This is a genomic window from Ensifer adhaerens (assembly GCF_020035535.1).
Classification (GTDB): domain Bacteria; phylum Pseudomonadota; class Alphaproteobacteria; order Rhizobiales; family Rhizobiaceae; genus Ensifer.
Genome location: NZ_CP083350.1, coordinates 1 through 55813, shown reverse-complemented (window position 1 = coordinate 55813; position 55813 = coordinate 1). Strand labels below are relative to the sequence as shown.

The following is a 55813-nucleotide window of genomic DNA, read 5'->3' as shown; positions in this document are numbered from 1 at the left end:
CGTCTGGAAGGCGCCTGATGACATCGGGATCGAGTTTGCCGTCTGTGGGTAGACCCTGCATGGCCTCGAAGGCTGCAATCGCCTTGCGAACGTTCTCACCGTCAAAACCGTCTATCACGCCCGGTGATGCACCCGCGCGGTCGAGGAGAACTTGAAGCCTAACGATGGCGGGATCGGGTTGGTCCGAAGCGCCCGCTTTCGGTGCCAACGAAGTGGGTGCGATCGAAGCAGTGTTGATCGCATCTGGCTGAAGGGCTTGGGCTATGGCCAGACCGGCGGGAAACAGCATCAACAGCGCTGTCGGCAGGATCATTTTTTTCATGACCACCCAATCGCCTGCGCGCCGGATTTGTTCCCGCCCAATCACATATTGCGCCAGTCGGGTTCAAGTCCTGGCAAGCCGAGACGATTCCGATTGAGGTCATGGCAACTTGTTGCGCCGGCCCTTGGCCGGCGCGGAAACATTTGCCCCGCAAATCGCAGGTCTCACGCTCCCTGCGATGGGGTGGAGCTAGTTGAGTACACGCATCGGTGCGCCGCGCCGGGGGAAGGACGTCGCCTCGGAACGCGCTCGCTCCAGCAACATGGCGTTTTCAAACAGGGTGCCCTCGTCGCAGATGCCGCCACGAAGCTGATCGTTTAGATAACGAACCAGCCGTCCTGCACGCAGACTGTTGGGCGGGATGTTCTGCCACAGGCAGACGCGGTCGAATGTTCGCTGGAGCATTTCAAGCTCGGTTGAATTCCATTGGCCGTTGATATCATTGACTGCCCGCTGCATTGAACCCTCCCTGGAGGCCGCGATTTCCGGCCCATCTTCCAGTTGACGCTCTCAGTTTCGCGCGGGACATCGCCGATATCGGCCTCGACCCGCGAACCTTCTTGGGGGAGACAGGCTTTAATCGCCAACCTCCCATGCAGTCATTCCCGGCCGTCGCCTCTCGGGCCACGACCGGCCGAGCAATTTATACCTCTTCATAGAATAAAGCCAGTGACGGTGGGTTGCTCTTCGCTAGCCCCTCCATCGAATGTTCTTGTGACGAAGCAGCAAGAAAGCGTCGCTTTGGTCGATGCCGCATCAATGTTGCAGGCGCTGACGAATACCGATTGCGTATACATTTCCGGTGCCTCGCTGCTGGAATATTCAGCCGAGCCCAGACTGACCAGTGACGGAATTGCCCCATGGAGTTCGGCACAGCGGTCGAACTCGGAGCAAGCGGGGGCGCAGTGCCAGATTAACTGAAGGTACCGGCGATCAGGCGGCACCAATGTTCGCCGGCAAGGCCGTTGAAGAAGCCTTGTCCTTCCCGGCATACTTGGATGATGGCCGGATCACGGGAGTGGAGTACGGTTGAGTAGACATGAACAAACGCAATCCGGCGTCCGAGCATGGCTTCCATCAGTACTGGCTGCGTCCGGCCCCTGAGGCCCGGAAGGTTGCGTTTGGCGGCGTGACCGACCAGGCAGTCGATAACCGGTCCGGCCTGGCCGGGCAGCGCCAGCACCTGCAGGACCCGCCCGATTTCTCCGGCTCTAGCGTAATAGGCGAAGGCACCGACGAGTGTGCCGGTGCGTGCCGTGACCAACGCGTAGACAAGCGTGCCGTGTTCGGGCTTTTGCTCCGCATCGCCGAGAATGTAGTCGAGTTGTCCTTCAGCCCAGTCGGGGCGCAGCGGGAACTGTCCGATGAAGAGATCGACCACGGCGGCAAAGCCGTTGCGATCGGTTTCCTGAGCTGTGAAGCCGGCCTGGCTTGTGCCGGCGGTTGACACGGCGGACCAGCGTTGTTCGCCCGGCGCCATCCGCTTGCGGTAAGCGCCGTCGACGGCACGTGCAATGGGCGCTGCGAGCCGCGCCGGCTTGATGCGGTTCGACGCAACGCTCAGGCTGAAGGATGCGGGCTGGATGACGCGCACCCAATCGAGACTGTATTGCGGCAGGACGACACCCCGAAGGCGCGTCCACATCTGGGCCGAGACGTCGCTTGCGGTCTCGCTGAAAGAGAGATCCTGCGGGCCGGCGAGAAAGGCCTTGAGGATGCGCGCCCCGGCCAAGGGATCGTTCTCGTGATCCTCGACCATCAGCGAGCCGCAGATGGCTGCCCGCAACCGGCGGCCATTCAGGACCATGGGCAGTACGTTGACGCCGACGAAGCCGGAGATGGCGCCCTTGTCGTTGACGTGCACGAGCGGGCGTATCTCGTGATCGCAGCCGGGGGCGTCGAGGTAGAGCTGCTGCATGTAATCGGCAAGTGCCGTCGGTGGTCGGCCCTGGTCATTACGGAATACCCGCTGGAACATGCCTGCAATCGCCGGAATGTCCGCACGTTCAAGCGAACGGATTTCGCTCATCTTCACTCGCTTCTAACCGCAAAAAGAAAAAACTATGAAATATATAGGCCGGTTCGCTACCGGACGCGCCGCATATGGTTTGGGTATGTAAGGCTATTGACCCGAATTAGGCGTTGCCGCCCTGCACACGCTCTCTTCAAGCAAGAGCGATAGAGCTTCTCATTGTTGGGGCAATGGCACCTGTGCCAATGGCACCCTGTCAGTTGCCTTTCGTCTTTATTGCACCTGCGCGTGCAGGTTCACGTGCTCCCATTGATACATTCGCGAGGCCATTTGGTGCTATGGCACAAATGGTCCCGAAGTCACCAATACCGAGGGACCGCAACTGCGTATAGTTGCATTAGGATATTCTGAGATTTGAGTGCGCGCCAAGTAGGTAAGACCTTTGCCAAGCCCCATAGGACTAAGGTCCTATTTGAAAAATGCGGACCCAGGAAGAATGCACTGCCCAACGGACTGCGGCAAGCCTTCTGTCGAGAATGAGGGCCGAGGGCTGCATGGCGCCTACTAAGCGGCCGGGTTGCCAAGAGTCCGTTAGCAGCCGGTCATTGTTGGGCGCGCGGGTTTGCTCCTAAGAAAGGCGGCTGCCCGACGCCGCTCGATAGAAGATCGCAGTTCGCGCTGATGCGCGTGAACTCCATGAAAGTACGCACTGAACTCCCATCAGCGGAACAATTTGGGAGTTTGGGACGTAGTAGCTGGGCCAGGCAATACGACCCACAAAGAATGTCCGGCCGGAAGCGAGCAGAACCGATGCCGTCACGCCTATTTGATGAGGACGCTGTCGCCGACGATGTCCTTCGGGCGCGTTTCGCTGCGATGGTGGAATCGTCTTTCGATGCTATTGTCAGCAAGGATCTGGACGGCACGGTCCGCACCTGGAACGTGACGGCGGAGCGCCTCTTCGGCTACCTTGCCGATGAGATGATGGGGCAGCCTATCCTCACGATTATCCCGCCGCACCTTCACGAAGAAGAGATGAAACTGCTCGAGCGCCTCAGGCGAGGGGAGCGGATCGAGCCGTTCGAGACGGTGCGCCAACGCAAGGACGGAAGCTACGTTACCGTTTCGCTGACCGTCTCGCCTATCCGCAACGGTGCAGGCAAGATCGTCGGGGCATCAATGGTTGCGCGCGACATCACATCGACCAAAGAAAAGGAACGACGCATCCGCCTTCTCCTGCGCGAGGTCAACCACCGGGTCAGGAACCAGTACGCCATTATCCTTGCAATGATCAGGCAGAGCCGCAGCGAGGCTTCCAATGCCGCCACGTTCCAGAAGCGTATCGAGGAACGCATCTGGGCCCTGGCGGCCTCTCACGATCTAATTGCCTCTGCCGACTGGAAAGGCGCCGATCTCGGAGACCTTGTAGAGACACAGATGGCGCCGTTTCACCCGGGCGACATATGCCAGGCCGGAGGGCCCTGTCTGGCGCTGGTGCCGGTCGCAATCGAGAACCTTGGCATGGCGATCCACGAACTGGCGCTGAACTCGTTGCGCGGTGGCGTGCTGAAAGAGGGAGCCGGGGCGATCTCCGTGCGGTGGACCCTTGCCGAACGCGGACCCATCCGGGGCTTCTCGATTACCTGGGAAGAGCGCGTTCTGCCGGGAGCCGAAGGTCCAAGCATTCCTCAATCCGGGTTCGGCGCGGTCGTGCTGAGGCGTAGCGCGGCGCAGGCGCTGAGCTCGACGGTCGACGTCGCCTGCGGCGATGGAATGCTACGGTGGCGGCTGGCAGGACCGGCGGATCGCTTCCTGGAGCCCTATCATCCGGCCGGCGCACCGGCGGCGACCGAAGAGCCATAGCACGCTGCGGTTCTTGCAATCACCGGTGCGCTTTCATGTATCTGTCGAGGTCGCTGCGGGCCGGCCCGATGCGCGCGAAGATCTCCCGCGCGTCCAGCGGCGTCAAACCATACATCGCGATAAATTCCGCAAGATCGTAGTGCCCGTGATAAACCGCCTCCGTCGGATTGATGATCCGGGCCCGCCCTCGTGTGGCAGGTTCGCGCGGTTTGTTCCCGTAGGAAGCGGGCTGGTGCTGTGCCATCTCGATCTCCTGATGCCATGTTATGTTTCGCAGGCCACGCCGATCCGCGGTGTACTGCGTAAGCGTACCCAAGTGCCCGAAGCGCATTTTGTTCCCTGTCGGAACTGACGCCATTGGCACCTAATCGCTGCCAGTGAGCTTGGACTGATCTCCATCGCCAGCGATTGCAAGCACGCGGCTACAGTTCGATGAGATCAATCGATTTTGCCCATCAAGGCCGTGCCGAGACTGCCCATGGCGAATGAGGCGCCAAAGGCGAAAACCTGCATGGCAAGCGCGACAGGCTCGATGGCGCCGCTGTGGCCTAGTATCTCGGGATTTTGAGCTGCAATCACCAGAGCGGTGAATGCTCCTATCAGGAAACCTGACGACAGATGCCAAATAAGAAAACGCAATAGCCTGGGCATTTCCTCCTCCATGGAAGAGCGGTGAGGGCCTTCGGCAACAGGTCGTTGCAATCGGCTGTTCAGGAGCCGACCGCTTCGCGGTTCACGCGTTCCTCAAGCATCACCAGGTAAGTTTGCAGGCGAAGAAGCTTCTTCCGTTTGTCGGCAACGAGCGCCTTGATCACGTTTGCACGGTTCATGCCGGGGGTTGAGCCAACAACTTCACACGCATCCGCAAGGATGTCGTCGATCTCGTGCTCGAGTTCTCTCGTCATTTGCCGCAACGTTGCCAATTGGCCTTCGAGCGGATGATTGTCCGTAGCAGAAAGGCTATGAGGCGAGTTGTATGGATCCTCACGCGCTGCCGTTTCCTTACGCATCACCGTGCACTCCTCCGTCAACCAAACCGGCTAGCGCGCCAGTGGTTCCCGGTATTTGATTCACCGGACCAGCGCGCAGTTGGCATGCTGCTGGGCTTCATTGTTTAGCCGGCCATCAGCTTGAGAGCCTCCGGATCGCGGACGCCCGATCGGAACAGAACGATGATGCGCGCCGCAAGTGTTTCCGCCCGCGTGTCCGTGGGCGAGACGTTCTTCTCTCTCAACAGTTGGTTAAGCACGTCCTGCAGCATCGCCATTTCCTGCGGGCGTATCGCTGCGTTTCTATCTTGCCCGTTGGTGTGCATCGGTTTCTCCTGGAGAAAAGCGTCCTCCAACGCGCACTCCGTGATTTTGTTCCACTCCGGATAACGGGTATCGAAGGGCGGGCCAGGACGGGGAGCTGTCGGCCGTCAGGCGACGCCGCGTCCCGGTCGCGGGGGGCGTTGCGTTGAGGATTCCCGTTTCATGCAACGTTGCCTAGCCAACGGTTGGGCGCCAACGAAGGGATGCATGTAGCCGTCTCGGCCTTATCGAGGAGGCTTTGGCCAGCGTCTTTTGAGAAAGCGGGCAAGCTCGGCTTCGTCGGCGCGAAGCCCCTTCGGCGCCTTTACCTTATGGCTGTTACGCGGAATTGCTCCCCCCGGTTGGGAAAGGGCGAGAATGGCCGGATGGACATAGCTCTTGCGGCAAACGGCGGGCGTATTGTGAAGGACGTCCGCCGCCGCTTCGCACATTTGCTTGACTGTCGGGCGCAGGCCTTCCTGCAGGGCTGCTCGCGCGACCGCAAAGGCGGCGACGCTTCCTGCCCAGGTTCTGAAGGTCTTGGCCGAAATCGGCGCGCCGGAAATATCGGCAAGGTAACGGTTGAATCGGCCGGACTCGATCGGCTGCGCCTTACCGTCAGGCCCAACCGACACGAAGAGCTGACGTCCGGGAAGCTCGGCAATCTCTTCCAGCATCCGTTGCAGTCGGGGACTGCGCAGCCGCCTGCGGATCCGCTGCCCGCCCTTGCCCTTGAAGTTCAGTTCGATACGGTCGTCGCGGATGCTGAGATGTCGTTTGAGAAGCGTGGCGGCGCCGTAGCTGCCGTTCTGTTGGACGTAGCTCGGATTCCCGATACGAAGAGGCGCCTGGTCCAGCAGGGCAGCGAGTGTCGCGAGAACTGTGGTGGGGTCGTTTATCGGTCCATTCATGTGTCTGCGCACAATTCGACGCATCCTTGGCAGCACTTTGGCAAAGGCTTGAAGCTGCTCGAACTTGGCGATACTTCGCAAGTTCTGCCACGCCTCGTGGTAGCGATATTGTTTTCGCCCGCGCGAATCGTAGCCTGTCGCCTGAAGGTGGCCGTTCTTGTTCAGGCAGATCCAGACCCGCTCATAGGCTGGGGGCAATCCGAGCGCTTCGATGCGCGCGATGATCCTAGGATCCTTCAATATGGCGCCGTTCGGACGGCGATAGCAAAAGCCACCGTGTACACGCTGCCGGCTGTAGCCCGGTTCTTTGTCTGAAACGTAGACAAGGTCGGGCTCAGCCAGTGCGTTCCGGTCTGTTTCCAATCAGATCCGCCCCATCAACAAGAGGATCAAAAGTACGACGACCAGAACGCCCAAGAGGCCGGATGGCCCGTAGCCCCAATTCGAAGAATAGGGCCATGCGGGAATTGCGCCGACCAGCAGCAGGATTAGGATGATCAGCAGTACGGTTCCAAGCATCTTACTGTCCTTCCGCTAATTGTGTTTTGAGCTGAGGATCACTTCAGGACCTCGATGACCTCGCGGGTCTGCGGATTGATCAACACTCTCTGGTCGTTGAGAACCACGTAGCCGTAGGTAGGTTGATCCGGGATGGTGTGGACCTCGACGCTATCTGGAAGGCGCGTGCCCACAACGATGTCGCCCTGGTAGACGATGGAAGGGCCGCTCTGCTCAAGGACATAGGTCTTGACTTCACCGGGCACGACGACGGTTGTCTGCGCCATAGCGATACCGCCGAAGGACAGGCCCGCGAATACACTTGCCAGGATGATTTTTTTCATGATGAAGCCTCCTAACTTGTGGGGGCATAACCGACGATTGCGAGAATGGTTCCGAAATGCAGGATCGGGCGCCGGGCGCGTGGTAGAGTCCCCGACCTGTGCCACATCACCGAAGCCATAATGGCACCGCGGTGATTCTGTTAGAGGTTCCGGCCGGGCTGCGTATCGGGCGGAAATGTCTCGCTTTTCCGAACACGAAACATAGTTTTTATTCGACGGATTGCGGGCAAGGCTGTCAACTTCGTCGGAACCCGCGTCGTTCCTCAGAGTTTACTTTGTCGAACAGGAGGAACAATGGTGAAAACGATCGAGACCAATGTCGTCGGCGGTGCCGAACGCGATTTCGAGTGTCAGTTGGCAATGAGCGATCAATTCCGGATTCTGACGGAGTTTGCCGAGCATGCTGGTTGGTCCTGGGACGAAATAGCCGTGGCCTTGCTCGAATTGACCGATGAGTATGTCGCGGCGATGCGCACGCCCTCACCACCCGCCATGACGAAATTCGCTCCGAAAAGCAATACGCGGCACTGAACTCGCCATACTTGCTTGCAAACGAGCTTTCATAACGGCACGCGCCAACGGTAATCGCGTCGCGAGCCTTGGATGGAACGGCTGGCAAACCAGCGCATAGTACTTACGTACGAGGACTGATACCTATTTCAAAGCAGCCGACACCAGAGGCGTACTTCCTTTTTCATCCGCAACACCCTAATTTGATCGTATTCCGCAGCCGCCCTTTGTGGTAGTCTCTAATGTATTGATTGCTGTAGTGTAAGCGTGTTTTCGACGATTTTTAGCGGAGAGTCTCCGTAAAGTTAATGCGTCGGTAAGCTCTCCAAGTATTTACCGAAGTAGTTTTCGGGTCTGGTAGCGCAACCCTGAGGGAATTGTCGCTGCGCATGGCCTGAATATTTACTGGTCGGGGAGTAATGTAATTATGATCTTAAAAAAATCGAATGGAAAGCAATTGTCTAGCGATACCGTGCAATTGTCCGGCGAACATTTCGAAACTGCCGGGGTGCCCCAAGAGGCATCAGCACAGCAGGAACACTTGCTGGTTATCATCGATGGTCGTGCGCTTGACCGGCAATGCTTGGCACAAAGCATCGTCGCCCACAAGGCGGAGATCCGAGTGCTGGCCCTTGGATCGATCGAGGAATGGCGACAGCGACACAGTCATTGGCCAAAACTATCTGCGATCCTCTTGAACATCGGCGGCAGAAAGGCATCTGAACCAACCGTCGCCGAAGAAATTCGCAGATTGTCGTCGGAATTCGAGCCGGCGCCGGTCATTGTCCTGGCAGACACGGAAGAGCTTGGCCCAATCATGAAGGCGCTTGAATGTGGCGCGAAGGGCTACATCCCTTCCTCCGTCAGCGTTGATGTGTGCATTGAGGCTGTCTACCTTGCCTTGGCCGGCGGCATTTTCGTGCCGGCCAGCAGTGTATTCGCCATGCGTCAGTTGCTGGAGACAAGCAATACGGCCGCGCGGCCGCTTGCCGGCATGTTCACGGCTCGCCAGGCGGAAGTGGTTGAAGCTCTGCGACGTGGAAAGGCCAACAAGATCATCGCGTATGAACTCAACCTGCGTGAAAGCACCGTCAAGGTTCATATCCGCAATATCATGAAGAAGATCAAGGCAACGAACAGAACCGAAGTTGCCTACAAGATAAACGATCTCTTCCCCGGTGATCCTTCGGCAGACGGCTTCAGCCAACGACAGCGCTGAAGAGATGTGTGGTGGGGTGTCAAGCTTCGCAGGAGACCAAAACGAAAGTCTATGGTCTCCTGCGTTTAGAGTTGCCGCAACGCGGGTCCGGAAGCACATCGCTTGCATAAGCAAAGGCTTCCGTCTACTATAGGCGTATATGTAATTCTGCGCGTGCGGGTAAGGATGCAGACGGTATCCAACCGGCGCTGAATGCGAAAAACGCACTGGAAATGCAGGCAATATTCACCTGCAGTGCGGCAGCATATTAAAAATTCCCTTTCAATATCATTCTTAGATCAGTCTGGCTCACACCCTGCCGTGAGCCGTCGGCGGTTGCGAAAATCTGCGCCTGCAAGCGATCTCTTCCCGGAAGGCAATGCCCGCCCAAAGCATCCTGCTTGATAGAACCGTGCGCTTTTGTCGACCAAGCGACCTTTGCTTCAAATCTCACTTCTCCTGCTGATTGCGTCGATCTGGTTTCCGGGCGCTCCACGGATTGCCGGCGCGGTCGATGCCATACGGGCGCTCTTCACTGTTGCCAACAGCCGAAACACCGCTCCGAACGCAGTCCTCGGCTGCGACATCGGTATGCGGCCGGTCAATCCCTATCCGATCGTTCCTCGCAATTGCCCAGCGTTCATTTCGTCGGCGGGCGCGTCAATGGTGAAGTGCCGCTTCAGTCGGACTGGGCGAACACCTACGCAAACAGTGCCGGCCTGCTCGTCAAAGAGGGAACGACGCGGCCAACAATCGAAGGTGTGCGGGCGTGCCGGTGCTGGGATGGCATCCGTCTCACAGCCCAGGCGAACGGCTTCCTCCTCAAAGGCTGCTGGCTGAGCGAGATCCGGGACGGTGCGGTGGAGGATGACTACCTGCGCGGGGGTACCATCGAGGATTGCCTGTTTGATGGCTGCTTCTCGGGAATAAGTCTCGACCCTGGTTCGAATGATCGTGACTGGAGCGACCAAGTCGTTGCGATTGAACGCTCCTTGATCCGGATGCAGGCCTTCCTGGCCAAGCCGTGGCTCTTGCCCTGCAGGCGCTATGACCTCGCGGTCATGAGAGGATTCAGCTGGAGGTCCTGGAATGAACCTATGCCGACGGCCTCTTGGTGAACCCAATCGTCGGGCATACCAAGCGCGACGATTTTCTGCCGCATGTGATCCTCGACGGCTATCAGGCGATGCTGGACTACGGCATCTACCCCGCCGGAAAGGTAGTGCTGGCGAGCTTCACCACCTGTCCGCGATTTGCCGGCCCCGTGAGGCGGTGTTTACCGCGATATGCCGCAAGAACATGGGTTGCAGCCATATCATGTCGGGCGCGATCATTCCGGTGTCGGTGACTTCTACAGCGTCAAGGCGAACTCGGTGACATCGGCATCGAGCCAATCTTCTTCGGTGCCGTCGGCTACGACACCAGTCCGAACGCTATGTCGACCTGAGCGCCTGGGAACGGCCAGCCCGATCAGCGGGACGGAAATCCGACGCGCCTCAGGGCCGGCGAAGCGCTACCGATTGGATGATGCGCTCCGAGGTACAAGACGTCGTTCGGGCCGAGTTGATGATGAAACGTGCACTGTTCCAGGCAAGACAGGGGAGGACAGACCATGCAGGGAAGGACACATCTACAGTCCGGGACGCGCCACCATCGCGTTTCGATACAGGCTGGAACAGTACTGTGGCTGCTTGGCCCCACGTCGGCGGGCAAGACGACGCTTGCGACGCGTGTCGTCGCCGATCTGAGGACGGCCGGGATTCCCGCCATCGTCTTCGATGGCGACGAAGTCCGGGGCTTCTTTGGCACGCAGCTTGGCTTTGGTCCGGAAAGCCGGCTGCAAGTCGTTTCCATTCTCGCGCATCTGGCGAACAAGGCGGCGGAGGCCGGCCTTCATGTGGTCGTCGCCGCACTGACAGCCGGCGAGGATGCCCGTGCCTATGTGCGCAAGAACGTCATAAACCTGACGACCGGTTACGTTGCCAGCTCGATCCAAGGCTGCGCGGAAAGAGATCCAAAGGGGCTTTACGGCACGGTTTTACGCGGCGAGATCGATACCCTCATCGGCTACAACAGCACCTACCGGCCACCGGCAAACCCCGACTTCATCCTTGACACGGGAATCTATTCGCTTGACGAACTCGCAGCCCGTGTCGTTGCCACCTACACCCGGATTGACGGACGTGCGTAACATCCGTAGCCGCAGGGTCGCTGCCCGGTCTCGCCGATTTTCGAGGCTGCGTCATGAGCGATTCCGAAACCGCCCAGTTCTTCCTGTCGCTGGTACTGCTGCTCATTGCGGCGCTGGCCGGCGGTCAGTTGTTCGAACGGTTGAAGATGCCGCGGGTCATCGGCGAGATCGCCGGTGGCATCGTCCTTGGCCCATCGGTGCTCGGCGCGATTTCGCCCGAGGCACATCAGTCGCTGTTTGCTGCCTTCCCGGCGCAGGCCGCCCTCTTGAAAGCCTTCTATTGGTTCGGCCTCGTTCTTTTGATGTTCACGGCGGGCTTCAAGGTTCAGGCAGCAGGAGGCGGGGCTGCGGGCCGGATCGTACTGGCGTTGGTGGTCGGTGCGCTGATGATCCCGTTCGCGCTCGGTTATGCGAGTGCCTCTTTTTTTGCCGACACCTAGCTTGGCGATCCCTTCGCGTTCAAACTGGTGATGGGCATCGCCGCCGCCGTCACGTCGATCCCGGTCATCTCGCGCTTGTTTCTCGATCTGGGCCTGATGGGGACACCCTTCGCGCTCAACGTTATCGGTGCGGCGACGATACAGGATCTCATCCTCTGGACGATCCTTGCCGTCGCCACTGCTGTCCAGCATGGCGAGGCGGCAAGCGCTGCCGGCATCGGCCGCGTGGTCGCCATCACGCTCGGTTTTGTGCTCGCCTCGCTGTTTTTCGCGCCTACAGTCGTCAGGGCGCTTCGGCGATGGATCATCGGCAAATTCAGCGAGGCGCCCTTCACCGGCTACACCATGCTGCTGTGTCTGATCTTCGTCGCCGGGGCGAGCCTTTTGAACGTGAACATCGTTTTCGCAGCGCTCGTTGCCGGTCTCGTCATGGCGCGGTTTCCTTCGCGGCATCTCGCTCCGGTCAAACAGCACATCGCCGATATCGCGATCTGGTTCTTTGTGCCGATCTACTTCGCGCTCGTGGGGCAACGGCTCAATCTCGCACAGGAGTTCGATGTCGGGCTGACAGTTCTGTTCATCGGCATGACCACGACCATCAAGCTTGTGAGTTGTACGCTGGCCGCAAGAGCCGCCGACTGCGACTGGGCGAGGGCGCTCGACTACGGCATCTCCATGAACACGCGAGGCGGTCCGGGCATCGTGCTCGCCAGCGTGGCGCTCACGGCTGGCATCATCGACGGCCGCATGTTCACGGCCCTTGTACTTGCCTCGATCCTGACCTCGTTCGCCACAGGCCCGTGGCTGTGTTGGCGGCTCGTGCGCAATCCCAAGGTCTTTGCCGGATTGGCAGGAACGCCGGCCGAGTAAGAGTGCGTGGCCGCCGGCGCCGCGCAATAGGGAGGGGTATACGGCGGTGGGAGCTTATTTAGGAATGCGCGGCGACGGTACGTCCCCGCGTTTCGTCACTCAGGCGCGACTTGTGCGGATCAGGGGGCAGAATATTCTATTCAGTGCGTCGCAGCACGCGATCTTTACCCTGAACGACACGGCCGCTGACATCTGGCGCCTGTTGGAGCAGGGAAAGCAGGCGGAAGCCGGCGCGCATGCCAGACTCAACGCCCGGGATGTGCATGGACAAGTCGAAGCGGCGATAAAGGACTGGCAGCGCCTGGGCTTGATCCGGCCGCGCATCTCACCGCTCGACAGTTCCGCTCAAGGGCATGTGAGCCAGATGCTGAGCGTTGCCGGGCGCCGTATCAGTATCCTCTATCCGATCGCTCACGCCTTTCCGACGATGGCCATCTTCAGGCATCTCGAAATCGGGGAGGGCACTCCCGACATCGTGTTCCAGTTCGTGGAGCAGGGTGACCGGCTCCATTTGTTTCGCAATGGCGACTGGCTGCTGGCGTCGGCTCCGGACGAAATGGCGACAATATTGAAAGGGGAAATGCTGAGCGATATCCTCGGCTCCGGCACTTACGAACTGGCTCTTCATGCGGCCGCGCTGTTGAAAAATGAGCGCCTTGTCCTTCTCTGCGGCGACCCGGGGGCGGGCAAGACGACCTTGACGCTGGCGTTGGCCCATGCCGGGTTCGGCTTCGCATCGGATGACGTAACACTGCTGAAAGCCGACGGGCGCTGTGTCGGTCTTCCGTTCGCGCCCGCGGTCAAATCGGGCGCATGGCCCTTGCTCGCGGAGCGCTTCCCCGACCTCGATGCAACGCCGATCTTCCGCCGTCCGGACAAGCGTCGTGTGCGCTACCCCGTACCAAGGATGGCCAACGCGGCGACCGCAAAAGCGTGGCAGGTAGGCTCTGTCGTCCTCCTCCATCGGGATCGCGTCGCGAAGCCGAGCCTGGACAAGATCGACCCGGTGGATGTTCTGCGGGGCCTGCTTGGTGGGGCGTTTGCGCCTGGCGGTGAGTTGGGCGACACCAGCTTCGATGTGCTCGCTGGCGTCATAGGGTCGGTGAAAGCCTACCGTCTGACCTATTCCGACCTGGATGAGGCAGTCGCGCTGATTGAGCGGGCATGCGCATGAAGTCCGCCAAAAACCCACTCGACGCCCTGATCACGGGGCTACACGGCCGCGTCGCTGACCGGCTGGACTGGCCGGCGGTGATGGCACTGGCGAACCAAACGTTGCTCACGCCTGCCCTGTTTGCATCACTCGAACAGGCCGGTGCCATTGAGCACGTTCCGAATGACGTACGGGAGTACCTCCACTTCATTCGCGACTGCAATCGAGAACGCAACATGCGCCTGCGGTCGCAGCTGAACGAAGCCATCGCCGCTCTGAACGCTATGGGCGTTGCTCCGGTTCTCTTGAAGGGGGCGATTCCATTGTTTCTTTCCCAAACCGTTCCGGACCGAATAACCAGCGACATCGACCTGGCTGTTGCAGCGCGCGACGAACCGTTGGCTCAAGCCTGTCTGGAAGAGCTGGGCTATGTCTGCCTCTCCGACGGTCGCGGGATGGTGCGCGACCAGGACGTGGGGGTGCTGGAGTTGCGACCGTATCGTGCGGATGGCTTTGGACGCCCGAAGCTCGTGCAGCGGGGTGAGCTCCTGGTGAAAATCGCTTCTCCACAGTCGCGTGCCCTGCACTGGATCGTGCACGACCTCCTCAAGGAAGGGGACTACTGGCGCGGAAGGATTGACCTCAGGCATCTGTATGATCTGGCGCAACTGGCCGAGAGCGAACCCGTCGACTGGGCTGCGCTTCGTGGGGCGCTTCAGGGCAAAAGCGCACGCAATGCCATCGAGACGCAGTTGTTGACCCTGAACCGCTTCTTCGGGACGAGCATTCCGCTTGGCTTTGGCGCGAGCCCGACGATCAGGTTCCAACATTGGAGACGTGTCTTTGCCTCAAGTCATCCAATCCTCGGTGCGCCCTTGCGCCTGGCCGGCAACCTGTACTGGGGCGCAAGGCGGTTTTCACGCGTCCACGACCTGGCCCGACGGGATCCAATCCATCTGGCCCGCAGAATAACGACGGTTCTCCTGAACAAAGATCTTCGCTCGAAGATTTAAAGTATTTATGCGCCTAAATCGTCGATTGAATTCTAATGTACGAAATGATAAAATCTTCTAACAGTCAAAGTCCGCGCAAAAAAAAGGAAGTGTCATGTCGATAGATACTCACAAAGGCGTAGACAAATCGCCAGAAAGACTTAATACGGAAGCGGAAGCGCGCCGGAATTTTCTCATGAAGGCGGGAAAATTTGCTGCCGTAACCCCTCCGGCCATCACATTGTTGCTTGGCACCAGCCTGAGTTCGCGCGCCATTGCCAAATCCAGTGGATCTCACCCGAAATACAACCCGAAGCCGGGAAACGGGTGGGGCGACAAAAACCACGTTCACTACGGACCGCCGGGGCAGCTGAAGAAATTCGTGAACCTGGAGCTCGATTTTTGGAAACACAAAAAATGATCCCCAATGAGAGAGGGCGTCCGCGTTAGGACGCAGGCATGTCGTTAAAGCAAAGCCGGCAGAAATGCCGGCTTCTTGCTTTTAAAGCTCTGGAAAAAAACAAAGCCGGCGCCCTGTCTGTCAGGGCACCGGCTTTTGTCATCATTGCTTGGGCAAGCAGCACGCGGGGCAGTTCATTCAGACAAGCAGGCCTGACCAGTTGTCGTCGTGGAGCTGTTCGGCACGCACGCCGAACAATGTCAGGGGGTCCGTACTGCTGAGGTTGGCGACCACGTTCGCGCCTTGGATCGCTGCCACCTGGCGGAACTCGCTGCCGCTGTCGATGCCGAACGCCCGCAGATTGAGGAGATCGCCCGTTGCAGCGCCGGCGCGGAAGTTCAGGATCGTGTCGTTGCCGTCGCCGACCTGGAAAACGAACAAATTGTTGTTCTTGCCGCCGACCAGCGTATCTGCCGCGTCCGCCCGTTAGCGTTGCATTGCTTCCAAGTCCCCAGAGATAGTCGTCGCCTGTGGTGCCGTTCAGCACATAGCCGCATTGGCGATGGTCGGCACACGGCCTGCCGTTGCGATGAAGAAGGAGTCCGTGAGGGAACTGGTCGTGGTCGTCCCGTTGAACTCGTGACGGTGTAGAACTCGATTAGCATGCGCTGATCGGTGATCGTCAAAAGGCTGGCGCCGACATTGTGGACATCGCGGCCCGCGCCGCCGAGACCGGTTGTCGTGTAGGGGAGCTGCAGTCCGTCTCCATTATCGTCCCGGATTTCTCGGTAGTAGTTGTGTTCGTGGCCGGCAAAGACTGCATTACGCCCCGGGGCCGCATAGACGTTGTCGCCGACGGTGAGGGACAAAATCGACATTCCGGCCATGAATGAGTGCGGCGACGGCCTTTTCGCCATTGAGGCTCCTCAAGCGCCGCCAGCATCAACACGACCGGTGGCTTGGGCGCGCCTGGCGCAATGCCGAGAAGCCGCGGCGCCTCATTCGGCCAATTGGCCTCGGAGAAGCGCGTCAGGTCGAAACCCGAATGAACGAGAGTGCTGCGCGGGGCTGCCGATATGGTGGGAAATCGTCGATGAAGGCGCGCGTGAACCGGGCGGTCAGACGCTCGGCTGCAAGGAATGTTGAGCTTCTGGGCGGTGACGATATGCACGAAAGGCAGGATGTGCACGCCATGGATGATGCTCGCACGACGTGTCACGCCACTTCACGACGAAGACGGCCTTGTCGGAATGGCCGGCAAGAATGGAGGCGTCTGCCACCGGGCCGACCGGCGGCGCATCGATGATCGCGGTGTCATAGGTGGCCCGGAACTCGTTGACGAGCGATCGCATGCGCGCCGATGCGAGAAGGGCGGGAGGGTTCACTGCTTTTGCGCCAGCTGGCAGAACGTGAATGCCAAGCGCTCATCCAGGTGGATTGCCTTGGCCGGATCGATCGGGAGCGTGAGAAGATCGACTTCTCCGTCATGCCAAAGAAGGCGGTGGTAGCCGAAACCCTGAGATCGGCATCGATGACCAGGGCGCGTTCGCCGTCTGCGGCAGCAGAGTAAGCAAGGCTGAGTGCCAGTCTTGCCTTCGCCCGGCATAGCCGACGAGCGTGATCGATTGCGTACGATCCGTGTCGGGTATATCGCCCAGACTCAGGCGCAGTCTTCTGACGGCCTCGCTATAGCGCGACAAAGGTCGGTACTCCAGATATGCCATAGCGCGATTGCGGTGCTTGTCGGCGCTGTCACGCTGCTCCTGTTTGGCATTGAAGGCGTTACCGGGGCGGTCGTCATCGTGATCGCCGATATTCTCGTGGTCTCGGCAGCGATCCTCACCATGTATAAGAGGATTGTGCAGGTCGAAGCGAAACTCGATGCGGCGAAGTCGGCTATTCGTGAATTGGAGATCACAGAGGGCCGACGCCAGGTCTTCAGTGCCAAGACGTCGGTAGAGCATGTTACCTCGAGCGCAGGCCGGTAGTGCTGCCATTAGCCAATCGACATGACCGCGCTGAGATGGAGGCCCCGATGTTCAGAGGATCATTGCTGAGTGTCTTGACCAGGGCCTTGATCGGGCGCCAGTTCGCGGGGTTTAATAATGCGCGTTTTCCCGGTTGGCGGGGCGGGTTCGACCATTTCGTGATCACCGGTCCGGGGCGGGATGAGAACCCCGCCACATTTTTCCAGTTTTTGCACCCACGTGTCGGGCTGCTCGCCTTGCGGGTCGGCCGGGCCGGTTTGGCAATCAGCAGGTGGTGTCCCATCGTCCGGCTGGGAAAATGTCGCTCCGGCTGCCAGCAGGGTAGTCAGGGCGGCGAATGTGGCGGTACCTACCACGCTGGCCGACGATCTATTTCGGCCAAAGATGCGCGCGTATCTGATCGGTGCTGCGGATTTCATACGGGCCAAACAGGCGACGTCGCCTTTTGTTCCAGAGCGACGCCACCGCAGCCAGAGACCCGGAAAGCTTGGCTTCTTCGCCCGGAGGGGGTATCCTGCCATCGGTTTCGCGACTATCGGCGGCGAGCATGCCCGACAAAGCAATTTAATGGATGACTAGGGTAGAAGCGATGGCTTCGGGCAAGAAGACAGACGGTAAGAACAATCACTTGCTGATGGGTGATCCGGCTCCCCACTCGTTCAACGCGGTCACGGGGCGGGTCGACGACATCCCGGATCGGCTGTTGATACTCGCCAACAGGCTGCAGAGGGCTCTCGATTCCCAGCGAGCCGCAGCATCGGCCACCGAGCGCGCGCAACGCCAAGCGAACTAAGGTGGAAAGAAAGATCGAGGACGCAACATGATGCCGGACCTGCAGCATTTGCGGGTGCTGGTGGCGGAGGATGAGTTCTATCTCGCAAATGACATCGCCCTGTGGCTCGAAAGAGCTGGAGCGACCATCATCGGCCCCATCCCAACGGTGCAAAACGGTGCAAGAAGCCTTGAAAAGCCTGTCGACCGCGGACGACATTCAGGTCGCTGTCCTCGACATCAACCTGAACGGAGAGTTGGTCTTTCCCGTAGCGGACGAGCTAGCACGCCGATCGGTGCCCTTGATCTTCTTCAGCGGCTACCACGATTTGAGTGTTCCTGAGCGGTTCAGGTCGGTGGCGCGCCTTAGCAAATGCGCCGGTTCGTCTGACCTAGTGAGTCCGGTTTTCGAGCACTATTTCCTGAACATGTCGACCCTTGCCCCGCTCCGCGCGGGCTTGCCCGATCAACTCGTGACAGATCTCATCGCCGGCCTGCGCCTCAGGGCCAGGGTGCTGATGTCGAGCGTCAAGGCCGCGGACTCCCTCGTAGAGCGCACGCTCGAACGCGCGATCGTCTTGGCGGCCACAAGAGAGCGAGAGCAGCCGCTCGATGCGTGGCTGCAAGAGTTGATGTCGACCATTTACAGCGAAAGCCCATTCGGGCCGAACTGATAGCGATTCCCCGGTTGCCCGAATGACAGGTACCGTAGGGTGTGAATGGGTGGTTCTCGGACTTCGTCCGGGTTCGGCGTCCGCTTTTCATCCGGCAGATCTTCGGGTTCTGGTTCCTCGATCGGGGGCGGTGTCCGGGTCGGCTGTGGAACGGGCGGCTGTGGCTCGCCGGGTCTATGTGGGCTCGGGCTCATTCCTCTTTCCTCGTCTCCCATGAAGAACCAACGTTTTCCGGCATAGTTCCGTGAAGTTTTGGGGATCGTTGCGCACGGTACGTCCGAGGTGTCGGCAATTCACCGGTGCAGGGGGCTGCCGAGGTGGAACCGGAACAAATCCATCGCCTCAGAGTTTGCAGAACGCAACACTTGAGGAGGGTCATCTCTCATGGATGACAGGGAGGAAGTCATTCGCCGGCGCGCCTATGCGATCTGGGAAAGCGAGGGACGGCCTGAAGGCAAGGACCAGCGCCATTGGGAACAGGCCCGCCGTGAGTTTGCCGAGCGTGAGCATCCCCATCCGACTGGCGGAGCCGACGACGAAACCGGAACCCTCGTTGCGCCGTCAACCGCTCCCCGAGGAAAAGCCGGTCGCGCCGCTGATGACGCCTGAACAAGAGAAGCTTGGACAAGAGAGGAGACTTCACATGCGAATTGCTGACATCATGACAAGGGACGTTCACGTTGCGAGCCCTGACGATATGATCTCGACGGTGGCGCGCGAAATGGCCGCAAACGATATCGGCTTTCTGCCGGTGCGCGAAAGCGATCGCCTGGTTGGCATGATCACCGACCGCGATATTGTCGTACGCTGCGTCGCAGACGGTCGCGATGGCAAGACGCGCGTCAGCGATATCATGACTGCCGACGTGAAATACTGCTTTGACGACGAAGACGTGTCCGAAGTCGCCCGCAACATGGGTGATGTGCAGGTGCGCCGCTTGCCGGTGGTCGATCGCAACAAGCGGCTCGTCGGCATCGTATCGCTGGCGGATGCGGCGCGTCGCGATCCTGCGCTTGCAGGCATTGGCCTCAAGGGCGTGACCGCTCCCGGTGGTGCCCACAACCAACGGCCCTGACGATGCCTGACACCCGCGACAGGCGCTCGCTATGGCGCTCCCCAGTGCTGCTGTCCGCGCCGGAAGAACGTGCCTGGGCGCGCGAAGTCGCCGTGCACGCCCATGCTGGCCAGCGCGACAAGGCAGGTGAACCCTACGTCAGGCATTGCCAGCGCGTTGCCGATGCCGTTCACGGTGACAAGGCCAAGACGGTTGCCTTCCTGCACGACATCCTCGAAAAAGCGCCGGGATGGACAGCTGGAAGGCTGTTGGATTCCGGCTTTTCGCCCGAGGTCGTGGCTGCCGTTGAATGTCTGACACGGCGACCAGGTGAAACGAAGGACGCACTGACGATCCGCGCCGCTGCCAATGAGCTAACCCTTGAGGTGAAGCGGGCAGATCTTGGCGACAACCTTGCCCAACTTGAGCGCCAGGGCAAAAGTGGCGCCGAATACAGGCGCAGGCTGCACCTGCTTGAGGAGGTCGTCAGTGGCGCGGATCATGAAGACGCTGCTGCGGGCCTTGGGTCCGGCGACGCTGATCTGAGCGAGGCGGGGCTTGCCCGCGCCGACATCGCTCGCCGCGCGGTTCGTGGCCAGAACACCGATCGCGTCGCGAAACGAACTTTCGTCGTTCTCTTTGGCCTGACGATCGTCGGCGCCGTCTACCTTATGTTCCTGCAGTGATACGACAGTGCCGGTTCATTCAACCCGCACACCGTTCATGCGGTAGGCGAGCTCGTCACGAGCCCGGCTTAGCCTGCTCTTGATGGTTCCAACGGCGCAGTCGCAGATGTCAGCTGCCTCCTTGTAGCTCAGGCCATAGCCGGCGACGAGGACAAGAACCTCCCTATGGACGGGGGCCAACGTTTCCAGCGCCGTGCGCAATTCGCCGTTCAACACACACCACTCCTGCGGCGGTGCCATTGGTATTGGCAATTCGGCGCAGTTGATGACGCCTGGCGCTTCACGTCGACGCAATTTGTACTGAGTGCGGAAGGCATTGTGCATGATGGTGAAGAGCCACGACTTCAGATTTGTGCCGGGCGCGAACCCATCAATACCGCGCAGCGCCCGGAAAAGTGTTTCCTGCAGAAGATCATCCGCCTCGAAGTTAGAGGTGACAAACGTGCGTGCAAACGCTCGCAATGCTGGAATGAGATCAACGACCTGAGTTTCCAGCGGCTGCGTTTGCTCTTCCTTCATAAGGGTGGAAGGCATGGGGAAAACTGCCTTTCGGGATAGGATGGTTGCTCTTTTAACAATGCGCGGTTGGCCTTTATGTTCCTCCTTCCACACGGGCAGTCCCCAGAGGGTATCAGCGCCGAGCCTTGGGCATGCCGTTGGAAGAAACCAAACCGAAGAAGGAGCTGAGGGAAGGTGCCGGATCGAGGAGCTGGAGTCAGTATTCATGGCACACCCGGCAAGCCACTCGCGCCTCTGGGGGTTTCCGGTAGGAGCGGGGCTGTTCTCTCGGCGGTGTTGCCAAAGCAAGAACAATCCAACTGTTGACAGCATCGCCAGGGCGGGCGCGCCGCCGAGCGTCAACATCCACCAGGGCGCCCTGGGTTGGCCCATGATGCGGCGGTTGGCGGCCATGATCGTCATGATGGCGATGACGGGACCGGCGAGCACACCGTTGATCACGGCGCTCCAACAGAGCAATAGGAACGGATCTACCCCGACCAATCCGCAAGCACAGGACTGCCCAATATGCCCGTCCCAATGATGCCGGCGGCGAAAAACGCGAAAGCTACATTTCCGGCGACCGGCCGCAGAGCCTCGGCGACCTGTGCCGAAGTTTCAATGTGTTCCGTTTGCGTGGAGCGTTGCGGCGGTCGCGATCATGATCGACAGGGCGTCGACATCGGATAGCGCCATGCCGACGATGGTGTCGCTCTCGATACGAATGAGCTCCGGCCCGCCGCCTGCGGGGACGTGCCCAGTCTCGGGCGATGTCGCCGCTCGAGTTCTTCGACTTCTTGGCCTGCCTGCCAGAAAAGCAGATAGGGGCTGATCGTCGTCGTTCCAAGCACGGCGACGAGCGCCGTTGCCTGTTCGCCGCCAAAGGTGAATGATGGAACGAAAACACCCCGCGCCGCTTCCATCCACGAAACATCGACGGCGAAGACGACCGCGACATAGGCAAAGCGTGAAAGCGTCAGCCATTTTACGAATGTCCGCATAGCGGCGGTAACGCACGAAAATCTCGAGCAACACGCAGCAATGCCAAAGACCACCGCATAGACCAGCTGGAGGCCACCGGCGAGGAGCTGCAGGGCAGCACCCATGGCGGCAAGATGGGCGCCAATGTTGATGGCGTTTGCAATCAACAACATCAACGTCGCCACGCGCGCCAATGATGCTGGGTAATGCGGCCTCAGGTTCCGCGCGAGACCCTGGTCCGGCACGGCACCAATCCGGGCGCTTAGCCCCTGCACGCCGACAAGGAACGGATAGAAGATCAGAACCGTCCAGCCGATCGCGAAGCTGAATTGCGCGCCAACCTGGCTGTAGGTGGCGATTCCGCTTGGGTCGTTATCCGCCGCGCCGCCGAAGAGCAGGCGCTCCAAGCAATTCGGACTGCGCGGAGGCGTGTGTCGAATTGAGCAGAGTGTCCTTAGCTATACCGTGGCCTTGAGCTTGCCGCTGATGTAGCGAAACTCCTGGGTCTTTCCACCATAGCCGTAAGCGGCGGCAGGAACCTCGTGAACGAGGATGTAGCTCTCCGAATGCAGCCTGCCGAGCAGTTGCTCGAAGCGACCGTATACCGCTTCCAGATAGGCGGCCATTTCCGGCTTGGTGTTTGTCCCGTCTACGACCTTGATGTCCAGCCAGAAGCTGTTCAGGTCCTGTTCGGCCAGTGATTTGCCGCCGGCGAACCAGTGGGTCGGATCGATGTAGGACACGACGATTGCGGTAATCGTCGGGTCCTTGCGCAGGTGGGTGGCCGTTAGTTCGCTGACCGCCGCTGCGATACGAGAGGAGAGAGCTGCGTCGGCCTTGCCGCTGACGGTGACGTTGAGGATAGGCATTGAAGGCTCCTTTTGAGGATTATGCGCTGTTGAGCTCAATCTGCCATCGCTCTCAGTAAAGAAAAATCGAATTGTTTGGTATTTATAATTCGATTATATTGAAGCTATGCAAGCCTTCGATCCTGACCTGCTCCGAACGTTCCTCGCCTTTGCCGAAGGCGGCTCGCTCGCTCACGCGGCTGCCGCGGTAGGCCGCACCGCTTCCGCGGTTACCGCGCAGATGCAGCGATTGGAGGCAATGGTGGGAGAGCCGCTTCTGGCTCAATCGGGAAGAGGGCGTGTCCTCACGCCGGCCGGAGAGGAACTGCTCGTTCACGCCCAACGGATCCTCGAAGTCCATCGCGATGCGTGGCTGAGCCTCAAGGGTGCAAAGGCCGATGGACGTCTGGCTCTTGGCTGCACCCAGGACTTCGCCGACAGCAATTTGCCTGATCTCCTGCGCGTCTTTGCCCGAACCCATCCGCGCGTGCGGCTCGATCTCCGGGTCGGTCGTTCGCGGGAACTGACGACCAATTACGATCAAGGGGCGATCGATGTCCTGATCGTCATGCGCGAGGGTGTGCAACCGGACGAGATTGCGGTGCTGACCGAGCCGATGTTGTGGTTGTCCGCATCCACCGATCCGGTTCCCCCCAGTAGCGAGTTGCCGGTCGCGGTACTGGACCCGCCATGCGGGTTTCGCTCGGCGGCCACCCGTGCGCTCGATCAGGCGGGTATCGCCTATCGCATCGCGGCGACCAGTCCGAGCCTTTCCGGATTGCGTGCGGCAGTCCGCAGCGGCATCGCGATCACGGCGCGGACTGCGCGATTTGTAGGCGAGGGGGTCGCGGTCGCGCCCCAGGCTCTCTCTCTGCCGGCGTTGCCGAACGCTGAGTTCAGCCTGCGGCTCAAGCGGAAAGCGGGAAAGGCGGCCTCCAGTCTCGCGGCGCTTCTCGCCGAAGAATTGCCGAACGAGAGACTGTGACGCTGTTCGAGATCCGTGGCGGTTACATCTGCACCGTCATGCCGCCATCAACTGTCAGTGTAATGCCGTTGACGAAGCTTGCAGCGGGCGAAGCCAGGAAAACCGCCGCCGGCGCGATCTCTTCCGGTCGGCCCCAGCGCTTCAGGGGAATGCGAACGTCGACGAAAGCCTGGAGCGTCGGATCGGCAGCCGGGCGCGATCGCGTTGACCGTCAGCGTGTCGGAACCGAGCTCGACCGCAAGCGAGCGGGTGAGTGCGTCGAGGCCACCTTTTGCGGCCGTGTAGGCCGGGTCGCCTGCTCGTGCAGCAAAGGCGGCAATGGAGGTGACGAAGATCAGCCGCCCGGAAGCCGAGCGGCGCAGGTAGGGAAGCGCGGTCTTCGCCATCCCATAGGCCGCCGTCAGATCCGCGTTGACCAGCGCCGCAAAGGAGGCAGTATCCATGGCATCGGTGCCACGCCGGTCGCGCTCGCCGACCGCATGGATCAGGATATCGAGCTGCCCGGTACCCGCTGCTGCCGCATCGACAATCTGTGCGGCATCCGTCGCCACATCGCCCGGTGCGATTTCCAGCACGATGCCATCTTCGGCGAACTGCCGACGCACAGCCTCAAGCGCCTCGCGGTTGCGGCCATTGATCGCCACCGCAGCGCCGGCTGTCGCCAGGGCCTTCGCCATTTCAAGGCCAAGCCCGCGGCCTCCGCCTGTGACCAGCGCCGTCTTTCCGCTGAGATCGAACATGCCGGCCCCCTGATGCCCGTTGTTTCCTGATCGAAGCCATCTCAAATCTTCACGAAGGAGGTTTAGCGCCTGTCCTCCTTTCCGCCAACCTCGGATCAGGTATGCCAGCGCGTTGGCATGACCGGCCGGGGCGCTTGGAGCCAGGAGTTGGGTGTTCATCTGGAGCGGTGAGCGAGCACATCGCCTGGTATCGGTTCCAGGCAACTGGTGCCTGGGCTCTGGTCGGTGAACGCCAGCGCTCGCTCGAAAATCTTAGACGGCTCGTCGATGGCGGCTGGGAGGGCGAGGCCGAATGGCTCGAAGGCTATTGGGCCTTGGCGTCGCTCATCAACGATCCCGAATTCGGAGGCCTTCGTCGCGCGGAGCGCGCAGCAAGAAACGATTGAGAATGGCCGACCGCGCCCATGACGGGCGCGGCCGGACCTCTTAAGGAGTGCTGAGCGCCTCACTTCATCGTGTAGACGTCGATCGAGAAATACTTGTCGTTGATCTTCTTGTAGGTGCCATCGGCACGGATTTCGTCGAGCGCCTTGTTGAGTTTCTCGCGGAAGTCGTTGTCGTCCTGGCGGACGGCGATACCGACACCTTCGCCGACAAACTTCTTGTCGGTAATCGGCTCGCCGATGAGTTCGCAGCAATTCTTGCCATCATCGTTCTTCGTCACCCAGTCGAGCAGCGGCAGCATGTCGCCAACCTGCAGATCAAGCCGGCCGTTGACCATATCGAGATTGGCCTCGTCCTGGGTCGGATAGAGCTTGATCTCCGCATCGGGGTAGGTGGCGGTGATGTATTCGGCCTGGGTGGTTCCGGATTGCGCCCCTATCACCTTGCCCTTGAGGGCCTCATTGGTGAATTCGGTGATGCCGGAGCCCTTTGGCGCCGCATGCGTCATGGCAGCGAGGTAATAGGGATTGGTGAAGGCGACCTGCTTCTTGCGTTCCTCGGTGATGAACATCGAGGCGATGATCAGGTCATATTTCTTGGCAAGCAAACCGGGAATGATGCCGTCCCAGTCCTGGGCAACCACCTCGCACTCGACCTTCATGCGCTCGCAGAGCGCGAGGCCGATATCTACATCGAAGCCGCCGATCTTGCCGGCGGGATCGATGAAGTTGAAGGGAGGATAGGCACCCTCCGTGCCGATCTTGATTTTTTCCGCTGCCTGAGCCGATGAGGCGGTTGCTGCCATGATGGCTAGCATGGCTGCTGCAATCTGCTTCTTCATTCGCGTTCCCCTTGTTTGCATCATTCTTGATGCTTCCGGAGAAGACTATGTCGCTCTGGCCTATAAGCGAAATAGATAGGCGCGATAACCGGTATTGTTTTGGTTGATTGTCGGCGTCAGTCGGATGTCACTTGTAGCGACCGTGACGCTGAAGGACTTCGATCTTGTAGCCGTCGGGATCGACCAGGAAGAAGAAGCGGGCAAGCAGGGCGCCATCGCGATTGAAGGCAACGATCTTGCCGGGGGCGAGGCCCGCATCTGCCACGCGCTGATGCTCGGCGTCGAGATCGTCGACCGAAAGCGCCAGATGACCATAGCCGTCACCGAGCGCATAGGGCTCGCTCCGATCCTTGTTGATCGTCAGCTCGAGCTCGAACTCGCTCGCCTCATTGCTGAGATAGACCAGCGTAAAGGTCTCAAAATCGAGCCTTTCGGCGACCTTGAGCCCGAGGGCCAGGCGATAGAAGTCGACCGACTTCGTTTCGTCGAGGACGCGGATCATCGAATGGATCGCCTTGGCCATCTGTGTCTCCTTCAGCGTTGAATGCAGGCGGAGTAGCAGAGAGCGATGCCCAACGAAACCCCTTGGATGGACCAATCTCAGGCCTTGGCCTGCCGCTTCTTCAATTGCTGTTCGCGGAAGAAGATGAAGAGGCCCGAGGCGACAATCAAGGCGGCGCCAACCAGCACCGTTGGGCGGGGTGTGTCGCCGAAGAAGAACCAACCGAAGAAAACGGCCCAGAAAAGCAGCGTGTATTGCAAGGGTACGACGGTGGCCGCGTCGGCAAGCTTGAGGGAGCGGTTGACCAAGATGTGCGCCAGCATCGCGACGATGCCGAGCATGCCGAGTTGCATCAAGGCCTCGCCGTCGACCGGTGCCCAGCCGGAAGGGTTGGCCGCAACGCCGACGAGCGAGAAGATCAGTGCGCCGACGATCTGCCAGAAAACCAGCGTCGTGTCCGGTGTCGAACGCAGGGTACGACCGAGCATCAGTGCGAAGGCGAAGGCGGCGCTGCCCGCAAGCGCGATCAGTGCCGGCAGGCTGAAGCTTTCCTTGGAGGGTTCGAGCGCGATCAACACGCCGGCAAAGCCGATGAGGATCGCCGTCCAGCGCCGCCAGCCGACCTTCTCGCCGAGCAGAAACGGCGAGGCTGCCGCCACATAGATCGGCGCGGCTAGCCAGTAGGTCATGGTATCGGCAAGCGGCATGTAGGCGACGGCGAAGTAGAAAGCGGAGGCATCGATCGCAAAGAGCAGCGAGCGGAGCGCCTGGAGGCCAGGCCGCTCGACCTGAAACATCGAGCGCAGGCCGCGCCTCAGAATGAAGGGCGAGAGGAACAGGAGCGCCGCGATGCTGCGGATCACCATCAACTGGCTGACGGAATAGGTCGCGACCAGCCATTTACCCATCACGTCGTTCAGCGAAAACATCAACATGCCGAGCAGCATGATGAGGACGCCTGTTCGGGCGGCGTTCGGGACGGTAAGGGGGGTGGTGATAGCAGTCATATCCGGCCTTCAGAAAGTTGCGCACGCCATGCCACATTCCGCCCAGTCGATCCATTGCTGTCTGCATATGGAACCATAAGTTTTGCGAATGAATCGGAGTATCTGTTCAACAGATGCATAGAGCCGCAGCCGGGCTCGTTTGGTTTGCTCCAATTCCCTGCCTCCGGCCGACGGAGGGGGCACGGCGCCGCTGCAGCCGGCTTCTCCAAATGGGAGAAGGGCGCCCGGGCGCCGGTGCCCCCTTGACCTTCCACCGGACGCTGCTAATTAGAAAAGTGCTCCCGTCTCCAGACATCGGACCGCGGGATGAACACTGGTGCCGGGCCCCTCTGGCGAGAGTTTTTACGGCGCTCTCGTGATGTCGGTACCGCCAGCAAATTAGCCGGCGGATTAGCTCTCATGAAAACTGATCTCATGCCTCACGCATGTGCCCCTTCGGTCGTGCGCATTTCTGTTTTGAAACCCCATCTTTTCACTGAATCCGGCGTCGTCCGCGCGAAGGAGGTCCGTCGATGAACCAGCCTCAATCGCATTCGAGCGCGCTCGGCTATTTCACCTGGGCCTTCATTGTCACAGCGGTGGGCCTTGTGCTCGGCGCTTGGCTCGGCTGGCAATCGACCGGAACCATCGGTGGCATGGCCTCCGTCTTCTTCATCTGCACCGTGCTTGCGGTGCTCGAAATCTCCCTGTCCTTCGATAATGCCATCGTCAATGCCAACAAGCTCAAGGACATGACGCCCGAGTGGCAGCATCGCTTCCTGACCTGGGGCATCCTCATCGCCGTCTTCGGCATGCGTATCGTCTTCCCGCTCCTGATCGTCGTTATCGCAGCGAAGATCGGACCGATTGAAGCGATCGTTCTGGCGGCAAGCAAGCCCGAGGAATATGCGCGCATCATGAACGACGCGCATCTGCCGATCGCGGCCTTCGGCGGCACCTTCCTGATGATGGTCGGTCTCAGCTACTTCTTCGACCATGAGAAGGACGTGCACTGGATCAAGTGGGTCGAAACCAAGATGGCACGTTTTGCGACCATCAAGGGCGTCGAGATCGCATTCGTCCTTGCTCTGATCCTTGGCTTCTCGACGCTGCTTGAGCCTGCAGACGTGCACACCTTCGTCTATTCGGCGATCTACGGTCTTCTGACCTTCCTCGTGGTCGAGGTGGTCGGTGGCCTGCTCGATGCGCAGCAGGAAACCATGAGTGCTGCAGCAAAGGGCGGCTTCGGTGCCTTCCTCTATCTCGAAGTTCTCGATGCCAGCTTCTCGTTCGACGGCGTTATCGGCGCCTTCGCGCTGACGCAGAACCTCTTCATCATCGCGATCGGCCTCGGTATCGGCGCTATGTATGTGCGCTCGATGACGATCATGCTCGTCGAAAAGGGGACGCTCAGCGAATACCGCTATCTGGAGCACGGCGCATTCTACGCGATCCTGATCCTCTCGGTGGTCATGTACTTCCAGACCCTGATCCACATACCGGAAGTGATCACCGGCCTCGGTGGGGCTGCGCTCATCGGCATCTCGCTTTGGTCTTCGATCCGCTACAACAAGCGGGAACGCGAAATGGAAGAGGTGGAAACGCGGGATTCGCATGAGCAACTGCGAGCCTGATAAGATCTCTTGATGTGATAAAGAGCCCGGCGGGAATGTCCGCCGGGTTTATTCTTATCGAAAGCAACCTCTCGACGGGGAGCGGTGGTTTTGCTTTGAAACGGCTCCGCGAAGCAAATTGGCGGCGGGCACAGGACCACGAAAAGCGTCATCCCACAAAAAAGGCCGGGCTAAACCCGACCTTTCGTGATCGCACCATGCCGATGCCAGTACATCCGTGGTCAACGGCAAAGTGTGACCTATGTTTTCAATGTAGCCCTCGATTGCAATTTAAGCAAATCAGAAATCTAATCGCCGTCCCAGTTCTACCGCCTCATTCTGCCGTCTCCGACGAACGCCATCTGAAGGGGTGCGCGGGCTCTACGCCTTGCCCGCCCTTAGGTTAAATGAAAATACAGCAGATCAATCTGCCGGATTGAGCCCGTATAAAAAACAGCGCGCTGTGTCCCTCCAACGTCAGCCTTGCGGTGGCTGATTTCCAACGCCGGACACCTTGTCTGCCACCGATGCCTCTCCGTTGGCGACCACGCTGGCGACAATGAACGCCGTCTGAATACCCGATGGTGCCGGATCATTAAGCAGGTTCATTCCCGTTTCCGAGATCACATGTTCTAACCGTCGGCCGATAGCCTGACCAATCGCCCCGCGAGCTATGGCGTTTCTCAGTCGCTGAGGATGAAGGCCCCTGTTCGATCGACCGACGCCAATGAATGCGCGATGCCATTGTGCGCGACAAGCGGCGCAAACACCGGTTCATCAGTAGCGCTGATGGGCGTGATGAGCGCGCTCTAGCCGGAGAGCGACACGGTGTTGCGGGTGGCCATCGCACCCCTCGACTACCGTCAAAACGAACCGCGCGCCGGCCGCCGTCATGCAGACGAGGTCGGTGTCAACCGGGTGATGGCGAACGGTGCGGTGAAGGGGGCGGCCACATCTCGAGGCTGCCTTAGTGCGGTACCGGCGGTCCTTCCGGAGAGCCCTTAGAGAGTGCATCAGTGCCTTCGAAGCCGAGCCACCGTCGCCCCCGCACCGTGCCAAGGCGATCGAAAATGTGGCTCCACCGAACGCTTGTAAACACATCCATGTGCTGACGTTGGAGCTCGCCGTAGACGCTATCGTCACCGAGGAACTTCCGACAGGCCTGGCCTGATCTCGTCGCCAAGGGTGTCTCTTCAAGCGCTCTTCGCGAGACGAGGCCGGTTGAGAGTGGCGCAAGATCCCGGACTCTTCGGGCGCCGATCATGATCGGTCTCTCCTTCAGCCCGCCCGTCGAGACATGGCTCGGTTGTGGCACACGCTGCCAGCCCATCAACCCTGTTCCGCACCAGCACCGAGAACAGGGTGTGACGGGCCGGCCTCCCGCGTCTGCCCCTGCCGCCTCGCCCTCGACGGAGAGGGCGAGCTGAAGGAGGCACCAATGACCACAGATCGCAGACGCCAAACACAAGTCGATATCTACGAGCGCGTCACCAACCAGATTATCGCGGCCATCGAGGCCGGCGCCGGTGACTACCGGATGCCCTGGCATCACGACGGATCGGCCATCACCACGCCCGTCAACATCGCCTCAAGCAAGACTTATCGCGGCGTCAACATCCTCTCACTCTGGGCTGCGGCGCACGCGGCCGGCTATCCCACCGGGATCTGGGGCACTTACCACCAATGGCAAGCGCTCGGCGCTCAGGTTCGTAAGGGCGAGCACGGCCACCTTGTCGTGTTTTGGAAGACCCACGATCGCGACAAAACCGATGACCAGGCCTGCGATGGAAATCGTGACGAACCCGCCCGCTCCATGTTCGCTCGCGGCTACTCGGTTTTTAACTGCGCCCAGGTCGACGGCTACACACCGCCCGAGATCCCGGTGTTGCCAGAGGCAAAGCGGATCGATAGGGCAGAACGGTTCTGCGCGGCTCTGGGCATTGACATCTGCCACGGCGGCTCGCAAGCCTATTATCGCCCGGCTACGGACCAGGTGCAGATCCCAAGGTTCGCGTGTTTCCGCGATGCGGTCGCCTACTATGCCGTGCTGCTCCATGAATGCGGTCACGCATCTGGCGCCAGCCACCGCCTCGACCGCGATCTTTCCGGACGCTTCGGCACGGCAGCCTATGCGATGGAGGAATGCACGGTCGAGCTCCTGAGTGCTATGATTTGCGCCGATCTGGGTCTCAGTGTCGAGCCGCGGCCGGACCATGCCCGCTACATTCGGTCGTGGCTCGACGTGATGAATTCCGACAAGCGCGCCATCTTCACTGCTTCCAGCAAAGCACAGGAAATCGCTGACTGGATGCATGCACAACAGGACGAGCAAGATGAGGCTTGGGGCGCCGAATAGGCGTCCCTTACAAGAGCAAACGCCAAGGATCATTACCTCGCGAGCGAAAAACTTGCGAGGTAATGCTTGGGAGCGCCGACCGCGGCGCTAGGACGCGGTGCTTGAAATTGCCGATTGACGACATCGCGGCAATCGGCCAACTCTGAAGAAAGGACGTCGGCAAAGCGAGTTATATCGGCTCGCCGCATGACGGCATCTCTGCTGTCTGGCAGCCTTTAGCGGAAAAGAAGTTGCCGAGGATGCAATGGGCTGTGGCTCGTGGCGCCGTGCGCTTTCTCTGTCCGTAGAATCTGCATCTATCGTTTGACTGAGATTGATTTCTACCAGATTGAGCGGCGCTGCCGGAAAGGCTGCGCCTGTTCTTGAACTTTACGATACGAATGCCTTCATTTGCTGCTTCCTTCACCATCTAACGAGCTTGCTCTCAGCAAAGACAATAACCATCCCTCCTGCACTCTGGCGATCACGGCAATTTCGGCATGTCGCCCTCGGCGATGCACCAAATCCAAGGTGTCATCTCTGGTCTCGCCTCGATCATTTCCGCCAATGCCAGCTGGTAGTCCCCACTTGCACCGGCCGGGATGATGAACATCGCGACCGGGGAGGGCCGCTCTTCCGGTAAGGTGACCGACACGATTGGTTGCTCCTGTGGGAGATTGAAGCGTAGCCCTTTGACGGACTTGCGTCGCAGCGCACCCAGTCTCTCCAGAAGATGACGTTCGTGGACGTTTTCGAATGGGATCCAGTTGCCGTTCACCACCATCATCGCGAGTTCTGCGACGGCAGCGACCCCGGATGCCGAAATCCCAAATGTCGCAATCATAACGAGATGCAGCTCATCGTTCGAACGCCATAACTCCAGTTCCGTTTCGTATTTGGCGTTGAGCCGCTTCCATGTTTCGTGTTCAAGCATGAGTGGAAAGGGCAGATGCCGAAGCGTGATCCGATGCCCCACGCGCGCGGGTATGAACTCCTTCACTTCCGCCACCATAATCATCAGTTTGCGCGGTCCTGTCCCGGACGCTTGCGCACCGGCAAGTGCGGTCGCTCGGCGCGCGGCAATTGCTTCCTTGTCCTTCTGACGGAAAGTCTCCGGCACAAACAGCATGTCGCTGAGCAGACCGCCGCGAGTCGTCATTTGCGACGCGGCGTTCATTAGGCTCGTGCGGACCCGACCCCAGCCGCGCTTTCCGGCCCAGGAGGAACGCCATTCGGTCAATTCACCCATTTCCCACAGGTAGTGCAACATCGCGCGCAATGATAGCTTCTGTGGCTCATTGCGAATGGCGCGCTCTGACGCACCCGCCGATTGAGGTGCGGCCGCTCGCGGACCTTTCTTCGTCATCGAAAAATCAATCTTCAAGTTTGCCCTGCCGTTCGCATCGACCTGGATGGCATTGCCGATTAAAGGACCGAGGCCGGACAACTCGTAAGGGGGGTCGTAGGAGGGGCAAGCCGGGTCGTGATCGCGCCCCGAAAGCGGCATGCGTTTGACGAAATGCTGCCCCTCGAGTTGCGCGATATACATCGGAACCGGCGGTTCCTTGCACTGACAATGTGGACGGAGCCCCTGTTCGTAAGCACGTGGAAGAATAGCCTGGAATTCGTTCGATTCCTCTTCGAACGACCTGTCGCCAATCAGAAACCGTCGCACATTGCATCTCCGCCGCCAATCCAAGGGGCCTGTAAGGGACGGTGACGATGTAGCACGGATCTGTCGTTTAGACTATCAGAAATGCGATGGTATAAGGTGGGCGCCCGTGCAGCAGCGGTGGAGGAAGATGTTTTTCTGCGAAAGCACGCGTCCGAAGATGTCGGCGGAAACACGCCGGCTACGAGAGCTTTGCGTGAATCATGTCGGACAGAGACGATGCGAATACGCTTAAACCAAACGGTGCGTCGGCCGCATCTGTCACAGCTGAAGCGCAGTGAACCGAAGACAGCACAGCGTGTTGCCTTCACGGCGGTTGGTCATCTCGTCGTTGGCACTCAACCACGACGATGTCGCGGCCTCGCGTGCGCGGCCCTGAACCTGTCGAGGCTCACACCGACCAATCCTCCACATGCAAGTTCTCAACCCGGTTGAACTCGCCGACATTGTTAGTGACGAGGGTCAATCCACGGGCTTTCGCCTGCCCTGCGATCAGCACGTCATAGGGGCCAATGGGCGTCCCCTTAGCGGCAAGGGCCGCCCGGATCTCGCCCGCGACAAAGGCGTCATTCTGGTCAAAATCGAGGATCGAAAAATCCGCCATCAACAAACGCAAGGTTTCCAGGTTGTGTTGGACCTTTGCGCTTTTTTGCGCTCCAAAATAGAGTTCATACGCGACGACCGAGGGTAGGCCGAGACTGCCCTGAGGGCTGTGGAGAACACGGCTGACCAATCTATCCGATTTTCGGCCGATCAAGGCAATGACAGCGTTGGTATCGAGAAGGTGCGAGATCACTGAAACACCGCGTCAAGTTCCGGTCGATCCTGCTGTTCCGGCTGCTCGCGCCCGCTCTCCATGAAGTCGTCAGTCATGCCGCGGGCCAGCGCTGCCTTCAGCGACGACCACGGCTCGCCCGCCTCGACATGCGGACGGAGAATGAGAGCATCGCCCTCCTGCGTGATCTCCACGCGCTCGACGTTGAAGCGGAATTCCTTCGGCAGGCGGACGGCCTGCGAGTTTCCGGACTGGAATACGCGTGCAAGATGGGGCATGGTCGCCTCCCTTGTGTATCTACGGAGGCGTATATACGGCTTTTTGACGCTCAGTTCAAGACAGGTCACTCTCATCCGGCGATCTGCCCGAGCGGGCGCGGATTCGCCGGCTCGGCTGCACGAAGCCTGCGCCGCGCCTTGACGACGTGACGATCCCTTGCGTTCGGTGAGTTCCCGGGGGCAGGAGCTTCACTGCTCGGCGTTATAGCCCTCGCCGTTCGCAGCCGATCGCCGCGGCGATCCGTTCATTGTGTTTTTCCGACGGAGATACCATGGCAGCGTCGGGCCCTCGGCGATCAGGCAGGTCGGCGACCCCGGATATCGTCAAGCGATGCCAGCCCCGATTGCTCAGGACCGACTGATCGGAGCAGACGGGTGTCTGTCGGGGACTGTACTCGTGTCGAGACCGGACGGCGGGCAAGATTGTCGAAGATCGACTTGGTCGATCTCGGCGGGGCCGAGCGTCTCGAGATATTGCAGTACGGCTTTCTGGCAATATGGTCCACCGCGGTCGTCTCAACTTGCACCCGAGAGATGTGGCGGCAGTCGACGCTCCTTGCTGCTTTCGATTGGCAGAGATGGGCGAGGGGGCGTAGCGCAAACCGTTGTGATGTGCCCACGTTGCAATGTGCCGGCGGTCTTAAGCAGTGCCAATCTAGGTTGCCTGAACGGTCTGTCACCGGCTTCGGCTGCAACAAGACCATTCCCGTTTCTACATCGCCCTTTAGTCGACCGCCTGCTTTCGCGGTCAACCCCTAAAAGGGGTACGTCTCGCACGAAAATTCAGCAAAATTCGATTTGGGTTCTTCATGCGGGCTTCTTGCACTTCTTCCGGCAAGCGGAACGAAGCGCGCCCGCCTTTTTTCGGAAAATAGAATTTCCCAGAATTTTCGTGCGAGATGACCGCAGCAGATCGGCCGTCTCTTCGCGCGTCATCGGGAATGGTCCCGAGCAACCGAAGGAGACAATACCATGGCAACCACGATCGCAGCTCTGACGCAGAAGACCGACGGCACTCTCGAGGGCGTCTTCGCCACGATCCGGGTCAACGCCCCTATCGCCATCATCCCCAACGCCAACAAGGCAAGCGAAGAAGCCCCCGACTACCGCGTCATCCACCGCAAGACTGGCTTTGAAATCGGCGCGGCCTGGAACCGTGTCGCGCGCCAGACCGGAGAGGAGTACCTCTCGGTGAAGCTGGAAGCTCCGGAGATCGGGGTGATCTTCGGCAACCTTGCGCAGGCGCCGGGCGGTGATCCGAACCGCAAGGTGATCCTCTGGAATAACCCGAACTGATCCGCCAACGCCGGTCCCGACCAATCGGGACCGGCGCCCTGAACGCGTTCGGTGCCCAAGCGGACTGTTCATGGTCGATAGGACCCGGTGCGGGCATCGAGCCCGCACCGGGTCCGCTACCCCTGCCACACGAGATCAAAAACTATCTGCTCAGGGTGCCAAGTCTGTCATGAGCAATCGTGCCGCCTCAAGGACGAGCGGTTACCCCCAAAATGCTCACGCATTTCGGCTCCCCCACTCGCCGGCTCCGCCGGTCGCGTCCCGCGATCCTTGACCCAGCCCGATCCTCGCGACCACCGGCGCCATCTTTCACATTATCCAAGGAGATGACGGCAATGACGGTTGCACTGGAGGACCACATCGAGGAACTGCGCCGCGAGCTGAACTGCTGCGACGCGGCAGAGCGCGCTCAGATCGCAGAGGAGCTCGAACTGGCACAGGCGGAATTGGAAGTTGTAATCGCCGAACAGAAGGGCCGCATCGATGCCAAGCCTCCCTTCTAAGGGAGGCCATTAGCCATGTGTAGACCGCTGACGGCGCGCTTTGGGATAGTCTGCATCCTGTCGAACGATCGGACGGGGCTCGTTGAGGTCTGAATAGTTCGGTGCAGGCAAATTGCGCGGTCTTGCGGATGGTCAGCTCTTCAGGAAACGGCAGGACGTTGGTTATGATTGATGCAATTTGCGCACATTTCACACATATTTCAACCGCAGGACACGTGACCGCAATCGCTCTAAACCAAGTTCCCGTTCGATCTTTCCGCCGCGCTCGATCATTTTTCGACTAGGTGTTTGATCCCAGAATTTGATGGTGCGATCTTTTCCGCCAAATGGAAGGAAGCACTATGGGCCAAATACGCCACGGCAGCGCCACGACCACGTACGCGGTCCGAGCTGCAATACAGCGATCGCAAGCTTCGGCCGCGGAGTTGAGCCGGAGCTACGGGATCAATCCGAAGACCGTTCTGAAGTGGCGCAAGCGGGCAACGGTCGAGGACCTCAAGACCGGACCGAAGGAGCCGCGTTCAACCGTTCTCAGTGAAGAGGAGGAGGCGATCATCATCGCGTTCCGGCGGCACACGCTGCTGGCGCTCGACGATTGTCTCTACGCTCTTCAGGCAACAATCCCGCATCTGACGCTTTCGTCATTGCATCGATGCCTGCAACGCCATGGAATTTCGAGACTGGCAGAAGTGGATGGCGACAAGCCGTCGAGGAAGAAGTTCAAGGTCTACGCAATCGGCTATTTTCACATCGACCTGACTGAGGTGCAGACCGCCGAAGGCAAACTCTACCTCTATGTCGCGATCGACAGGACCTCCAAGTTCGCCTTCGTCCAACTGGTCGAGCGCGCCACCATCCGAACGGCGTCAGACTTCCTGGAGGCACTGGTTGCAGCCGTGCCCTACGACATCCACACGGTGCTGACCGACAACGGCATCCAGTTCGCCGACATCCCGAAGAACCGCAACGGACCAACCGCACGGTTCCGGGGACACCCGTTCGATTGGGTATGCGGGCGACACGGCATCGAGCATCGGCTGACCAAACCCAAGCATCCTTGGACAAATGGCCAGGTCGAGCGGATGAACCGGACACTCAAGGAGGCAACCGTCAAACGCTATCACCACGACAGCCACGACCAACTGCGCAGACACGTCGGCGATTTCGTCTCGGCATACAACTTCTCCCGCCGGCTCAAGACGCTCAGGGGCCTCACGCCCTATGAATTCATATGCGAGATATGGACTTCCGAGCCAGAGAGATTCACCCTGAATCCGATCCATCAGATGCCGGGACTAAACACCTAGGGTCAGGACCTATTAATTTGGTTTGAGATGTGATTCACGGTTCCGGAAGGAGACCGTGATGGGTGATTTGTTTTTGCTGAGCGAGCGCCAGATGGCGCGGATTGAACCCTATTTCCCGCTGGCGCATGGCGTACCGCGCGTCGATGATCGCAGAGTGATCAGCGGCATCGTCTACGTTATCAAGCATGGCCTGCAATGGAAGGACGCGCCGAAGGATTACGGGCCGCATAAAACGCTCTACAACCGTTTCATTCGCTGGAGCCGGCTCGGCGTCTTCGACCGCATCTTCGCAGCGCTGGCGGCCGAAGGCCCGAAGCCCGAGCGCATCATGATCGACGCGACGCATCTGAAGGCACACCGGACGGCGGCGAGCCTGCTCAAAAAGGGGATGTTCCCCGTCGTATCGGGCGAACCAAAGGCGGACTGAACTCCAAGCTGTATACCGTTTGTGACGGTGAAGGCCGTCCGATCATCATGATACTCAGCGAAGGGCAGATGAGCGATCACAAGGGCGCACGTCTTGTGCTTGACGCCTTGCCGCCAGCCAAGACGCTGATTGCCGACCGGGGTTATGACAGCACGCAGTTCCGAGAGGCACTAAAAGAAAAGGGCATTGAGCCCTGCATTCCCTCAAGCCGCAGCCGAAAGATACCTTATCCCTACGACAAGAGCCTCTACCGTCAGCGCCACAAGGTCGAGAAGCTCTTCGCCAAGCTCAAGGACTGGCGGCGCATCGCCACCCGCTACGATCGATGCGCACACACCTTCTTCTCCGCCGTCTGCATCGCAGCAACCGTCATCTTCTGGCTTTGATCAATGAGATGCTGTAACGGGGCCTGCGCCGTGCACCACCAGCTCACTCATCTCGCAATTGCCCACGGCAAGCTGTCGCTGTTCCCGTATCAGTCTCAATCGGAGGAATACGGGATTAAACTTTTTATCGGACTGGATGTATCACTGGCGAAGACCGCGGTCTGTGTGATCAACGAGCATGGCAAGATCGTAAAAGAAGCGCAGGTTCCCAGTGATCCCCAGGCGATCGCAGACTTTGCAAACACCCTGGAGGGAGCGGTCGCCATCATAGGGCTGGAAGCCGGACCGCTGTCCCAGTGGCTGCATCGCGGTTTGACTGATGCCCGGCTGGATGTCGTTCTGATGGAAACCCGACAGGTGAAGGGCGCACTGAAGGCAATGCCGATCAAAACGGATCGGCGTGACGCGGAAGGGATCGCCCGACTGCTTCATCTGGGCTGGTTCAGGCCGGTACATTGCAAGTCCGTGTCGGCACAGGAGGTTCGCGCGCTTCTGGCCGCCCGCAAGGCGATTCAGCAGGGCATGATCGCGCTGGAGCTGTCATTGCGCGGACTGCTGAGAAACTTTGGCCTGAAGGTCGGCGCCATCTCACGCGGCCAGTTCGACGCCCGGATCAGGCAATTGGTGGAAGGCAATTCCATGTTGCAAGCAGCGTCCGGGCCGATGTTACGTGCACGCACCAGCCTGCGCCATGAACTGGCAGGGCTCGAACGTCAGGTCCGCCTGCTTGCGAAGGACGACGCGGTGTGCCGGCTGTTGATGACGATGCCAGGCATCGGGGCGGTCGTCGCCTTAACTTTCCGATCCGCTGTCGATGATCCCGCGCGGTTCTCATCGTCCAAGAAAGTTGGTCCATGGGTTGGCCTTACACCATCGCGCAACCAGTCCGGGGAGCGCGACGTGATCGGCGGCATTACGCGAGCCGGCGACGCCAATCTGCGAAGAGCCTTGTGCCAAGCGGCTACCGTCATGATCCATCGAGGTCGCTCGACATGGCGGAGAAGCTGGGCTGCACAGGTTGCCAAACGCCGAGGTGCAAAGCGCGCGATGGTGGCTTTGGCAAGGCGCATCGGCACCATCCTTCACCGGATGTGGAAGGATGGCACGGAATTCTCCCCGACAGTCCCGTTGATCGCCAAGTCGGCCTGAGCGTTCACATTAAAACCATATCGTTGCCGTCTGCCTGAGCGCAGACCTTCGAGGTCCCAACCGGGACGCGGTTCCGATGATGCCGTGGTCAGGACTGTCGCAGGCCTCGGTCGAGCACGCCAATGAGATGGGCACATCGGAATTACCGCACTGGACCAGCATCATGTTGGCAGCCATCGCGCTGACCACGGACCGAAGCATGAACCCGGGGTGACCTCAAACGAAGGGCGAAGCAAGCCAGGCATCGGCGAAAGGGAATCTGTAGGGATTATTTACCGCCCTGGCAGCATGACGGCGCTGCTGCGGTCGTCACTTTTTGCTTGACTGGGACGGCCCCGTTACCGAAGTCCTGAGCCTAGGTGAACACTCCCAGATGGGGACCTGGTTCGCTCCCCTTGAGGTCCTTGCTAAGGGCGACGGAATTGCCGTAGGCAAGGACATTGCCGCTCGCATCTCTAACATAACTTGGCGCGCATCGGCTGGCGCTGCCGTCTTTCAAGCCGGATGCCACTCACGGGGTTACTTCGTCGTAGACCCATTCACTGTCGTCGACGGTCATGCACATCTCTGTTCGAACGGGTTTCCTTCCCAGCCTCGATGCGCCCGTGTTCGGCCGGCGCAATAAGCATGAGTACGGCTTGGCGTGGAACGTTAAACCCGGACAAAGCGGTTTGGCTTAGCTGCCTGATCCATATCCTTCCGCCGAAAATAGATCGCGCGCCCGCAACGGATCGGGCTATGACCTTGCACGATAATGATCTGCTCGTCTTTGCGCATCGACTGGGTGATCTCGTGTGGCATGATCAGCGACCGGCGCTGGAAATTAACGCTTTCGGATTGGCGGGCCCCGGCGGTTTTTGTGTCCCAGCCAACGTTACGGGAACTCCTGTTTACCTCCACCGTCATCTCACCGCATTGGGCGGAGACGTTGCGCGCTGTGTCCAGCGCTTTGATCGCGGCATAGCTCGTGAAGGCGCAGCCGTCCATCCACGACGTCGCGCCATCCCTCCCGAAATGCCGCTCCAGCTGGCCGACCGATTGGTACATCAGCATCATTGAGATGCCGTACTTTCGGCCGCGGTCGCGCGCCTCTTCCATAACGCGCATGTATCCGAGAAGATCGACCTCATCGAGCATGAACAACGCCCGGCGCTTGAAGCCGCCATCGGCGTGGATCATGGCATTGATCAGTGAGCCGATGATCACGCGGCCGATGCTCGGATAGGAGCGCAGGATCGATGCTGGGATGTTGAGGAAAACGTCCTTCTTGCCCGAGACGATGTCACTCGATTTGAAAGCATTGCCACAGACGAGTGCGGCGTAGCTGTCGAGCGACAGCCACTGGCAGTCCTTCGATGCTGTCGAGTAGACGCCTGAAAACGTCTGCTCGGTCATGTTGGTGAAAACGCCGAGCGTTTCACGGATGAAGGCGGACGCGGAATGCTCCTGAATGTCACGTAGCATCGTCAGCACCGAGGGCTCCGGCTCGGAGACGATCTGCCGAAGACTGCGTAAGGTTCGCCGCCCTTCATATTCCGGCGACAGCATCACGTGCGCGAGCAGGCCGGTCAGGAGATTGTGTGCTTGGTTCTGGAAGTAGGAACCGCTCGAGCTTTCGAAACGCACGCTCTCCGACAAGAGCATGTGGGCAATGCCGACGATGTCTTCTTCCTTTCGTTGCGAGTTCTCGATCCCGTCGAGTACGTTGAAGCCCATGGTCGGGTTCGTCGGATCAAGCACCATCACCTCGCGGTCGAGGACGCGGGTTCGGTGCTGGATCACCATGGGCGCGAGCTCGGTGGAAGGGTCGAGGCAGATCAGCGGCCCGGTATAACGCAGCGCCGTCGGCACGACATTGCTTGTGGTCTTGTATCCACCCGACCCGGCGAAGAAGAGCATATGAGTGGAATCGAAATCCTGCTTGTAAGTCAGTAGCGGCGCCTTGCCGCCTTTCCCCCATGTGGCCGGATCGTTTGGATCGAAGGGCAGTTCATGGACGATGTCCTTGTCGACGCGATAGCGCTCGCCGACGACGATCTCGCCGTCCGGCGGAAACAGTCTTCCCGCTGCCGACATCGGCAGCCAGTCCGCGTCCCCGAAGGCTCCGCGCCTGGCGCGCTTTACCGGTTCGGGGACCACGGTGGAAACGCGCGCGGCCACAGCCACGGCCATGAAGCCAACGACTGCGCTGACGACAGCGACCATGTCGAGATAGGACAGCGCGCGCTCCCATGATAGCGCGCCGCTTTCCACGGATGGGGACAGTCGGCCGAATTCACGCAGCGCGTAGAGGCTGGCGACTGTCAAAAAACATACGAGACTCGCCATGGCTACCGGCATTCGCCGATGCAACGGCAAGGCCCACACGGTCAACAGGCCTGCGAGCGGCCCGAGCAATAACGGTGGTAGCGGTGAGGCTCGTAGAAACCAGTATGCCGCCTTCCCGGACAGTCCGGCGGCGAGCACCGACCAGCGCCAGCCCACGACATAGACCGCAAAGGCGGTGACAGCGACGGGCAAGAGAATGAGCAAAAGGCTCGGATGCGGTTTTGACTTCAGTGCCATTCCGACGTCTCCACGATACGAGGTGATCCGCCCTCTGACGCGGGAGCCTTGAATGCTTCCTCGCCGATATCGCGCAGGCGCCGATGCTCGGCGCTGCCCGGCGCGACGCTTGCAAGTTCGATGAGACCGCCGAGTAGAAAAGCCCGGTCGGCCTTCGTGAGACCCGCTCTCGCGACAATGCCACCGAGCAGGAATTTCTCTCGGGACTCGCGCTTTCGTTCACTCGTCATGAGAAACCTCCGCCGTCGTTCCAGACCCACCACTTGCCTGTCGACGCGGTGAAGCAGTTGAGCCAAAGGCGCCTTCCTTCTCTCCTTCGCGAAATCGAGTAGCGATTTCCCCGAAGACCGCGTCAAGTTCCTCGTCAGTGATCTCGATTTCCGCCAGACCCGATTTCGTGGCTGCGCGCGCAAACCGCTCAGCGGATTTTACTATCAGAGTTCGTCTACGCTCGCGCAGCTTTTCGATCTGGGCGTCGATATCGGAAATCGATGATTTTGTGGCCATACCGGTGTCCTTTCCTGTTTGAGAAATCTGACCGGCGCCGATTATACTATCTATAATCTGATAGTAAATCAGGTTAGTGTGCTCCATCCCGAAAACGTCGCAGCCGGAATTCCGATCGTCGGCCGCCTTCCGGAGAAGCGGCACCGGTCCTTCGGTCCGACTGGTTTGAGGGCGCAATATACGTCGCTGGCGCGACGTGCTTGAGAGGTTCGGAGGCAGTCGTGGCGATCATGTTCGTCAGAGCGCAGGTGATCAGCAGGGGTGCAGGACGCAGCGTCATCTCGGCTGCCGCCTATCGCCACCGTGTCCGGATGATGGACGAGCAGGCCGGGTCTTCCTTCAGCTATCGCGGCGGAGCCTCCGAGCTGGTGCATGAGGAACTGGCGCTGCCGGACGATATCCCGGGCTGGCTTCGGGCGGCGATGGACGGGCAATCTGTTGCCGAGGCAAGCGAGGCGCTCTGGAATGCAGTGGATGCGTTCGAAACGCGGGCGGACGCACAGCTTGCGCGGGAGTTGATCATCGCCTTGCCGGAAGAGCTGACGCGGGCGGAGAACATCGCGCTGGTGCGCGAGTTCGTCCGGGATAATTTCACATCGAAGGGAATGATCGCCGACTGGGTGTTTCACGACAAGGACGGCAATCCGCACATCCATCTGATGACGACGCTGAGGCCACTGACGGAGGAGGGGTTTGGGCCGAAGAAGGTGGCGGTGCTGGGCGAAGACGGCGAGCCTTTGCGTGTCGTCACGCCGGACCGGCCGAATGGCAAAATTGTCTACAAGCTTTGGGCAGGCGACAAGGAAACCATGATGGCGTGGAAGGTCGCCTGGGCTGAAACCGTCAACCGGCACCTGGCCCTTGCCGGCCATGAGATCCGTCTCGACGGCCGCTCCTATGCTGAGCAAGGGCTCGGTGGGATCGCGCAGAAACACCTTGGTCCGGAGAAGGCGGCGCTCGCGCGCAAGGGTGCCGAGATGTATTTCGCGCCGGCCGATCTCGCGCGGCGGCAGGAGATGGCCGACCGGCTGCTTGCCGATCCGGAGCTTCTCCTCAAGCAGCTCCGCAACGAGCGTTCCACCTTTGACGAGCGCGATATCGCCAAGGCGCTGCACCGCTATGTCGATGATCCAGTGGACTTCGCCAATATCCGCGCGCGGCTCATGGCTTCGGACGACCTGGTACTGCTGAAGGCGCAGCAGGTCGACACCCAAATGGGCAATGCGACAGAGCCGGCGGTGTTCACAACGCGGGAGATCCTGCGCATCGAATATGACATGGCGGAGTCAGCCGAGGTTCTGTCGATGCGAAAGGGCTTCGGCGTCTCCGGTGCCAAGGCCGCCGCCGCCGTCCGAAGCGTCGAAACGGCCGATCCGGAAAAGTCCTTCAGGCTCGATGCGGAACAGGTCGATGCGGTCCGTCATGTCACGCGCGATAATGCCATCGCGGCGGTCGTCGGGCTTGCCGGCGCCGGGAAGTCGACGCTGCTTTCGGCGGCCCGCGTCGCATGGGAAAGCGACGGTCGACGGGTGATCGGCGCGGCCCTTGCCGGCAAGGCTGCCGAAGGGCTGGAGAACAGCTCCGGCATCATGTCGCGCACGCTGGCGTCGTGGGAATTAGCTTGGGCCGGCGGGCGCGAGCAGCTCGACCGCGGTGATGTGCTGGTGATCGATGAGGCCGGCATGATCCCCTCGCAGCAGATGGCGAGCGTCCTGAAGGCAGCCGAGGACGCGGGGGCGAAGGTCGTGATCGTGGGTGACGCGATGCAGTTGCAGCCGATCCAGGCGGGTGCGGCGTTCCGGGCAATCACTGAACGGATCGGCTTTGCGGAACTTGCCGGCGTGCGGCGGCAGCTTGATGCGTGGGCGCGCGATGCATCCCGTCTGTTCGCGCGCGGCAAGGTTGAAGAGGGCCTCGATGCCTATGCGCAAAGGGGCCGCATTGTCGAGACCGAAACCAAGGCCGAGATCATCGACCGCATCGTTGCCGATTGGGCCGATGCCCGCCGTGACCTGCTTCAGAAATCTGCCGTGGGCGAGTATCCGGGACGTCTTCGCGGCGACGAACTGCTTGTGCTTGCCCACACCAACGATGACGTTCGGACGCTGAACGAGGCCCTGCGCAGGGTCATGAACGACGAGGGCGCGCTGACAGGTGCGCGCCAATTCCGAACGGCACGTGGGCTTCGTGAGTTTGCCGCGGGCGACCGGATCATCTTCCTCGAAAACGCCCGCTTCCTTGAACCACGGGCAAAGCGGGTTGGTCCCCAATATGTAAAGAACGGCATGCTTGGCACGGTCGTTTCATCCGGCGACAAACGCGCAGACGCGCTGCTGACGGTACATCTCGACAATGGCCGGGACGTCGTGATCAGCGAGGATAGCTACAGCAATGTCGATCACGGCTACGCCGCGACAATCCACAAATCTCAAGGCTCGACCATCGACCGGACCTTCGTGCTCGCCACCGGAATGATGGATCAGCATCTGACCTATGTGGCGATGACCAGGCATCGTAACCGCGCCGATCTCTACGTGGCGCGCGAGAACTTTGCACCGAAGCCGCAATGGCGGCGCAGGCCCCGTGTCGACCATGCAGCCGGCGTCACCGGTGAATTGGTGGTCACAGGGTTGGCCAAGTTCGGGCCGCAAGATGATGATGCCAAGGAAAGCCCCTACGCCGATGTGAGGACGGACGACGGAATCGTTCATCGACTTTGGGGCGTGAGCCTGCCGAAGGCACTTGAGGAGGGTGGTATCTCGACAGGCGATACTGTGACGCTACGCAAGGATGGCGTCGAAACAGTCACGGTGAGGGTGCCCATTACTGATGAAAAGACCGGCAAGAAGCGCCTCGAGGAACGTCAGGTCGAGCGTAACGTCTGGACTGGAACCCAAGTTGAAACTGCCGATGCGCGCAAAGTTAGGATCGAGCAGGAAAGCCATCGGCCGCATGTGTTCAAACAGCTTGTTGAGCGCCTTGGGCGATCTGGCGCCAAGACGACGACGCTCGATTTCGAAAGCGAGGAAGGCTATCGGGGGCATGCCCTTGATTTTGCCCAGCGGCGCGGTATCGACACGCTTGCCCGGGTCATTGCGGAATTGGAGGAGGGCGCGGCGCGATGGTCGGCGTGGCTTGCGGAGAAGCGGTCGCAGCTGGCGAAGCTCTGGGAGCGGGCGAGCATGGCGCTTGATTTCGCGATCGAACGGGAACGGAGCGTCTCGTACAGCGAGGAACGCAGAGTATCTTTCGCTGCCGGCAACCCGTTGGGTGGAAGCTATTTGATCCCGCCCGCCACCGAATTCCCCCGCAGCGTTGAAGAGGATGCGCGTCTCGCGCAGCTCTCCTCGGAACGGTGGAAGGAGCGGGAGGAAATACTCCGGCCATTGCTGCAGAAAATCTATCGCGACCCCGACGGCGCGCTGTCGGCGCTCAACGCTCTGGCGTCAGGCGCAGGCGTCGAGCCGCGCAAGATCGCCGAAGATCTTGGCCTTGCGCCCGAACGCCTTGGCCGATTGCGCGGCTCTGACCTCATGGTCGATGGTCGCGCCGCTCGAAACGAGCGCAACGCGGCCATGGCCACTTTATCGGAGCTGCTCCCTTTGGCGCGCGCGCATGCAACCGAGTTCCGCAGGCAGGCGGAGCGCTTCGCCAGCCGAGAGCAGCAGCGGCGCGCTGATATGTCATTGTCCATTCCCGCTCTTTCGAAACAGGCGATGGCGCGTCTCGTCGAAGTCGAGACGGTCCGGGAGCGCGGCGGGGTCGATGCCTACAAGACGGCCTTCGCCTATGCCGTTGAGGACCGTTTGCTGGTGCAAGAGGTCAAGGCCGTCAACGAGGCGTTGACCTCACGCTTTGGCTGGTCTGCCTTCACCGCGAGGGCCGATCCGATCGCCGAGCGAAATGTTGCCGAGCGAATGCCGGAAAATCTCGCGCCTGACCACCGTGAAAAACTGGTGCGTCTGTTCGAGGTGATCAGGCGTTTTAGCGACGAGCAGCATCTCGCAGAAAAGCAGGATCGCTCGAAAATCGTTGCCGGCGCAAGCATCGAGTTCGGAAATGAAGCAGTGCACGTGTTGCCCATGCTTGCCGCCGTCACGGAGTTCAAGACATCCGTCGCCGATGAAGCGCGGGATAGGGCGCTTGCCGTTCCCCATTACAATCATCATCGCGCCGCGTTCATGGACGCGGCGACACGCATCTGGCGCGATCCGGCCGGCGCGGTCGGCAAGATCGAGGAGCTTGTCGAAAAGGGTTTTGCCGGCGAGCGGATTGCCGCAGCCGTCATCAACGATCCGGCCGCTTACGGAGCGTTACGTGGCTCCGGTCGCACAGTGGACAAGTTGCTTGCTGCCGGCCGGGAGCGGAGGGCCGCGCTTCAGGCTGTGTCGGAAGTAGCAAGCTGTATCCGTTCTCTCGGAGCGTCCTATGCCGCGGCGTTTGAGGTCGAGACCAAGGCTATCGCCGCAGAGCGCCGGCATATGGCGGTCGCCATTCCCGGTCTATCGCGGAAGGCTGAGGATACGCTGCGGCAGTTGACGGCAAGAATGAGGAAGAAGAATCGGGGGCTCGACGTTGCTGCGGGTCTGACCGATCCGCGCGTCGCCCAAGAATTCGTCGCCGTCAGCCGGGCGCTCGACGAGCGCTTCGGCCGCAACGCGTTCCTGCGTGGGAACAAAGACGTTTTCAACTTTGTGTCGACAGCGCAACGGAATGCAGTCGAGGCAATGCAGGAGAAGTTGAAGGTTCTTCAGCAGATCGTGCGGGCAGATCGCGGCCAGAAGATCGTTTCCGAGCGCCAACGACAGGCGGTCAATCGGGGTCGTGGTGTCGAGCGGTAGAGGCAATTCAAAGAGCTTCATCCACTCAGGTGTCTCGGCAGCCGGTCCTTGCCGCCTGGCGCGGCATCAACATCCCTCAAAGAGTCGCGGCAGTTCGTCGCGCGAGGCGGTAATAATTGAAAGCGTCATTGCAGCCCACTGGCTCTTCGACACAACGAAATATTTCTGTTGCCTTGTTGCCACAGGCTGCGACTGCAGCGCGATTATTTCCGCAGCGACATCGTCACCAGCTTTAGACTTTTATCACGCTCCGGTTTATGAATCAGGTGATAGAATTCTACGGAAAAACCTTTGACAGACACGGGAACCGGCCGGCCGGGTGCCACCCAACGTCTTTACCTGTAAATTCCGGTAGCGCGGCCAAGGCCACCTGCAAAAGCGTCCAGATACCGTAAAAGGCGAGGGTGTCCTGCGCGTCTATCCGAAAATGCAAGCCCTCGTCCGTCGGCCTTAGCGTCACGCGTGCGTCACCGAAGTCCAGCGACCGATCGACCCCCGTGGCGCCGATCGGGCTCCAGTATTCGCGGTAACGGGCGAAGACCTCGCTTACGCCCTGTTCCGCATTCTGGACTGGTACGAAGGCTTCTGCGGTATGCTTGTACATCGGCACTCCTTGCTGCAAATCCTCGCGCGCATTGAATTATCAATTTCGGCTCTCGGCGGCTTCGCCACCTTGGCTCTGCACGCTCGTGCACGGTTTTTCGATACAGACCGCTGATGTATGACAACTCATACGTGCGATATTCATGCACGCTTTGGACGAGCGCTCGACTACTAATTCTATTAGTCGCCTAAGCGCGGAAACTCGTGTCCAGTGGTCTGAAGCAGGTTTTCTTCGGAGAATGGAGATGGAGATACTAGCTGTCCCGGCCGCAGCGCGCGGAGAATTTGCTGACTTGATCGACTCGATGCATCGGTTGCGTGCGCGAGTCTTTGGCGACAGACTGGACTGGGATGTAGACATAAGGGACGATCGTGAGGCCGATGCTTACGATCAATTCAATCCCACCTATATCCTGGCCGTTTCTACCACAGGTGCAGTGGCGGGCTGCGCGAGGCTCCTCCCGGCTACTGGGCCGACGATGCTCGCCAATACATTTCCGCAGCTCCTCTCATCGCGACGGCTCGAAGCCCATCCAGGCATGGTCGAAAGCTCGCGCTTTTGCGTCGACACGGCGCTCGACGAGGGCAGGACGGGGGCAGTTCTCCATGGGACGACGCTTGAGATGTTTGCCGGCATCATCGAGTGGTCGATGGCGAACGGCTATTATGAAATCGTCACGGCAACGGACCTGCGGTTCGAGCGCATTTTGAAACGCGCCGGCTGGCCGATGCAACGTCTTGGTCGGCCGTGTCCCATCGGCAGCACGATGGCCGTAGCAGGCGTGCTTCCTGCCGACGCCGCGAGCCTTAATCGGGTTCACGCTGCTGCCTGTCGCCAGGAACACATGTGCACCACAACTTCGCTGCTTGAGGTGGCACGGCGTGGAACAGCGCCTTCTGCCGATTTATCGCAAGCGGCCACACCGCCCACAGAGGACGATGCAGGTCCTCACGAGGGATCAGATCACAACTGACGCTGCGCAATAGAGGAGAGGTCTTTGAATTCCGCGCGACCGCAGATCCTGATCGGTTCGACCGATGCGGATTACTATCTGCTACTCGTCCACATCCTGGAATCCGAGGGATATCAGGTCATTCTTGGTTCCGGGGTCGAGGAGATCGTCCATTTTGCAGGCGAGTACGATGTCGGAGCCATTCTTCTTGATTGTCGATCGGGAGAAAATTGGGCTCCCGCAGCCTGTGTAAAGCTGAAGCAGGAGCCGCGGACATTCGGGATTACGACCGTCGGGTTGATTGGCCCTGGTGCGGAAAGTCGATTTATCGATCTGCTGAAGGCCGGGATTGACGAGAATTTCGTCAGACCGATCACCCCCTCCAAGCTGCTCAGCTTCCTACGCGACCGTATCCTCCTTCCGCGAGTGTCGGGTCCGATGGCGAGCGACGGTCATATCCTCGTCTATGCAGGAATTGAACTGAATACCAACAGGCATAGCGTCAGGCGTCTCGGCATCAACGTCCACTTGGGACCGATCGAATTCCGGTTGCTGCAGTTTCTGATGGAGAACCACGAGCAGGCGTGCAGTCGCGCACAACTCATTGAAGCTGGTTGGCCCGAGCGCCGTTTCGTCGACGTCAAGACGGTGAATGTTCATATCGGTCGACTGCGCAAGGCGCTGAGCGTGACCGGCGGCCCTGATCTCATCCGCACGGTTCGATCGTCCGGCTACATTCTCGATGGTTCCGGTCAGGAACGATCGCAGTACAACCCGGCTCGGCCGGGCCAAGGGACTGGCGACTAGAACCGCACCCCGGTTGATGAAAGGAACAGCTGTCATGGATCTGGTAATCCGAAATGGAGGTCTCATCACCGGCGACGGCAAGACGTTTCACAAGCGGGCTGCCGTATATGTCCAGAAGGGACGGATCATAGGTGTCGACGTCGCCGCAGGCGCTGAAATCGCGGCCGCCGCGCGAGAAACCATCGATGCGACCGGCGGCATCGTTATGCCAGGCCTCATCAATGCACATGCGCATGGATGTATTCGGGGGCCTTCCATGCCGAGCGGCTCGAAGCCATTTGCAGGCGAGGATGTTGCCTATTTCCGGAACCGTCATCTTCTTCAGGGAACAACGACCCTTTTGAACGTCTGCGGCCTGGCCATGGCCGACGAAATAGATGTCGACGACGCAGAACCTCATGCCATGGATATCCGCGTTTCCACGGCTCACACTCCGAAAAACATCGAGGCGGCGCTTGTGGTCGACGGAAAGGGACTTTCAGCACGACACCTGACCGCGACGACAGATGAACTGTTGGCCTGCGGCGCGGTCGCCCTTGGCGAGGCAGGTGGTGGGCAGACACTGGGTGGTGGTGCGCAAGAGTACAGGTTCATCCCGCAAGCCTTCCTGCACGAGTTCGGGGTCGAAGTGACACCCGCAGCCGCGAGGCGATTGAAGAACGCGGTTATTGGCCGCTATCTCGATCCGGCAGACGGCCTGTCGAACTTAAAACTGACCGACGAGTTGGAGTGTTGCGGTCTTTCCGGGCTCGCCGATGCGGATCGCGTTCGCGATATCATCACGCGATCGGTGATGCCTTCGGTTGCCCTCTCGCTGGCCGGATTCGATGAAATCGCACGCGAAGCCAAGCGGTCAGGATTTCCCGCGATCTTCCACAATGCGGCACCATCTGCGAAGCGTCTGATTGCCGCGGTCGAGAAGCACCCGAAAGCACATCTCGTCGCCGGTCATAGCAATCACCCGAGCTTTCACCCGGAGGAGGCAGTCTCGATTGCCCAGAACCTGAGAGGGAAAGGGGCCATCATCGATGTTTCGACACTGGATTGTATAGGGACGCGCTGGCGCAACGATCCATCCAACCTTGACGCACTGATCGATGCGGGCTGTGTCGATACGATTTCGACCGATTTTGCCGGCGGGCATTGGGATGGAATTCTTGAAGCGATCCAGCGAATGGTCAGGAAGAAGCAATTGTCTGCGGCCGAAGCGGTGGCCCTTGCTTCCGGGAATGTCGCGCGTGTCTTCACTCAAATGGCCGGTGACCGCGGACTGATTGAAAAAGGCAAGCGCGCAGACCTGATCGTTGTCGACCACGTTAATCTGAGCCGGGTCAGGCATGTCGTGATCGCAGGCCGTATAGTCGTCAGGAACGGCCGGCTTATCTGACGGCGCCAGCCGGAGATGGCTCTCGCGTCGACTCCGACAGTGTTTGCCCGCGGCGGCAGTTGCGAGATGTCGGCGACGGATATGATCCGAATGACACAAAGGGCGGAGATCGAGGTTTCAGTCGATCAATCGCATCCTCAGGCGCTGGAGGAGAGGGACCGCATCACCTTTTTTCAGTGCCTCAAAAGCCTCCAAGACAGTATTTTGCGCCCTGGGAGAAAGCTTGCACCGCGTCGCTGCCGAAAACTTATCGATGAGATCCTCCCAGTCTAAGGGGCGCGCCTTGTCCCCGCGCGGCGAGGTCATCTTGGAGGTGATCAATCTGCCGTCGATCATTTGCAGGCGTACCTGGGCAAGGGTCTCAGTCGGAAAACGGGCGTCGATCTCAGGATTGACCGAGAGACGAACCTTGCGGGCGAATTCGATGAGGTCCGGCCTGCCCAACTGAGCACTACCGACCGGCGCCAGCGCCGCAGCTCCATCGACAACAGCAATCGCCATGCAATAAGGCAGACTGTATTGGATCTCCGTCAATGTACTGGGAGACAAGGTGTTTGAAAGTCGCAGAGCCCATTGAAAGGTCTGAACTTCAATTGATGCGATTTGTTCGGTCCTGATGTCCGCGACTTCCGAAAGCGCGGCAAAGGCATCAAGAGCGGGATGGATGTAGCGGCAGCAGGAATAAGGTTTGAAATAGACCCTCGAGATCTCAGCCGGATCAACCAAGTTCGCGATGATGCTCGGCCGGTCGAAGTGCGACTCATGATCGAGCAAATCCTGCGGCCCGGTAAATCCCCGCTCTGCGAGGCGCAATGCGGTCAAGCCCGTCACGACACTCCAGGGAATACCCTCCTTGACGTCGTTCCCGGTGAGGTTGGCATAGCCAGAGCTGCCGCTCGCCTCCTGATTTGGTGCGAGCACTCCGGCTACAGCGAGTGCGTGCGCGAGTGCCGGGGGATCGGTTCTGTAGAGGCGGCCGGCCGCGGCCACGGCAGCATAGCCGGTCCAACGTCCCGATTGTCGGCTTTTGATCGCCTGCGGGTTCTGCGCCACGGCGATGCGAATTCCGATCTCGTATCCGAGAGCGATTGCGGTCAGGAGATCATCGGCGGATGAACCAATCGCAGATGCCACGGAGAGTGCCACGGGTATCACAGCCGCACCAGGATGACCGCGCGCGGCGCGATGGCCGTCGTCGAAATCGAGCGCGGATGCTGACGCAGCGTTACAGACTGCCGCAGCAGTGACCCCGAGACATTCACCCGTAAACCAGACCGAAGCCCGGCCGCTTCCAAAATCGTCCCGGGCGACCGCGCGGGCTGCGCGCGCACTCGGTACATCACAGCCGACAACGTAGGCGGTGACCGCATCCACGATACAGCAGGTGGCACTTAACCTCAGGTCGGGCGGCAGAGCATCGGAAGGATAGTTCGCCAGATACTCTGCGAGGATTTCTGTGACATACATCCGCCCCTCCTTAGTGCTTGGGCTGCCGGGCGTCAGTTCGTGACAGATGAGTGGACGGATGACGCCGTGCCCCCGTCCGGCGAGAACCAGGTTTCGTAAACATGAGCGGCGACGTAAAGGTCCAGCATGGGTAGGCCGACGCATGTAATGAGGATCGGGAATTCCGATCCCCCGCCCGCGTCACCGAAATCCTTTAAGTTCAAGACACCGAGCACTGGGCCAAGCCGCTCCAATGTCGATCCCTTGCGTGAGAAGTGGAGCGCCAGGCTTTGCGAATTTCGCCGCGACACCATGGAAATGTCATCACAGAGCGCCAGGCCCGACCGAAGAACTTTTTGGATATGGCCGGACGGCGTCTCGTCTCCACCGAGATGCAGGACAACGGCATTTGGGCAGATTTCTGCGCTCTCAAAAACCGGTGCGCTGGCATTGGAAGCGGTGATGACGAACCGGCAATCGCGCAGCCTCTGATTATCCGCGACAGCTTCGAGCCGAATTCCAAGTGACTGTCTCTGCCTTTTTACGAGTCGGTGCGCGGAAGTGCCTGAGCGACTGCGCACGTATATTTTCGAGATGATGCCGGGTCCGAAATGATCGAGCACTCTGATGATCTGCTCGGCAATGGGACCCGCTCCAAAGAGGAAAACAGACAGTTCTTCTGTTTTGGGGAAGAAAAGTTCAAGCGCCATTGACGCATAGGTTGCCGTTCTTGCGGCAGAGATATCGGTTCCGTCCATCACGCAAAGCGGGCGCAGCGTGAAGTTGTCGAGCAGCAGGATCGTCGATGTCGAACGCGGCTGACCGAGCCGCCGATTTATCGCATTGGCACCAACCACCTTCACGGCGGCGTATCTGGCCCCGACACTGGAGAGCGCAGAGAGCTTCCAGCCCAACCGCTCGCCTTGCAACGTATCCCGGTAAGCTTCAAACTGGGGTTGGTTCCACAAGGTGGCTTCGGGAAAGGACAAGACAGATTTCAGGCCATGGGCCTGGCCCAGGCGGATGTCAGACCAAGCTGCCCTGGCGGCATCGAGGAGCGCGGATGCCTCGAGACGGACGCCGAGGCGCTTCATTTCCGCAAGTGAAATGTATCTGGGTGTGCTCTCCATCACCGTTCTCCGTGAAATTGTCGACGTCATGCGACCGGGAGCAATTTCACATCTGGAACGGAGGGATTAAAGGAAAGGTTTGGATACATTTTTGTCGTCTTTAAATGAACGACTTTTGCCGCTGAGCCGAGGCCGAACCGGATATGGCGATTTCGCGCTGCGGGAAGGGAAGGGGAATTCGCGTCGTTCGGATCGTCACGAATGGATTCTTCGTCGACAAGATCCGCAACTTGCAGTCCCGCAATTTCCGACCGCCGCCGCCGCCGGAGGCAAACGTGATCAGAAGTAGCGCCCGGTCGCGCAGATCGACCAGGCGCTCGCCGGCGCAGACCTGCAGCAGTAATGCGAGAATGTCGGCGGTGACGGCCTTCTTGCTTGCGCTGTCGCGGTCGGGCGCTCACGCGCACGCAAGGCGCAAGGAGGATTTGAGCGAGGGGCTGTTGAAGGTACCGGTGAGCCCGCGCCAGCGGGTGAGGATTTGACCAACTGCTCAGACGTCGACGTACCGTATCAGGGGCATGGGGGCATTTCGCGCGAAGCAGGCGGTATCCCGCAAGCCGGACTCGACTCTGCACGCTTGATGGGACCCCAAAGATGATGGAAACGAATTTCAGCGGCAAGCTTTCCGGCGCCGGTCTGGGGAGGGGGCTGCCGGTGGCAAGCTGACACCAGGCCTCGAGCGTAGCCGAGATTGGAGGCGAGTGCGCACAGCGTATTGTCGCCTATGCCTTCGCCAGCGAGAGGTTTGAGCGTAGCGACGTCGTCGTCGGTGAGGAGCGCAGCGAGCTGGTCGCGCGGATCGAAGGGCGAGCTCTTCGGCGCGGCGGTGGATGGCGTCAGAAGGAGCGGTTTTCGCCATTTTCGCAGCTCAGCGGCTGTGGCCTTGCCGGATTCTAGGCTGTCGGTTTTCCAGGATCACCGGTTCGCAATGTTTTTGACGATTTGGCACCGGCGAAGATCGGCGGACTCTACCAGGTTCGGCGGATTTTTCGTCACTTCAAATAAGTTGCTGTCGTCGGTATGTAACGATCAACGGTCACCCTCCTGAACCGGAATTCCCTTCGCGCCCTGGTCAGGAACGAGGTCTTCGATGACCGCTGTTTGGCGTTGATACGGCAGTCACCGAGGCTCAAGCCTCTTGAAATCGAGTTCGGGCGTTCACCTGTGAGACGTGGCGACTGTGTCAATAATTGCGCAAGGATTGCTATTGTGGCATGCTGTGACGAATCCGGAGGTGTGGCATGAACGTTTCCATTGGTGACCGCTGGGAAGCTTTTGTATCTAACATCGTGAAGGACGGCCGTTACGGCTCCGCCAGCGAAGTGGTGCGCGAAGGCCTGCGTCTGGTCGAGGAACGCGAACAGAAGCTGAGGGCGCTGAGCAGCCTCCTCAACAAGTCGATTGCCGAGGGCGGTGAAGTGTCCGATGCTGATATTGACGCGGCGCTGGAGGCCAAAGCCGCACAGCTGACCAAGGAAGGCTTCTAAGCGTGCCGCAGCTTCGTATGCTGCCTTCGGCGCTCGCTGATCTGGTCAATATCCTCGAATACATCACCCGCCAAAGCGGCAGCTTGGTCGCGGGCCGCCGTTTTGTGGGGGAACTTCGGCAAAAGTGCCGCACACTTGCCGACCTCCCTGGCACACTCGGCCGATCGCGACCGGAATTGCGGGCCGATATCCGCAGTTCGGCGCATAAGGGATATGTCATCTTCTTCCGCTACGTCGATGACCGTTTTGAGGTAGTCAACATCATCGAGGGACACCGCGACATCGATGAGCTGTTTTCCTCGGCCGACATCGACGAGTGACATCCCGGCTGCCTGTCAGGGCTGTCCGTGCGACCGCGCTTTTCACGCAGACGCCGCGTTAGATTAAACTTCGCTCAGTGTAATCTCGGAGTACATACTCGCGTCCGCCAGCCACTGCTTCAAGGCCAACACCGGCCGGCCATGGGCGCCATCGTCTCTCGTGGTCGTCTTGGCGCGGCCGAGGCGGATCGACGGGTAGATGAGGAGGGGCGCACGAAGCCGCGACGCCTGGGCGGGAATAGGGATCGAAGCGGCCGCGGCAGCATTTGCAAATCACTTCGTCCGGAGCGTGCCCCAATTGCTTTGCACCTAGCGCTCGTCGATCTGCGCCGAAGACGCTAGACCCGTGCATAAGCGAGTGACCGGGGAATGTAAGCCTTTTCTCAAGCTCGGCAGGGTCGCCACCCGCGACGGCGGCAATCGCTGATCGCTCGACTAAGTGCGCCACCTGCTGATCATTAAAAACGATCCGGGCCGACGTCCTTGGCACTGCCGCCCTGACGGTCATCTCATCAGATTTGAAAAATATGCTACTGAGTAGCAAGGCTCAAGGGAGTTAAGCGGATGAGCGTGAAATCCTCGATTTCGCTGACGGACCAGCAGGATGCGTTTGCCCGTTCGCTGGTGGAGAGCGGCCGGTATCCCAGCATGAGTTCCGTTCTTCAACATGGCCTGGAACTGCTACGCCAAAAGACCGAATCTGAGGCCGTCGAAACCGCAGCGCTCCGCGAATTGGTCCAGCAGCGATTGAACGGGCCAATGATTTCTGCGACGGAAATAGAAAGCCGCGTCGCGGCAATGATCGAGCGGAAGCGACGGGTTGTTCGTGTGGACTCTTGAATATTCTGAGGATGCCGAACGCGATTTCGAGCTGATCTTCGATCATCTGTTCGACGCCTATGTCGAACTTGGGGATGCGCCTGACAGGCGGTGGAGCGTACTGCTAAACGGATCCGCAAATTGCATGTCGAGGTCGATCGTCTCGTCGATACGCCCTATATCGGGATGCGCCCCGATATTCATCCCGGGATTCGGCTTCTACGGCGGGACAAGGCGGCTATTTGGTTTCTACCGGTGGAACATAGCCGCGCAATCGTTGTCGCGGCAATTTTCTACGGCGCGCAGGACCACA

The 55813-nt window shown here is 59.9% G+C and carries 57 protein-coding genes and 6 pseudogenes (1 of these 63 cut by a window edge); 33 read left to right on the top strand and 30 right to left on the bottom strand.

Going from position 1 to position 55813, the window contains the following annotated elements; all coding sequences use genetic code 11:
• From LAC81_RS20720 to LAC81_RS20710, 3 genes are all read right to left on the bottom strand, one after another.
• Nucleotides 1–328, bottom strand: partial view of a L,D-transpeptidase family protein gene (locus LAC81_RS20720; RefSeq protein WP_419195844.1) — the start only. Its footprint begins 656 nt before the window's first position; only the first 328 of its 984 coding nucleotides appear in the window; the start codon lies at nucleotides 326–328; its stop codon lies off the left edge, out of view.
• Between the two features lie 183 nt (nucleotides 329–511).
• On the bottom strand, nucleotides 512–781 hold the full coding sequence (locus tag LAC81_RS20715) for a hypothetical protein (protein ID WP_113538226.1): 270 nt from the start codon (nucleotides 779–781) through the stop codon (nucleotides 512–514).
• A 454-nt stretch (nucleotides 782–1235) separates the two neighbouring features.
• Nucleotides 1236–2351 carry a hypothetical protein gene (locus LAC81_RS20710; RefSeq protein ID WP_223729113.1) on the bottom strand — a complete coding sequence of 372 codons (1116 nt, stop codon included), beginning with the start codon at nucleotides 2349–2351 and terminating at the stop codon, nucleotides 1236–1238.
• A gap of 753 nt (nucleotides 2352–3104) precedes the next feature.
• Between LAC81_RS20710 and LAC81_RS20705 the strand changes: the two genes are divergently transcribed.
• A complete protein-coding gene (locus tag LAC81_RS20705) occupies nucleotides 3105–4157 on the top strand; it encodes a PAS domain S-box protein (protein WP_223729112.1) in 1053 nt (350 codons plus the stop codon).
• A gap of 19 nt (nucleotides 4158–4176) precedes the next feature.
• On the opposite strand, the gene LAC81_RS20700 is transcribed toward LAC81_RS20705, so the two are convergent.
• The 7 genes from LAC81_RS20700 to LAC81_RS20670 all read right to left on the bottom strand — a co-directional run bounded on the left by LAC81_RS20700 (nucleotide 4177) and on the right by LAC81_RS20670 (nucleotide 7202).
• Nucleotides 4177–4401 carry a hypothetical protein gene (locus LAC81_RS20700; RefSeq protein ID WP_223729111.1) on the bottom strand — a complete coding sequence of 75 codons (225 nt, stop codon included), beginning with the start codon at nucleotides 4399–4401 and terminating at the stop codon, nucleotides 4177–4179.
• Between the two features lie 194 nt (nucleotides 4402–4595).
• Nucleotides 4596–4808 carry a hypothetical protein gene (locus tag LAC81_RS20695; protein ID WP_223729110.1) on the bottom strand — a complete coding sequence of 71 codons (213 nt, stop codon included), beginning with the start codon at nucleotides 4806–4808 and terminating at the stop codon, nucleotides 4596–4598.
• 59 nt (nucleotides 4809–4867) lie between these two features.
• Nucleotides 4868–5167, bottom strand: coding sequence for a hypothetical protein (locus LAC81_RS20690; protein WP_223729109.1), 300 nt, complete (start codon nucleotides 5165–5167; stop codon nucleotides 4868–4870).
• 104 nt (nucleotides 5168–5271) lie between these two features.
• Nucleotides 5272–5472, bottom strand: a complete 201-nt coding sequence (locus LAC81_RS20685) for a hypothetical protein (RefSeq protein WP_223729108.1) — start codon at nucleotides 5470–5472, stop codon at nucleotides 5272–5274.
• 222 nt (nucleotides 5473–5694) lie between these two features.
• A complete protein-coding gene (locus tag LAC81_RS20680; RefSeq protein ID WP_223729107.1) occupies nucleotides 5695–6723 on the bottom strand; it encodes a DNA topoisomerase IB in 1029 nt (342 codons plus the stop codon).
• Nucleotides 6724–6879 carry a DUF3309 family protein gene (locus tag LAC81_RS20675; RefSeq protein ID WP_223729106.1) on the bottom strand — a complete coding sequence of 52 codons (156 nt, stop codon included), beginning with the start codon at nucleotides 6877–6879 and terminating at the stop codon, nucleotides 6724–6726.
• A 38-nt stretch (nucleotides 6880–6917) separates the two neighbouring features.
• Entirely contained in the window at nucleotides 6918–7202 is a 285-nt protein-coding gene (locus LAC81_RS20670; protein ID WP_223729105.1) for a DUF1236 domain-containing protein, read from the bottom strand.
• Nucleotides 7203–7496: 294 nt separating this feature from the next.
• Between LAC81_RS20670 and LAC81_RS20665 the strand changes: the two genes are divergently transcribed.
• From LAC81_RS20665 to LAC81_RS20625, 9 genes and pseudogenes are all read left to right on the top strand, one after another.
• A complete protein-coding gene (locus LAC81_RS20665; protein ID WP_223729104.1) occupies nucleotides 7497–7733 on the top strand; it encodes a hypothetical protein in 237 nt (78 codons plus the stop codon).
• 406 nt (nucleotides 7734–8139) lie between these two features.
• Complete coding sequence (locus tag LAC81_RS20660; protein WP_223729103.1) at nucleotides 8140–8931, top strand: helix-turn-helix transcriptional regulator; 792 nt, start codon at nucleotides 8140–8142, stop codon at nucleotides 8929–8931.
• Between the two features lie 608 nt (nucleotides 8932–9539).
• On the top strand, nucleotides 9540–10028 hold the full coding sequence (locus tag LAC81_RS20655; RefSeq protein ID WP_223729102.1) for a hypothetical protein: 489 nt from the start codon (nucleotides 9540–9542) through the stop codon (nucleotides 10026–10028).
• A complete protein-coding gene (locus LAC81_RS38540) occupies nucleotides 10025–10258 on the top strand; it encodes a hypothetical protein (protein WP_419196087.1) in 234 nt (77 codons plus the stop codon). Before LAC81_RS20655 ends, LAC81_RS38540 begins: the two co-directional genes overlap by 4 nt.
• A gap of 264 nt (nucleotides 10259–10522) precedes the next feature.
• A complete protein-coding gene (locus LAC81_RS20645; RefSeq protein WP_223729101.1) occupies nucleotides 10523–11101 on the top strand; it encodes an adenylyl-sulfate kinase in 579 nt (192 codons plus the stop codon).
• Nucleotides 11102–11154: 53 nt separating this feature from the next.
• Nucleotides 11155–12411, top strand: a pseudogene (locus LAC81_RS20640) (cation:proton antiporter).
• A 64-nt stretch (nucleotides 12412–12475) separates the two neighbouring features.
• Nucleotides 12476–13585, top strand: coding sequence for a PqqD family peptide modification chaperone (locus tag LAC81_RS20635; RefSeq protein WP_223729100.1), 1110 nt, complete (start codon nucleotides 12476–12478; stop codon nucleotides 13583–13585).
• Nucleotides 13576–14577, top strand: a complete 1002-nt coding sequence (locus LAC81_RS20630) for a nucleotidyltransferase family protein (RefSeq protein WP_223729099.1) — start codon at nucleotides 13576–13578, stop codon at nucleotides 14575–14577. The genes LAC81_RS20635 and LAC81_RS20630 overlap by 10 nt, the downstream gene beginning before the upstream one ends.
• A 94-nt stretch (nucleotides 14578–14671) precedes the next feature.
• Nucleotides 14672–14977, top strand: a complete 306-nt coding sequence (locus LAC81_RS20625; RefSeq protein WP_223729098.1) for a hypothetical protein — start codon at nucleotides 14672–14674, stop codon at nucleotides 14975–14977.
• A gap of 177 nt (nucleotides 14978–15154) precedes the next feature.
• On the opposite strand, the gene LAC81_RS20620 is transcribed toward LAC81_RS20625, so the two are convergent.
• Both LAC81_RS20620 and LAC81_RS20615 read right to left on the bottom strand, forming a co-directional pair.
• Nucleotides 15155–15397, bottom strand: coding sequence for a hypothetical protein (locus LAC81_RS20620; RefSeq protein WP_223729097.1), 243 nt, complete (start codon nucleotides 15395–15397; stop codon nucleotides 15155–15157).
• A gap of 677 nt (nucleotides 15398–16074) precedes the next feature.
• Nucleotides 16075–16308, bottom strand: a complete 234-nt coding sequence (locus tag LAC81_RS20615; RefSeq protein ID WP_223729096.1) for a hypothetical protein — start codon at nucleotides 16306–16308, stop codon at nucleotides 16075–16077.
• A gap of 273 nt (nucleotides 16309–16581) precedes the next feature.
• Between LAC81_RS20615 and LAC81_RS20610 the strand changes: the two genes are divergently transcribed.
• The 6 genes and pseudogenes from LAC81_RS20610 (at nucleotide 16582) to LAC81_RS38430 (ending at nucleotide 20129) form a co-directional block, all read left to right on the top strand.
• Nucleotides 16582–16944 carry a hypothetical protein gene (locus LAC81_RS20610; RefSeq protein ID WP_223729095.1) on the top strand — a complete coding sequence of 121 codons (363 nt, stop codon included), beginning with the start codon at nucleotides 16582–16584 and terminating at the stop codon, nucleotides 16942–16944.
• A 589-nt stretch (nucleotides 16945–17533) separates the two neighbouring features.
• Nucleotides 17534–17737 carry a hypothetical protein gene (locus tag LAC81_RS20605; protein WP_223729094.1) on the top strand — a complete coding sequence of 68 codons (204 nt, stop codon included), beginning with the start codon at nucleotides 17534–17536 and terminating at the stop codon, nucleotides 17735–17737.
• 157 nt (nucleotides 17738–17894) lie between these two features.
• Nucleotides 17895–18389 carry a response regulator gene (locus LAC81_RS20600; protein WP_223729093.1) on the top strand — a complete coding sequence of 165 codons (495 nt, stop codon included), beginning with the start codon at nucleotides 17895–17897 and terminating at the stop codon, nucleotides 18387–18389.
• A gap of 384 nt (nucleotides 18390–18773) precedes the next feature.
• A pseudogene (locus tag LAC81_RS38535) lies at nucleotides 18774–18882 on the top strand (DUF2934 domain-containing protein); the annotation flags it as partial.
• 150 nt (nucleotides 18883–19032) lie between these two features.
• The gene (locus LAC81_RS20585) at nucleotides 19033–19464 is read left to right on the top strand and encodes a CBS domain-containing protein (RefSeq protein WP_223729090.1); all 432 of its coding nucleotides are present in this window, start codon (nucleotides 19033–19035) and stop codon (nucleotides 19462–19464) included.
• Nucleotides 19465–19466: 2 nt separating this feature from the next.
• Nucleotides 19467–20129, top strand: coding sequence for an HD domain-containing protein (locus LAC81_RS38430; protein WP_328717740.1), 663 nt, complete (start codon nucleotides 19467–19469; stop codon nucleotides 20127–20129).
• A 15-nt stretch (nucleotides 20130–20144) separates the two neighbouring features.
• On the opposite strand, the gene LAC81_RS20575 is transcribed toward LAC81_RS38430, so the two are convergent.
• The 3 genes from LAC81_RS20575 to LAC81_RS20565 all read right to left on the bottom strand — a co-directional run bounded on the left by LAC81_RS20575 (nucleotide 20145) and on the right by LAC81_RS20565 (nucleotide 22477).
• Complete coding sequence (locus tag LAC81_RS20575) at nucleotides 20145–21089, bottom strand: sigma-70 family RNA polymerase sigma factor (RefSeq protein ID WP_223729089.1); 945 nt, start codon at nucleotides 21087–21089, stop codon at nucleotides 20145–20147.
• A 197-nt stretch (nucleotides 21090–21286) separates the two neighbouring features.
• Nucleotides 21287–22015, bottom strand: coding sequence for a divalent metal cation transporter (locus LAC81_RS20570; RefSeq protein ID WP_223729088.1), 729 nt, complete (start codon nucleotides 22013–22015; stop codon nucleotides 21287–21289).
• A 51-nt stretch (nucleotides 22016–22066) separates the two neighbouring features.
• Nucleotides 22067–22477: a tautomerase family protein gene (locus tag LAC81_RS20565; protein ID WP_223729087.1), complete on the bottom strand. Its 411-nt coding sequence runs from the start codon at nucleotides 22475–22477 to the stop codon at nucleotides 22067–22069.
• A 106-nt stretch (nucleotides 22478–22583) separates the two neighbouring features.
• On the opposite strand from LAC81_RS20565, the gene LAC81_RS20560 reads away from it, so the two are divergent.
• A complete protein-coding gene (locus LAC81_RS20560) occupies nucleotides 22584–23441 on the top strand; it encodes a LysR substrate-binding domain-containing protein (RefSeq protein ID WP_223729086.1) in 858 nt (285 codons plus the stop codon).
• A 22-nt stretch (nucleotides 23442–23463) separates the two neighbouring features.
• Here the strand turns inward: LAC81_RS20560 and LAC81_RS20555 are convergent.
• Nucleotides 23464–24181, bottom strand: a pseudogene (locus tag LAC81_RS20555) (SDR family oxidoreductase).
• Between the two features lie 167 nt (nucleotides 24182–24348).
• On the opposite strand from LAC81_RS20555, the gene LAC81_RS20550 reads away from it, so the two are divergent.
• The gene (locus LAC81_RS20550; RefSeq protein WP_223729085.1) at nucleotides 24349–24567 is read left to right on the top strand and encodes a hypothetical protein; all 219 of its coding nucleotides are present in this window, start codon (nucleotides 24349–24351) and stop codon (nucleotides 24565–24567) included.
• Between the two features lie 59 nt (nucleotides 24568–24626).
• On the opposite strand, the gene LAC81_RS20545 is transcribed toward LAC81_RS20550, so the two are convergent.
• The 3 genes from LAC81_RS20545 to LAC81_RS20535 form a co-directional block, all read right to left on the bottom strand.
• The gene (locus LAC81_RS20545; protein ID WP_223729084.1) at nucleotides 24627–25406 is read right to left on the bottom strand and encodes an ABC transporter substrate-binding protein; all 780 of its coding nucleotides are present in this window, start codon (nucleotides 25404–25406) and stop codon (nucleotides 24627–24629) included.
• Nucleotides 25407–25533: 127 nt separating this feature from the next.
• Nucleotides 25534–25929: a VOC family protein gene (locus LAC81_RS20540; RefSeq protein WP_223729083.1), complete on the bottom strand. Its 396-nt coding sequence runs from the start codon at nucleotides 25927–25929 to the stop codon at nucleotides 25534–25536.
• A 77-nt stretch (nucleotides 25930–26006) separates the two neighbouring features.
• Entirely contained in the window at nucleotides 26007–26915 is a 909-nt protein-coding gene (locus LAC81_RS20535) for a DMT family transporter (RefSeq protein ID WP_223729082.1), read from the bottom strand.
• Between the two features lie 512 nt (nucleotides 26916–27427).
• Here LAC81_RS20535 and LAC81_RS20530 point away from each other — a divergent pair.
• Nucleotides 27428–28528 carry a DUF475 domain-containing protein gene (locus LAC81_RS20530; RefSeq protein ID WP_223729081.1) on the top strand — a complete coding sequence of 367 codons (1101 nt, stop codon included), beginning with the start codon at nucleotides 27428–27430 and terminating at the stop codon, nucleotides 28526–28528.
• 456 nt (nucleotides 28529–28984) lie between these two features.
• Here LAC81_RS20530 and LAC81_RS38345 read toward each other — a convergent pair whose 3' ends face one another.
• The gene (locus tag LAC81_RS38345) at nucleotides 28985–29116 is read right to left on the bottom strand and encodes a hypothetical protein (RefSeq protein WP_268906830.1); all 132 of its coding nucleotides are present in this window, start codon (nucleotides 29114–29116) and stop codon (nucleotides 28985–28987) included.
• 829 nt (nucleotides 29117–29945) lie between these two features.
• On the opposite strand from LAC81_RS38345, the gene LAC81_RS20525 reads away from it, so the two are divergent.
• Nucleotides 29946–30863: an ArdC family protein gene (locus tag LAC81_RS20525; RefSeq protein ID WP_223729080.1), complete on the top strand. Its 918-nt coding sequence runs from the start codon at nucleotides 29946–29948 to the stop codon at nucleotides 30861–30863.
• 463 nt (nucleotides 30864–31326) lie between these two features.
• Here LAC81_RS20525 and LAC81_RS20520 read toward each other — a convergent pair whose 3' ends face one another.
• The 3 genes from LAC81_RS20520 to LAC81_RS20510 form a co-directional block, all read right to left on the bottom strand.
• Nucleotides 31327–32517, bottom strand: a complete 1191-nt coding sequence (locus LAC81_RS20520; protein ID WP_223729079.1) for a DUF1173 domain-containing protein — start codon at nucleotides 32515–32517, stop codon at nucleotides 31327–31329.
• A gap of 388 nt (nucleotides 32518–32905) precedes the next feature.
• Entirely contained in the window at nucleotides 32906–33310 is a 405-nt protein-coding gene (locus tag LAC81_RS20515) for a type II toxin-antitoxin system VapC family toxin (protein ID WP_223729078.1), read from the bottom strand.
• Entirely contained in the window at nucleotides 33307–33567 is a 261-nt protein-coding gene (locus LAC81_RS20510) for an antitoxin (RefSeq protein WP_223729077.1), read from the bottom strand. Before LAC81_RS20510 ends, LAC81_RS20515 begins: the two co-directional genes overlap by 4 nt.
• 972 nt (nucleotides 33568–34539) lie before the next feature.
• On the opposite strand from LAC81_RS20510, the gene LAC81_RS20505 reads away from it, so the two are divergent.
• From LAC81_RS20505 to LAC81_RS20485, 5 genes are all read left to right on the top strand, one after another.
• Entirely contained in the window at nucleotides 34540–34863 is a 324-nt protein-coding gene (locus tag LAC81_RS20505; RefSeq protein ID WP_058323403.1) for a DUF736 domain-containing protein, read from the top strand.
• A 335-nt stretch (nucleotides 34864–35198) separates the two neighbouring features.
• Nucleotides 35199–35366: a hypothetical protein gene (locus tag LAC81_RS20500; protein ID WP_223730445.1), complete on the top strand. Its 168-nt coding sequence runs from the start codon at nucleotides 35199–35201 to the stop codon at nucleotides 35364–35366.
• Between the two features lie 341 nt (nucleotides 35367–35707).
• Entirely contained in the window at nucleotides 35708–36673 is a 966-nt protein-coding gene (locus LAC81_RS20495) for an IS481 family transposase (RefSeq protein ID WP_223729076.1), read from the top strand.
• A 58-nt stretch (nucleotides 36674–36731) separates the two neighbouring features.
• A protein-coding gene (locus LAC81_RS20490; RefSeq protein WP_223729075.1) for an IS5 family transposase occupies nucleotides 36732–37486 on the top strand; the annotation gives its coding sequence in 2 pieces (ribosomal slippage) (nucleotides 36732–37065 and nucleotides 37065–37486; 756 coding nt in all).
• 114 nt (nucleotides 37487–37600) lie between these two features.
• The gene (locus LAC81_RS20485; protein WP_223730413.1) at nucleotides 37601–38635 is read left to right on the top strand and encodes an IS110 family transposase; all 1035 of its coding nucleotides are present in this window, start codon (nucleotides 37601–37603) and stop codon (nucleotides 38633–38635) included.
• Between the two features lie 651 nt (nucleotides 38636–39286).
• Here LAC81_RS20485 and traG read toward each other — a convergent pair.
• From traG to LAC81_RS20470, 3 genes are read right to left on the bottom strand one after another with little or no spacing between them, the layout of a single operon-like run.
• Nucleotides 39287–41200 (bottom strand): Ti-type conjugative transfer system protein TraG, encoded by a 1914-nt coding sequence (gene traG, locus LAC81_RS20480; RefSeq protein ID WP_223729074.1) that lies wholly within the window; start codon nucleotides 41198–41200, stop codon nucleotides 39287–39289.
• Entirely contained in the window at nucleotides 41191–41430 is a 240-nt protein-coding gene (locus LAC81_RS20475; protein WP_223729073.1) for a conjugal transfer protein TraD, read from the bottom strand. The genes traG and LAC81_RS20475 overlap by 10 nt, the downstream gene beginning before the upstream one ends.
• Nucleotides 41420–41707: a TraC family protein gene (locus LAC81_RS20470; protein WP_223730412.1), complete on the bottom strand. Its 288-nt coding sequence runs from the start codon at nucleotides 41705–41707 to the stop codon at nucleotides 41420–41422. Before LAC81_RS20470 ends, LAC81_RS20475 begins: the two co-directional genes overlap by 11 nt.
• Before the next feature lie 221 nt (nucleotides 41708–41928).
• On the opposite strand from LAC81_RS20470, the gene traA reads away from it, so the two are divergent.
• Entirely contained in the window at nucleotides 41929–46548 is a 4620-nt protein-coding gene (traA, locus tag LAC81_RS20465) for a Ti-type conjugative transfer relaxase TraA (protein WP_223729072.1), read from the top strand.
• A gap of 277 nt (nucleotides 46549–46825) precedes the next feature.
• Here traA and rctB read toward each other — a convergent pair whose 3' ends face one another.
• A complete protein-coding gene (gene rctB, locus LAC81_RS20460; RefSeq protein WP_223729071.1) occupies nucleotides 46826–47152 on the bottom strand; it encodes an SMa0974 family conjugal transfer regulator in 327 nt (108 codons plus the stop codon).
• A gap of 244 nt (nucleotides 47153–47396) precedes the next feature.
• On the opposite strand from rctB, the pseudogene traI reads away from it, so the two are divergent.
• From traI to LAC81_RS20445, 3 genes and pseudogenes are all read left to right on the top strand, one after another.
• Nucleotides 47397–47987 (top strand): annotated as a pseudogene (gene traI, locus LAC81_RS20455) (acyl-homoserine-lactone synthase TraI); the annotation flags it as partial.
• A gap of 162 nt (nucleotides 47988–48149) precedes the next feature.
• Entirely contained in the window at nucleotides 48150–48911 is a 762-nt protein-coding gene (locus LAC81_RS20450; RefSeq protein WP_223729070.1) for a winged helix-turn-helix transcriptional regulator, read from the top strand.
• Nucleotides 48912–48945: 34 nt separating this feature from the next.
• Entirely contained in the window at nucleotides 48946–50298 is a 1353-nt protein-coding gene (locus LAC81_RS20445; protein ID WP_223729069.1) for an amidohydrolase family protein, read from the top strand.
• Nucleotides 50299–50415: 117 nt separating this feature from the next.
• On the opposite strand, the gene LAC81_RS20440 is transcribed toward LAC81_RS20445, so the two are convergent.
• From LAC81_RS20440 to LAC81_RS20430, 3 genes and pseudogenes are all read right to left on the bottom strand, one after another.
• Nucleotides 50416–51765, bottom strand: a complete 1350-nt coding sequence (locus LAC81_RS20440) for an MmgE/PrpD family protein (RefSeq protein ID WP_223729068.1) — start codon at nucleotides 51763–51765, stop codon at nucleotides 50416–50418.
• Between the two features lie 32 nt (nucleotides 51766–51797).
• Nucleotides 51798–52874: an ornithine cyclodeaminase gene (locus tag LAC81_RS20435; protein WP_223729067.1), complete on the bottom strand. Its 1077-nt coding sequence runs from the start codon at nucleotides 52872–52874 to the stop codon at nucleotides 51798–51800.
• Between the two features lie 161 nt (nucleotides 52875–53035).
• Nucleotides 53036–53733: pseudogene (locus LAC81_RS20430) on the bottom strand (integrase); the annotation flags it as partial.
• 382 nt (nucleotides 53734–54115) lie between these two features.
• Here LAC81_RS20430 and LAC81_RS20425 point away from each other — a divergent pair.
• The 4 genes and pseudogenes from LAC81_RS20425 to LAC81_RS20405 form a co-directional block, all read left to right on the top strand.
• Nucleotides 54116–54361, top strand: a complete 246-nt coding sequence (locus tag LAC81_RS20425) for a type II toxin-antitoxin system ParD family antitoxin (RefSeq protein WP_223729066.1) — start codon at nucleotides 54116–54118, stop codon at nucleotides 54359–54361.
• Nucleotides 54362–54363: 2 nt separating this feature from the next.
• Nucleotides 54364–54681: a type II toxin-antitoxin system RelE/ParE family toxin gene (locus LAC81_RS20420; protein WP_223729065.1), complete on the top strand. Its 318-nt coding sequence runs from the start codon at nucleotides 54364–54366 to the stop codon at nucleotides 54679–54681.
• A 564-nt stretch (nucleotides 54682–55245) separates the two neighbouring features.
• Nucleotides 55246–55521: a ribbon-helix-helix domain-containing protein gene (locus tag LAC81_RS20410; RefSeq protein ID WP_223729064.1), complete on the top strand. Its 276-nt coding sequence runs from the start codon at nucleotides 55246–55248 to the stop codon at nucleotides 55519–55521.
• A pseudogene (locus LAC81_RS20405) lies at nucleotides 55502–55763 on the top strand (type II toxin-antitoxin system RelE/ParE family toxin); the annotation flags it as partial. The gene LAC81_RS20410 and the pseudogene LAC81_RS20405, both read left to right, overlap by 20 nt.
• Nucleotides 55764–55813: the final 50 nt, after the last annotated feature.

What these genes read in the sequence shown, in the direction of transcription:
- LAC81_RS20670 (WP_223729105.1), bottom strand. Translation starts at nt 7,202, where the DNA reads ATGAAAAAAATCATCCTGGCAAGTGTATTCGCGGGCCTGTCCTTCGGC.
- LAC81_RS20715 (WP_113538226.1), bottom strand. Translation starts at nt 781, where the DNA reads ATGCAGCGGGCAGTCAATGATATCAACGGCCAATGGAATTCAACCGAG.
- LAC81_RS20445 (WP_223729069.1), top strand. Translation starts at nt 48,946, where the DNA reads ATGGATCTGGTAATCCGAAATGGAGGTCTCATCACCGGCGACGGCAAG.
- LAC81_RS20440 (WP_223729068.1), bottom strand. Translation starts at nt 51,765, where the DNA reads ATGTATGTCACAGAAATCCTCGCAGAGTATCTGGCGAACTATCCTTCC.
- LAC81_RS20560 (WP_223729086.1), top strand. Translation starts at nt 22,584, where the DNA reads ATGCAAGCCTTCGATCCTGACCTGCTCCGAACGTTCCTCGCCTTTGCC.
- LAC81_RS20565 (WP_223729087.1), bottom strand. Translation starts at nt 22,477, where the DNA reads ATGCCTATCCTCAACGTCACCGTCAGCGGCAAGGCCGACGCAGCTCTC.
- LAC81_RS20495 (WP_223729076.1), top strand. Translation starts at nt 35,708, where the DNA reads ATGGGCCAAATACGCCACGGCAGCGCCACGACCACGTACGCGGTCCGA.
- LAC81_RS20635 (WP_223729100.1), top strand. Translation starts at nt 12,476, where the DNA reads ATGCGCGGCGACGGTACGTCCCCGCGTTTCGTCACTCAGGCGCGACTT.
- LAC81_RS20675 (WP_223729106.1), bottom strand. Translation starts at nt 6,879, where the DNA reads ATGCTTGGAACCGTACTGCTGATCATCCTAATCCTGCTGCTGGTCGGC.
- LAC81_RS20500 (WP_223730445.1), top strand. Translation starts at nt 35,199, where the DNA reads ATGACGGTTGCACTGGAGGACCACATCGAGGAACTGCGCCGCGAGCTG.
- LAC81_RS20470 (WP_223730412.1), bottom strand. Translation starts at nt 41,707, where the DNA reads ATGGCCACAAAATCATCGATTTCCGATATCGACGCCCAGATCGAAAAG.
- LAC81_RS20540 (WP_223729083.1), bottom strand. Translation starts at nt 25,929, where the DNA reads ATGGCCAAGGCGATCCATTCGATGATCCGCGTCCTCGACGAAACGAAG.
- LAC81_RS20685 (WP_223729108.1), bottom strand. Translation starts at nt 5,472, where the DNA reads ATGCACACCAACGGGCAAGATAGAAACGCAGCGATACGCCCGCAGGAA.
- LAC81_RS20660 (WP_223729103.1), top strand. Translation starts at nt 8,140, where the DNA reads ATGATCTTAAAAAAATCGAATGGAAAGCAATTGTCTAGCGATACCGTG.
- LAC81_RS38430 (WP_328717740.1), top strand. Translation starts at nt 19,467, where the DNA reads ATGCCTGACACCCGCGACAGGCGCTCGCTATGGCGCTCCCCAGTGCTG.
- LAC81_RS20585 (WP_223729090.1), top strand. Translation starts at nt 19,033, where the DNA reads ATGCGAATTGCTGACATCATGACAAGGGACGTTCACGTTGCGAGCCCT.
- LAC81_RS20410 (WP_223729064.1), top strand. Translation starts at nt 55,246, where the DNA reads ATGAGCGTGAAATCCTCGATTTCGCTGACGGACCAGCAGGATGCGTTT.
- LAC81_RS20705 (WP_223729112.1), top strand. Translation starts at nt 3,105, where the DNA reads ATGCCGTCACGCCTATTTGATGAGGACGCTGTCGCCGACGATGTCCTT.
- LAC81_RS38345 (WP_268906830.1), bottom strand. Translation starts at nt 29,116, where the DNA reads ATGAACCTGCTTAATGATCCGGCACCATCGGGTATTCAGACGGCGTTC.
- traG (WP_223729074.1), bottom strand. Translation starts at nt 41,200, where the DNA reads ATGGCACTGAAGTCAAAACCGCATCCGAGCCTTTTGCTCATTCTCTTG.
- LAC81_RS20710 (WP_223729113.1), bottom strand. Translation starts at nt 2,351, where the DNA reads ATGAGCGAAATCCGTTCGCTTGAACGTGCGGACATTCCGGCGATTGCA.
- LAC81_RS20535 (WP_223729082.1), bottom strand. Translation starts at nt 26,915, where the DNA reads ATGACTGCTATCACCACCCCCCTTACCGTCCCGAACGCCGCCCGAACA.
- LAC81_RS20475 (WP_223729073.1), bottom strand. Translation starts at nt 41,430, where the DNA reads ATGACGAGTGAACGAAAGCGCGAGTCCCGAGAGAAATTCCTGCTCGGT.
- LAC81_RS20665 (WP_223729104.1), top strand. Translation starts at nt 7,497, where the DNA reads ATGGTGAAAACGATCGAGACCAATGTCGTCGGCGGTGCCGAACGCGAT.
- LAC81_RS20510 (WP_223729077.1), bottom strand. Translation starts at nt 33,567, where the DNA reads ATGCCCCATCTTGCACGCGTATTCCAGTCCGGAAACTCGCAGGCCGTC.
- LAC81_RS20545 (WP_223729084.1), bottom strand. Translation starts at nt 25,406, where the DNA reads ATGAAGAAGCAGATTGCAGCAGCCATGCTAGCCATCATGGCAGCAACC.
- LAC81_RS20530 (WP_223729081.1), top strand. Translation starts at nt 27,428, where the DNA reads ATGAACCAGCCTCAATCGCATTCGAGCGCGCTCGGCTATTTCACCTGG.
- LAC81_RS20525 (WP_223729080.1), top strand. Translation starts at nt 29,946, where the DNA reads ATGACCACAGATCGCAGACGCCAAACACAAGTCGATATCTACGAGCGC.
- LAC81_RS20695 (WP_223729110.1), bottom strand. Translation starts at nt 4,808, where the DNA reads ATGCCCAGGCTATTGCGTTTTCTTATTTGGCATCTGTCGTCAGGTTTC.
- LAC81_RS20690 (WP_223729109.1), bottom strand. Translation starts at nt 5,167, where the DNA reads ATGCGTAAGGAAACGGCAGCGCGTGAGGATCCATACAACTCGCCTCAT.
- LAC81_RS20505 (WP_058323403.1), top strand. Translation starts at nt 34,540, where the DNA reads ATGGCAACCACGATCGCAGCTCTGACGCAGAAGACCGACGGCACTCTC.
- LAC81_RS20615 (WP_223729096.1), bottom strand. Translation starts at nt 16,308, where the DNA reads ATGCGATCGCTCGTCAACGAGTTCCGGGCCACCTATGACACCGCGATC.
- LAC81_RS20435 (WP_223729067.1), bottom strand. Translation starts at nt 52,874, where the DNA reads ATGGAGAGCACACCCAGATACATTTCACTTGCGGAAATGAAGCGCCTC.
- LAC81_RS20700 (WP_223729111.1), bottom strand. Translation starts at nt 4,401, where the DNA reads ATGGCACAGCACCAGCCCGCTTCCTACGGGAACAAACCGCGCGAACCT.
- LAC81_RS20630 (WP_223729099.1), top strand. Translation starts at nt 13,576, where the DNA reads ATGCGCATGAAGTCCGCCAAAAACCCACTCGACGCCCTGATCACGGGG.
- rctB (WP_223729071.1), bottom strand. Translation starts at nt 47,152, where the DNA reads ATGTACAAGCATACCGCAGAAGCCTTCGTACCAGTCCAGAATGCGGAA.
- LAC81_RS20605 (WP_223729094.1), top strand. Translation starts at nt 17,534, where the DNA reads ATGGCTTCGGGCAAGAAGACAGACGGTAAGAACAATCACTTGCTGATG.
- LAC81_RS20425 (WP_223729066.1), top strand. Translation starts at nt 54,116, where the DNA reads ATGAACGTTTCCATTGGTGACCGCTGGGAAGCTTTTGTATCTAACATC.
- LAC81_RS20645 (WP_223729101.1), top strand. Translation starts at nt 10,523, where the DNA reads ATGCAGGGAAGGACACATCTACAGTCCGGGACGCGCCACCATCGCGTT.
- LAC81_RS20625 (WP_223729098.1), top strand. Translation starts at nt 14,672, where the DNA reads ATGTCGATAGATACTCACAAAGGCGTAGACAAATCGCCAGAAAGACTT.